Here is a 56,370-nt window from a genome sequence, read left to right as displayed (position 1 = left end):
GTGCGAGAGCGCTTCGATCAGCGACTTGTAGGCGTCTTTGAGGCCGGTGTACTTGCCGACTACGGCGATCGTAACCTCGCCTTCCGGATTGTGGATCCGGTCGGTGACTTCCTTCCAACGCTCAAGGCGCGGCTTCGGAGCCGGGTCGATGCCGAAGGCGGACAGAACCTCGTTGTCGAGGCCTTCGCGATGGTAAGCATTAGGCACGTCGTAAATGTGCGCGACGTCCAGCGCCTGGATGACGGAGCTCTCGCGAACATTGCAGAACAGCGACAGCTTGCGGCGCTCTTCCTTGGGGATCGGACGATCCGCGCGAACGAGCAGGATGTCCGGCGCGATACCGATCGAGCGGAGCTCCTTGACCGAGTGCTGCGTCGGCTTGGTCTTGAGTTCACCTGCCGACGGAATCCACGGCATCAGCGTCAGGTGGATGTAGACGGCCCCACCGCGCGGTAGCTCGTTGCCCAGCTGGCGGATCGCTTCGAGGAACGGCATCGCCTCGATGTCGCCGACGGTGCCGCCGATCTCGCAGAGCACGAAGTCGAAGTCGTCGTTGCCATCGAGAATGAAGTTCTTGATCTCGTCGGTGACATGCGGGATGACCTGCACGGTCGCGCCGAGATAGTCACCGCGGCGCTCACGTTCGATGATGTTCTGGTAGATGCGGCCCGTGGTGATGCTGTCCTGCCGGGTCGCGGAGCGGCCGGTAAAGCGCTCGTAGTGACCGAGGTCGAGGTCGGTTTCGGCCCCATCGTCGGTGACGAACACCTCGCCGTGCTGGTAGGGGCTCATCGTCCCCGGATCGACATTCAGGTAGGGATCAAGCTTGCGGATCCGGACACGGTAGCCACGCGCCTGCAACAGGGCTCCGAGAGCCGCTGCAGCGATGCCTTTGCCGAGTGAGGAGACCACGCCGCCGGTGATGAAAACATATCGCGCCATGGGAGTCGTCGCTTAGCCTTCTGGTTTTGATTCCGCCAGCGAAAAATGCTCACAGGGAGCAATTTCCTGTTCAAGTTTTCACAAAAGAAAAGGGCCGACGCGCGCCGGCCCTGCGCTTTTATCGATCTTTCAGGACCTTATTGGCCCGAAGGAACCTGCGGCTGGGCCGGCTGTTCCGCCGGCGTCTCCGACGGCCCAAGCTGATCGAGAATGCCCGCGCCGCCCGACTGGCCCTGTTCCGTGGTCGGAAGGCGATCGAGAATGTTGACCGGCTGCTCCTGGTAGCGAGCAAGCAGAGAGAGCGCCAGGGAGGTCGCGAAGAACGCGACCGCGAGAATGGCGGTGGTGCGGGTCAGCGCGTTCGCCGCGCCGCGCGCCGTCATGAAGCCGGAGCCACCGCCGATGCCAAGACCGCCACCCTCCGAACGCTGCAGGAGCACGACCCCGACCAGAGCGAGGACGACCATCAGATGGATGACGATAAGGACTGTCTGCATGGCTCACTTCCAGCGTTGTTCACGGGCCACGCGCAAACTTGCGCGGCAGCCACGCGGCTCCTTACACGGCTTCGTCGTGTTTTCCAATCATATTGGGACGCAATGCGTCTCAAAAAGGCCTCCGTCGAAATCGACGCGGACCTGTCAGGCAATCTGCCTATATCGAACGGTAGGCTTCCGCAATACCAAGAAAGTCCGAAGCCTTGAGGCTGGCGCCGCCGACAAGCGCGCCATCCACATTTGCGACGGCCATCAGTTCCCTGGCGTTGGAAGGCTTCACCGAGCCGCCATAGAGGATGCGCGTCTTTGCCGCTTCGTCGCCCATCACCTTCGCAAGCTCGGCGCGGATGTGGGCATGGGCTTCCTCGACGTCTGCAGCCGACGGCGTAAGGCCGGTGCCGATGGCCCAGACGGGCTCATATGCGATCACCGTTGTCTGTGCGGTCGCACCGGGTGGTACGGAACCCTGGACCTGACGGGAAAGAACCGCAAGCGTCTCCCCTGCCCGGCGTTGCGCCTCAGTCTCGCCGATGCAGATGATCGCCACCAGACCCGCGCGCCAGGCAGCGGATGCCTTTTCGCGAACGACCTCGTCGGTTTCGCCATGATCGGTGCGGCGCTCGGAATGGCCAACGATCACGAACGCCGCGCCCGCGTCCTTCAGCATCTCCGCTGAGACGTCACCGGTGTGCGCGCCGGACTCGTTGGCATGGCAGTCCTGGCCGCCCGAGCGAACCACGCTCTTCGACAAGACGTCGCTGGCGCGCGACAGCAATGTTGCCGGCACGCAAATCAGCGCGTCCGCTTCCGCCTCGAGTCCGCCTGAAAATCCGCTGGCGATCGCGGCCAGTTCCGTGAGCGATGCGCTCGTGCCGTTCATCTTCCAGTTTCCTGCCACGAGCGGACGAATTCCGGGTGTCATCGAGCATAATCCCTTCAATTGGCGGTGACGCCGGGCTTTCCTATCAAAATCAGAACACAAAGCAATCGACACCGGCGGGGAAGGACGGTATTGCCGAAGCGCGGCCATTCCGCTCGGTATTAGGCACTAACCGGGAAACGACATGCTCACCATTCTTAGAAACGCAGCTGGTACCTGGGTCTCAAAACTGCTCCTCGTCATTCTCGTGCTGAGCTTTGCAGTCTGGGGCATTTCCGGCCAGATCTTTGGTGGGCTCGGCTCCTACGTCGTCGAGGTTGGCAAGACCCGCGTCTCGATCCTCGAATATCGCCTCGCCTATGACCGTCAGGTCCGCCAGCTCTCGCAGCAGTTCGGCGCGCCGCTGACCCGCGAGCAGGCGCAGGCCTTCGGCGTCGACAACCAGGTGCTGGCGCAGCTCGTTGCTGGCGCAGTGCTCGACGAGCAGGCTCGCGAGATGCGCCTTGGCCTGTCGCGCGACCGCCTTGCTGCGCTGACGGCAGAGGACCCGGCCTTCCGCACCGCCGACGGCCGCTTCGACCGCGCCCAGTTCGAGTGGGTGCTGCGCCAGGTCGGCATGTCGCCGAACGACTACCTCAAGAACCGCGAGCAGGTTGCGATTCGCCAGCAGATCGTCGAGGCGGTCTCTGATGGCCTGACGACGCCCGACACCTTCCTGAAGGCGATGGCGCTCTACCAGGGTGAGGACCGCACCGTTGAATACGTCGTGCTGAACCGTTCGCTGGTCGAGCCGGTACCCGCGCCAACCGACGAGCAGGTCAACGCCTACTTCAACGAGCACAAGGCGGAATACGCAGCGCCGGAATACCGCAAGATTTCCTACGTTAAGCTCGAGCCGGAGGCGATTGCCGATCCGGCCGCCGTCACCGACGAAGATGCCAAGAAGCACTTCGACCAGACCATCACCCGCTTCACCACGCCGGAAAAGCGTACGATCGAGCAGATCGTCTTCGCCAACGAGGATGCGGCAGAGGCTGCGCTCGACAAGATCCGCGCCGGTACCTCGTTCGAGGACATCGTCGCCGCACAGGGCAAGACACTGAAGGACGCGCTGCTCGGGACCTTCGAGAAGGAACGCGTTGCTGATCCGGCAATCGGCGAGGCAGCTTTTGCCCTCAAGCAGGGCGAGGTCAGCGAGATCGTCCAGGGCGCCTTCGGCCCGGTGCTGGTCCGTGTAACCGAGATCACCCCGGCCATAATCAAGCCGTTCGAGGAAGTCGCCGACCAGATCCGCAGCGAAATCGCTCTTGCCGAGGCCAATGAAGTCCTGATGGAAGTGCACGACGCCTACGAGGATGCGCGCGCCGCCGGCGAGACGATGCGCGAAGCGGCAACCCGCCAGCAGCTCGAAGTCGTCACCATCGAGGCCGTCGACCGCGCCGGCAAGACGCCGGAAGGCACGATCCTGACCGACCTGCCGGAATCGAGCACGCTGCTGCGTGAGGCCTTCGACACCGAAGTCGGCGTCGAGAATCCCTCCATCCCGCTGGGTTCGAACGGCTTCCTCTTCTACGAGGTCGAAGGTGTCACCCCTGCCCGCGACCGCGAACTCGCGGAAGTCCGCGACCAGGTCGTTGCCGACTGGACCACGCAGGAAGCCGAGGTTCGTCTCGGCGAGCGTGCCGCTGCGATCCAGAAGCGCGTAAAGGACGGTGAAGACTTTGCGGCGATCGCGCAGGAGCTCGGCGTCGAGCTGCAGACCCGGCGCGGCCTCAAGCGTGACGCCAATGATGCAGGCATCGGCCAGGCCGGTGTAGCGGCGGCGTTCGGCGTTGCTTCCGGCGAAAGCGGCGTTGTCGAAGGCCCGGAAGAAGGCACGCAGATTGTCTTCCGCGTCGTCGAAACCGTCCAGCCGATGAATGCCACCGCCGAAGCGATCAACCAGCAGACCAAGGATGCGCTTGCCGCCGGTCTCTCGGATGACCTGATCGACCAGCTTGTGGCGAAGTTGCAGGGGCAGTACTCGATTAGCGTTGATCGCGGTGCGATTCAGCAGGCATTGAGTTTCTGAGGGGCGGCCAGATGAGCGATTTCAAGGCGCACATTGCCAAGGTGGCCAACGGGCAGCCGCTGACCTTCGAGGAAGCGCGCGACGCCTTCGACATCATGATGTCGGGCGAGGCAACGCCGAGCCAGATCGGCGGCTTCCTGATGGCGCTGCGCACCCGTGGTGAAACCGTCGACGAAATCTCCGGTGCGGTCGCGACGATGCGCGCAAAGATGCTGCCGGTGAAGGCGCCAGCCGATGCCGTCGACATCGTCGGCACCGGCGGCGATGCTTCGGGCTCCTACAACGTCTCGACCTGCGCGGCGTTCATCGCGGCCGGCGCAGGCGTTCCTGTTGCCAAGCATGGCAACCGCGCCCTCTCCTCCAAGTCAGGCGCGGCCGATGCGCTTGCGGCGCTTGGCGTCAACATCGAGATCGGCCCCGACGCGATATCCGAGTGCATCTACCAAGCCGGCGTCGGCTTCATGTTCGCACCGGCCCACCATTCGGCGATGCGCCATGTGGGGCCGAGCCGCGTTGAACTCGGTACGCGCACGATCTTCAATCTCCTCGGACCGCTGGCCAACCCGGCAGGCGTAACCAGGCAGCTGGTCGGCGTGTTCTCGCCGCAATGGGTGGTGCCGATCGCCGAGGTGCTGAAGGGCCTTGGCGCGACGTCTGCATGGGTTGTCCATGGCGAGGGCCTGGATGAGATGACCACGGCCGGTACAACGCAGGTAGCAGAGGTCCGCGACGGCCAGATTCGCATCTTCGAGGTAACGCCGGAAGAGGTTGGTCTGGCGCGCGTAACGCCAGCCGACCTCAAGGGCGCCGATGCCGAGCACAATGCGAAGGCGCTGCGCGGGGTTCTCGCAGGTGAGAAGTGCCCGTATCGTGATATCGCGGTGCTAAACGCCGCTGCCGCGCTGGTCGTGGCCGCGAAGGCTGTCGACCTCAATGAAGGAATCAGGCTCGCAACAGAGGCCATCGACAGCGGCGCTGCACAGGCAAAGCTCGAAAAGCTGATAGAGGTGTCGAACCGGAGCGCCAAGGCATGACTGACATCCTGCGCAAGATCGAAGCCTACAAGCGCGAGGAAATCGCTGCCGCGAAGGCAGCCCTTCCGCTCGCTGAGGTCAAGGCTCGTGCTGCCGACGTCGCCCCTGCCCGCGGCTTTCGTAAGGCACTGGAGGCCAAGCACGCGCATGGCGCCTTCGCGCTCATCGCCGAGATCAAGAAGGCGAGCCCCTCCAAGGGCCTGATCCGTCCCGATTTCGATCCCCCGGCGCTCGCAAAGGCATACGAGGCGGGTGGTGCGGCTTGCCTCTCCGTCCTCACCGACAAGCCGTCGTTCCAGGGCGCGCCTGAATTCCTCACCGCCGCCCGCGAGGCCTGCTCGCTGCCTGCCCTGCGCAAGGACTTCATGTTCGAGCCATATCAGGTCTACGAGGCCCGCAGCTGGGGGGCGGACGCGATCCTCATCATCATGGCGAGCCTGACGGACGACGAGGCGAAGGCGCTCGAGGATACGGCGTTCGAGACCGGTATGGACGTGCTGATAGAGGTGCATGACGAGGAAGAGCTTGAGCGTGCGCTCAGGTCCCTCACCTCGCCCCTGGTCGGTATCAACAACCGCAACCTACGCACCTTCGAGGTGTCTCTCGAAACGTCTGAACGGTTGGCAAAGCTCATCCCGCAGGACAAGATCATCGTCGGTGAGAGCGGCATCTTCACTCATGACGACTGCGTGCGCCTTTCGCGCGTCAACATCTCGACCTTCCTGGTCGGCGAAAGCCTGATGCGCCAGGAAGACGTGACACTTGCCACGCAGACGCTGCTCGGACAGCGGATCGCGGCGTGACATGAGCAAGCTGACCCACCTCGGCGCATCCGGCGAGGCCAACATGGTCGACGTTGGAGACAAGGCGGAGACGGTCCGCACTGCCGTAGCCGAGGGCTCGGTCATCATGAAGCGCGAGACGCTCGACACGATCCTGGCGGGCGACGCAAAGAAGGGTGACGTGCTTGGCGCAGCGCGCATTGCCGGCATCATGGCGGCCAAGAAGACGCACGAGCTGATCCCGCTCTGCCATCCGCTCCTCCTTAACAAGGTCGCGGTCGAGATCGAGCCTGATGACGCCCTGCCGGGCCTACGGGTCACGGCGCTTGCGCGCGTCAGCGGCAAGACCGGCGTCGAGATGGAAGCGCTTACCGCCGTGTCGGTGGCGTGCCTGACGATCTATGACATGGCAAAGGCCGTCGACAAGGCGATGGTCATTTCCGACATCCGCCTGATGGAGAAGACAGGCGGCAAGTCGGGCGACTTCCGCCGCGCGGAGAACGAGTGAAATGGCGCAGCTTCTACCGGTTGACGAGGCACTGCAGAGGCTTCTGGCCGGCGTAGAACCGCTTGGCTCGGAGCAGGTGTCGCTGGCCGAAGCGGTTGGCCGAGTTCTCGCCTCCGACCTCCATGCGCGGCGCACCCAGCCGCCCTTCCCTGCATCGGCCATGGATGGCTATGCCGTCCGAGCAGAAGACATTGCCACGCTCCCGGCCTATCTCCGTCCGGCAGGCGAATCTGTCGCCGGGAAACGCTTTTCAGGAACGCTGCAGCCGGGTGAAGCCGTCCGCATCTTTACCGGCGCACCGGTGCCGGAGGGCGCCGACACCGTCCTGCTGCAGGAAGATGCGATCGTCCATGAGGACGGGCGGATCGAAGCGATGGAAGCCACCGCACGCGGCAGGCACATCCGCAAGGCGGGTCTCGACTTTTCCGAAGGCGAGAAGCTGCTGGCAGCGGGACGTGTTCTCGACGCCGCCGCCCTGGCGCTTGCTGCAGCAGCCAATCATCCGGTGCTCGACGTCGCCAGAAAGCCGGTCGTGGCAATCCTTGCCACTGGCACCGAACTCGTTGCACCCGGCGCAACGCCCGGCCCTGACCAGATCGTCGCCTCGAACACCTACGCCATCATGGCGCTGGTACAGCAAGCAGGCGGACGCTCGATCGACCTTGGTATCGTCAGCGACGATCTCGGCGCGCTGGATGACGCGATTCGTCGCGCCCGGGAGTCCGGAGCGGACGTTCTCGTCACTCTTGGCGGGGCATCTGTTGGCGACCATGACCTCGTCAAGGACGCGCTCGGTGCCGCCGGCATGGAACTCGACTTCTGGAAGATCGCCATGCGTCCGGGCAAGCCGCTGATGTACGGCCGCCTCGGCGAACTGCGCGTGCTGGGCCTTCCGGGCAATCCCGTCTCGAGCATCGTCTGCGGGCATCTGTTCCTGAAACCGCTCGTCGCCGCCCTCACCGGCCAGGCCTACGAGCACGATATCCGCAGCGCGGTCCTTGGCACACCAATGGGGGCAAACGAGTCGCGTCGCGATTATGTCCGCGCTGTCGTGGCGAGCGCCGAGCATCATGGCGATCAGTTGGTTGCGACCCCGTTCCCGACGCAGGATTCGTCGATGCTGAAGACGCTCGCGGAAGCCAATGCGCTGATCATCCGTGAGCCGCATGCTCCTCCGGCCGACGCCGGAGCCCCCTGCAAGGTGCTGATGCTGCGCTGACGCAACCCTGCGTTTTAGCTGCCCTCAGGCTCCCGCTGGTCAGCTGCGAAAAATGCACGCGGGCGTCCTGACAGAGGCGCTTTTTCCCTTTCATCTCCCGAAATCCCGCTATGTTACTCAGGGTGGCGGTGAGGATTCACGAGGGTTCCCTCGCCTTCCGTCGCCGTTCACGACGTCCCGGTTTCTCAGGCTGAATGCCGGGGCCAACCATAAGAATCGGTCGCTTGGCGACCTCCGGGGAAACGGGGCGTGGCGGCGGTTGACGGACGGCTCGCCACTGAAGGGGATAGGTGCCGGTGAAGTATGTGAGCAAGTATTTTTGGCCTGTGGTCGGAGTTGGAGCCGTCGCGTTTTCGATCTGGCTTCTCTACCACGAGCTTCGAGGTCTCTCACTCGATGAGCTTTGGGACAGCCTGACAGCTATAACGATACGCCACTGGCTTCTTTCGATCGGTGCGACCCTCCTCGCCTACGCCGCTCTTGCCGGCTATGACCACCTGGCCCTGCTTCACCTGCGCCGCCGCGTCGGCTGGCTCTACATGACGGTCTGCTCGTTCACGACCTATGCGCTGTCGCACAATATTGGCGCATCTGTCTTCTCGGGCTCCGTCGTCCGCTACCGCGCCTACTCCGCCAAGGGTTTGAGCGCGGCCGAAGTCGGCGTGCTGGTGGCGTTCTGCTCGTTCACATTCGCCCTTGGCACCCTGATGCTGACGGGAATCGTGCTGATCCTTGAGCCGGAACTGACCGAGCGTTTCGTTGACGTGCTGCCCGTGTCGGCAACTTCGGCGACCGGTATGGCGCTGCTGGCAATCGTTGGGCTTTACGTTCTCGGCAGCGCGCTGAAGCTGCGTCCGCTGAAGCTGGGCAAGATCGAGATCCACTATCCGAACCTGTCGATCGTCTGGCGCCAACTCCTGATCGCGCCGCTGGAGCTGATCGGTGCTGCCGCCATCATCTATTTTGCACTGCCGGAGGCGGGAAACCCCGGCTACATCGTCGTGCTCGGTATCTTCCTGATCTCCTTTTCGGCGGCGCTGATCTCGCATGCGCCAGGCGGCCTTGGCGTGCTCGAACTGGTCTTCATCACGGGGCTGTCGGAAATGGATCCGGCGGACGTGCTGGCGGCCCTGCTGGTGTTTCGCCTACTCTACCTGATCATCCCGTTTGTGATGGCTCTGTTCGTCGTGCTCGGCTTTGAGCGCTCACAGCTAGTGCAGCATCAGGAATAACGACGTTCTGGTTCAGCTGGGGCCAGCTGAGCGGAACGTTTTCAGGGGCCATCGAACCGCCCGAGACGATGAAGGCCATGGCGTCGTTCTTGGTCCAGTCAAGCCAGACGAGGCGTGACGTCGGAACGAGCTCGACAAAGCCTGACGTCGGGTTCGGCGTCGTCGGCACATAGACGGCCGCAAGTTCCGGGTGATGCTCGCTTTCCGGAAAGATGCGCGTCACGATGCCGACGGCGCGCATGCTTTCGGAGGGAAACTCGATCAGAACAACGCGCTGTCCGGTGGGCGTTCCGTCGCCGCCCAGCGAGCGGATCAAGGTCTGGGTCGCACCATAGACGGTCCGAGCAAACGGGAGGCGCTCGACCAGCCTGTCCAGCGCGCGCAGCACACGTCGTCCGACCACGGCGTTAGAGGTCTTGCCGAGAAGGAAGAGAAAGAGAAGCGCGAGCACCAGGGCGACGCCGGACTGGAACCAGCCGGCAAGTAACAGCTCCGCCACCTCGGGCATGGTCGGATGCAACACACCCGCCAGTGCGAAGGTTGCGGGACGTCCGGCCCACACCAGCATATCCACCACGAACGAGACAATCCAGGCCGTCACCCCGAGCGGGATGATCGTCAGGACTCCGGTGATGATGTGGCGAGTGATGGACTGCATATCGCCCTCCCCGACGAAGCCACAGGCAGATCAGTGCCGCTGCGGCGTCCCGACCGGCCATGTGGAATCATCTAGATCCCATTCTGCAGACGGCTACCGGTCTCGCTGCCCGTCGACGCTTCTTCCAGCCTTGCTCGCGCTGGTTCCATCACCGGCACGTCCGGATTCTGCTCGGCGCGATCACGGTAGATGGCCGCACGGGCAAGCAGCATCAGCGTCACCGGCATCGTGACCGTCACGAAAATGCCGATCAAGATTTCGTGCACCACTGGTCGCAATTCAAGAACGGTGAAGTAGATCATCGACGCGAAGACAATCCCGCCCGTGCCCCAGCTTGTGCCAAGGGTGGGCGCATGCACCCGGTCGTAGAACGAACGCAGGCGCCAGAAGCCGAACGAACCGATCAGCGTCAGGCCGGCGCCGATCACCAGGAACGCGGCGACCAGGATCGCCGCCCAGAGCGGCAGGTTAGCGGCGTGAGGCATGCTCATTCGATCACCTCGCCGCGCATGAGGAACTTTGCCAGTGCTGCCGTCGCCACGAATCCAAGGACGCCGATGATAAGGGCGGCTTCGAAATAGAAGGTGCTTCCGGTGCGGATGCCGAATACCAGCAGCTGCAGCATCGAGTTCACGTAGAGCGTGTCGAGGCCGAGCACGCGGTCCTGCGCGCGCGGGCCCCGCATCATCCGCGCCATTGCGAAAATCATAGCAAGCGCGAGCGCGCCGTGCGCAACCCAGACCGCGAATACAACGATCATCTCGCTCATTCGAAGATCTCCCGCAGCAGATGCTCGTACCGGTTCTTGATGGTATCGAGCCAGTCCGCCTCATCGACGAGGTCGAAGACGTGCAGAAGCACCTCACCACGCGCCGAATTGTAGTCCATCCAGGCTGTGCCCGGTGTGCTCGTGATGATCACAGAAAGGATAGCAAGCCCTGTTGGATCACGCAGGTCGAGCGGAATTGTCAGGAAGCCGGACTTCCGCTGCCGGCGGCGGCCCTGCAGTATGATCGTCGCCACCGCGATGTTGGAGCGCAGAATGTCGAGCAGCACCACGCCGATCAGCTTTGGCACCAGATGCCACTTCTTGATCTTCGGACGCGAAGGTTGAAGCGCTGCAAAGCCATGCACCGCCATCAGCGCGACGAGGATGCCGACGATCAGGTTTCCAAGCGAGAGGCTGGTCAGCGCCAGCCACATCAGCACCAGCGAGACGAGCAGCAGCGGGAACGGGAAGAAGCGCGTCATCGCGTCGCCTCCCGGCCACGCGGCACCGAACGCGGCGCATCGACCACGCTCTCGATGTAGATGCGCGGGTCATGCAGATTGTCAGCCGTCGCCTGCATGAAGCGCATGATCGGGCCAGCCTGGACAGTCAGGGCCAGCGTCAGCGCAAGCAGGACGCCGATCGGGATGATTTCCATCAGCTGGACGCGCGGGATGACCACATCGACCGGCGCCCAGAAAGTGCGGATACCGGCGCGGCTCATCGAGATCAGCGACGCGAGACCCGACAGAACCAGGAACGTCGCGAGCCACCACGCGGCTGAGGGGATTGTCGCTGTGTCACCAAGCGCGCCATGGTTGAAGCTCGCGTCGATGATGATGAACTTGGCGACGAAGCCGGGCAGCGGCGGCAGGCCTGCCAGCAGGAGGGCGCAGGCGCCAAAGCTGATGCCAAGGATCGCGAGCGTGCCCGGTATGGTCACGCCAACCTCTTCCTCGACATCCTCGTCTTCCTCGCCCTCGCCGAAGGCTTCCACCGTCACGGCAAGAACGTTAGCGAACTGGTCCTGCCCGCGCTCGACGAGTTCGATCAGCAGGAAGAAGGCGCTGATCGCGATGGTGGAACTAACAAGGTACAGCAGAGCGCCGGCAGTCACGCCAACCTCGAAGAGTCCCAGCGAGGCAAGCAGCGTTCCGGAGGAAACCAGCACGGAGAAGCCGGCAAGCCGGCCGAGCGACTGCGAAGCCAGCACGCCGATAGCACCAAAGGTGATGGTCAGGATTCCGCCGAGCAACAGCACGTTGGTGCCGAAACCGAACGAGACCGTTTCCTTGGTGAAGAACAACAGTGACAGTCGCAGGATGACGTATACGCCGACTTTGCTCATGATCGCCATGATCGCGGCGACCGGCGCCGGCGCGGCGGTATAGGTAGTCGGTAGCCAGAAGGACAGCGGCCACATGCCCGCCTTGATCAGGAAGGCGATGCCAAGGATGCCCGCACCCGCCTCAAGCATCATCATGCTTTCGGGCGCGACCTTGGGGATCCGGAGCGCGAGGTCTGCCATGTTCAGCGTACCGGTAACGCCGTAGATCATGGCAACGCCGATCAGGAACAGCAGCGACGCCGCCAGATTGATCGCGATGTAGTGCAGACCAGCCCTCACTCGCAGTGAGCCTGAGCTGTGCAGCACAAGCCCGTAGGACGCCGCGAGCATCACCTCGAAGAAGACGAATAGGTTGAACAGGTCGCCCGTCAGGAACGAACCGTTGAGGCCCATCAGCAGGAACAGGAACAGCGTGTGATAATTCGGACCGGCCTTCTGCCAGCGCACGATCGAAAAGACGAGCGCCGGGATGGCGAGGACGGCTGTCAGCGCCAGCATCATCGCCGCGAGGCGGTCGAGGACCAGCACGATTGCGAATGGCGGCGGCCAGTTGCCGAGCAGGTAGACGACGACGCGCCCGCCACCCGGCCTGCCATCTGCATGTGCGATGCGCAGCAGCAGGATCGCGACAATGAGCAGCGCCACGGCCGTGCCGATGGTGATCGTCGCCTTCAGCACGCGCTCCTGGTCGTTGAAGAACAGCAGCAGGGCGCCAGCCACCAGCGGCAGCACGATCGGCAGGATGACGAGGTGTTCGGGTGCAGGGATCATCTTTCGGGCTCCCTGCCGTCGACATGGTCGGTACCCGTGAAGCCGCGGGCGGCAAGGAGCACGACGAGGAACAGGGCCGTTGTTGCAAAGCCGATAACGATCGCCGTCAGCACCAGCGCTTGGGGGATCGGATCAGCAAACGTCGAGGGGTCAACTTCAGCGCCCGGCACAACGGGTGCCGCGTTGGACTTCAGCCGTCCCATCGAGAAAATGAAGAGATTGACGGCGTAGCCCAGCAGCGAAAGGCCGATGATCACCTGATAGGTGCGAGGACGCAGGAGCAGCCACACGCCGGAGGCTACGAGTACGCCGATGCCTAGCGATAGGACGAGTTCCATCAGGCGTCCTCCTCCGCCTTCGCGGCTTCGGAGGCACGCACGCGATAGCTGCGGACAGACTGATGGGCCAGCGCGATAAGGATGAGCACGGTGGCGCCCACAACCAGCGAGAACACGCCGAGGTCGAATAGCAGCGCGCTCGCCGTCGGCACCTTACCGATCAGCGGAATCTCGGTGTACTGGAAGTAGGTGGTCAGGAACGGCATGCCGAACAGCCAGGCACCCAGGCCCGTGACGGCGGCCGCCATCAGGCCAAAGGCGATCCAGCGCACGGGCAGGATACGCAGGCGATCCTCGACCCAGCGTGTACCGCCGCCGAGATATTGCAGCAGGAAGCCGATTGCCATCGTCACGCCGGCCGCAAAGCCGCCGCCCGGCAGGTCGTGTCCGCGCAGGAACAGGAAGGCAGCGAGCAGGATGATCACCGGGAACATCCACTGCATCAGCACGGAGGGCACCATCAGGTAGTCGCGGACAGTCGACCCGATCTCCCGGTCCGGGCGCGCGTCGTCGTACATGTTCTGGATGCGCTGCTGCTCCGGAACGCCAACGCTGTCCGCCGCCGGTCGGTAGCGGCGAAGCAGGGCGAAAACGGTGAGCGCAACGATGCCGAGCACGGTGATTTCGCCAAAGGTATCGAAGCCACGGAAGTCGACCAGGATCACGTTGACGACGTTCTTGCCGCCGCCCTCGGAGTAAGCGTTCTCCAGGAAGAAATTGGCGATCGTATCCGTCTCCGGCCGCTTCATCATCGCGTAGGCGAGTATCGCCATGCCGACACCGCAGATGACGGCAAGGCCGAAGTCGCGGTGACGGCGCATGCGGTCCATCGGGCGAACGGAGTTATCCACTTCTTCGAGACGCTTCGGCAGCCAACGCAGACCAAGCAGGATGAGAACCGTCGTCACCACCTCGACCACGAGCTGCGTGACGGCAAGGTCCGGCGCGGAGAACCAGATGAAGGTGATGCAGGTGACGATGCCAGCACCGCCCATCAAGATGAGCGCGGCCAGGCGGTGGTACTTGGCCTGATAAGCTGCGCCCAGCGCGCAGACGATGCCCACCGCCCAGAAGGCGGCAAAGGTCGGGTCGAGGCCGTCGAAGCTGACGTTCGGCAGACGGAACCCGCCCCGGAATAGCGGAACCAGCCCCGCCACGAAGGCGGCAAAGACGACAAGCCGCAGTTGCGGCTGCAGACGGCGCGTGCCCAGATTGGCCTCGATCCAGCGCGCCCAGCGCCAGGAGATCGTAACAAGAATGCGCTCGAAGATGCGCTGGCCCTTGAGGTTGCGCAGAAAAGGCGTGCCGTCCTCGCATGTCGCTAGGTATCGGCGCAATGCAAGATAGAGCGCCGTACCACCTACCAGCGCGATGACGCTCATGATCAGCGGTGTATTGAGGCCATGCCACACGGCAAGGCTGTAGTCGGGCGTCTCACTGCCAAGCACTGCCACGACGGCGGTGTGCAGGTACGGCCCGATGGTGATGCTCGGCACAATGCCGACAATCAGGCAGATGAGCACCAGGAGCTCGATCGGCAGACGCATCCAGTGCGGCGGCTCGTGCGGCTCATGTGGCAGGTCGACGGGCTTTGGCCCAAAGAAAACGGTATGGATGAACCGCACCGAATAGGTCACCGCGAAGGTGCTTGCGATCGTTGCGGCATAGGGTGCAAGTCCGTCGAGGATCGACCCGTGATGCTTCTCCAGCGTCTCGGCGAAGAACATTTCCTTCGACAGGAAGCCGTTCAGAAGCGGCACGCCCGCCATCGCGGCACTTGCCACCATCGCCAGCGTTGCCGTTATCGGCAGGAATGAAAACAGGCCGGACAGCCGGCGCATGTCGCGTGTACCCGCCTCGTGGTCGATGATGCCGGCGGCCATGAACAACGACGCCTTGAACGTGGCGTGGTTGATCATGTGGAAGATGGCCGCGACCGCGGCGAGCGGGCTGCCGAGGCTCAGCAGCGTCGTGATGAGGCCCAGATGGCTGATGGTGGAATAGGCCAGCAGACCCTTCAGGTCTTGCTGGAAGATCGCATAGAACGCGCCCAGCATCAGCGTCGCCATGCCGGTCAGACCGACAAGGAAAAACCACTCATCGGTGCCCGACAGAACCGGCCATAGTCGGGCCAACAAGAAGACGCCAGCCTTCACCATCGTTGCCGAGTGCAGGTAGGCAGACACGGGCGTCGGCGCCGCCATCGCGTTGGGCAACCAGAAGTGAAAAGGGAATTGCGCGCTTTTCGTCAGTGCCCCGAGCAGGATCAGCACAAGGGCCGTCGAATAGAGTTCGTGCCCGCGGATCTTGTCGCCCGAGGCGAGCACAACGTCGAGATCGTAGCTGCCGACGATATGGCCGATGAGCATCAGGCCGACGAGCAGCGCGAGTCCACCAATGCCCGTGATCGTCAGCGCCATGCGCGCGCCGTCACGCGCGGCCTGGTTGTGGTGCCAGTAGCTGATGAGCAGGAAGGAGACGATGCTGGTCAGTTCCCAGAAGATCGCCAGCACGATCAGGTTGCCGGCAATAACCAGGCCCTGCATGGAACCCATGAAAGCGAGCAAGAACGAGAAGAACCGCGGCACGGGGTCCTTCGGCGACATGTAGTAGCGCGCGTAAATGACGACGAGCAGCCCAATGCCGGTGATCAGCACCGAGAACATCCAGCCGAAACCGTCCATGCGCAGTGTGAAGTTGACGCCCAGCTCCGGCAGCCACTGCGCCTCGCGGCGGATGACGCCGCCTTCCCTGACTGCAGGGTACAGGAAGGCCGTGATCGTAAAGGCTGCTAGCGCGACCAGACCCGACAGCCAAGCCTCGGCGTTGCGCGCGTTCCGGGGAAGCAACGAAGCCGCTACGCTGCCTGCGAACGGCAGCAACACCAAAAATAGTAGCAGGTTCGCGTCAGTCATTCCGCGTGATTCGGTAAAAGGGGAGTTGGGGGTCCGGATATTCTGAAAAGCCGCAGATTCAGCCGCCCAGTCAACCCCTTATGCTCAAAAATTGGGATACTGCGTCGGCTTGGCGCAAGGCCGTCAAAGATCATGCCCCGCCAGAACCTGCCGCAAGGGTAGTCTTGACGGACTCTTCCTCCGGCGCTTCCACCGTGACGGGGGCGGGAGAAGCCTGCATTTCATGCAGCCACTCGCGCCAGATAGCTACCAGCAACGCCATCAGCACCGGCCCGATGAAAAGGCCAAGGAAGCCCATGGTCTTCACGCCGCCGATCAGGCCAAAGAAGGTTGGCAGGAACGGCAGCTTGATCGGCCCGCCCACAAGTTTCGGGCGCAGCGTCTTGTCGACGATGAAGAGTTCGATCGAACCCCACGCGAACAGACCAAGGCCGGCAAAGGGCGAACCCGACGCGACCAGATAGAGAGAGACCAGCGTGAAGCTGAGCGGTGCACCGCCGGGGATGAGGGCCATGACGCCGGTGATGACGCCAAGGGTAACCGGCGACGGAACGCCCGCGATCCAGTAGGCCGTGCCAAGAACGATGCCTTCGCCGATCGCGATCAGCGTCATACCCATAACGGTCGAGCTGATCGTCGCCGGGACCACGCGCGAAATGCGCTCCCAGCGCATCGGCAGGATCCGTTCACCCAGCGTGTCCACCTGCTTCACGAAGATCTCCCCGTCCTTGTAGACGAAGAACAGCGCGATCAGCATGAAGAGCAGCGTTAGCAGGAGGTCGAAGAGACCGGTGCCGGCAGCAAGCACGGCGCGGTAGATCGAGCCGATATTCGCGCCGCTGACGATCTGCACCAGTTCGCCCAGCGCGCCCGGATGGCCGATGTAGCGCTGCCACTGCTCGTCGAGCCACGGCCCGATGCCGCCCGGCAGGGTGATCATCCATTCAGGCGGCGGCGAGCCGGTGCGGTTGGCCTCGACGGCCCAGGTGAACCAGACGCCGACTTCCTTGATCGTGTAGCTGATGGCGAGCACCACCGGCACGACGAGGAAGGTAAGGATCAGCGCAATGGCGATCGACGCCGCTATCGGGCGGTTGTTGCCGCAACGGCGCAGCAGGTCGCTGTAGACTGGCCAGCTGGCGAAACCGATCACCAACGCGGCCAGGACTGGGACGAGAAAGCCATGAAAGAAGTAGATGCCGGCTGCAAACACCAGCACCAGCAACCACCGCGCCGCCGAAAGGGGCGGTACCAGCGCGATCCGCGTCGGAGTGGCGGAGCCGAGCCAACGCGGTTCCTGCGGTTCGAGTGTCTTTTTCATCGCTTTCCGTCGCCTGATCAGATGGAGGCCAATCTGCAGCGGACGCCCATCGATCTGATGTGTCGCATCCGCGTTCCGACCGGGTCAAGACTCGGCCACCAATGAATGCCCCATACCACCGCATTTTGAGCGGTTTCATGGCATCATCAATGACAAAGGCTCCTGTCCGCTGTTTCCGCTAGAGGACCACCCTTGGATCAGGCAGCGCCCGGAAGCCGGTTTCGACCGCAAAGACGGCACCGGCGAGCGGCTGGGCGGCAAGCGCTTCTGCAGATAAACCTTCCTGCGCAGTGGTTACGAAAAGGGTGGACCAGTTCCGGCCACCAAAGGCCGGACAGGTGATCTGGCTCACCGGAAGTTCGATCCTGAGATCCTCGCGTCCGTTCGGCGTATAGCGCGCGACGCAGGATTTCGCCCAACACGCCACCCAGAGGAAGCCATCGGCATCGAAAATGGCTCCATCTGGACTTGTCGCGACCTGCCGCAGGTCGAGGAAAATCGTCCGGTCGCCCGTCGGCCAGCCGTCCCGGTCCAGCGCCTGGCGCCAGATGATGCGCTCCCGGCTATCAGCAAAACAGGCGAACTCGCCATCCGGCGAAAAGCAGGTGGCGTTGGGAATATCGATACCTGTGAAGAGGGCTCGCAGTTCGCCCCGATAGTAGCGGTAGATGGTGCCTAAGCCCGGTTCCGCCCTGCGTCCCGTCGTACCGATCCAAAAGCCCCCTTTCGGGTCTGCCCGACCGTCATTGGTACGCAGGCTTGGCCGATCCGGCTCGATCCGGCAGATCGTCTCCCGCGAGCCGCTTTCGATATTAAAGCGCATCAGGCCGCCAGCCCCCGCTACAAGCAGGTTGTCGTGGTCGATCCAGCCGAGGGCCGAGACCGGTACATCGAAAGTCCACTCGAAGACCTTCTCCTCCTTCCGCGACCGCAGCTTCTGGCCGACGATGTCGACCCAGAAAAGCTGCTCCCTGTCCGGATGCCACAGCGGCCCCTCGCCAAGCGCACAAAGCCGATCATCAAAGACTCTTGGTTCCACCAGCCCCTCCCCTGGAACTTCAATCGAAGCACCTTGTGCCACAACCCGTCGTCTCGTGCAGCAGGGCGCGCCCCTATTAACGATTGCGGAACACAAATGGAACATATAGTGTTTTGTTCAGGGTTTGTTTTTCTGATTCCCAAGGGGCGCCCGATGCTTACGCGCAAGCAACACGAACTGCTTCTCTTCATCCATGAGCGGTTGAAGGAGACGGGCATTCCTCCTTCATTCGATGAAATGAAGGAGGCGCTGGACCTGGCGTCCAAGTCGGGCATTCACCGCCTTATCACCGCCCTTGAGGAACGCGGCTTCATCCGCCGCCTGCCCAACCGGGCGCGCGCCCTCGAGGTTCTGCGCCTTCCCGACTCGATTGCGCCGGGTCTCAACTCAGCGAAAAAATTCTCGCCGAGCGTGATCCAGGGCAGCCTTGGCAAGGTGCCGGAGCCTGCGCGCGTGCAGGTGCCGAGCAATGACGACGCCGCATCCGGCATCTCCGTTCCGGTGATGGGCCGCATCGCAGCGGGCGTGCCGATCAGCGCGATTCAGCAGCAGACCCACTCGATCGCCGTGCCGCCGGACATGCTGCGCGGCGGCGAGCACTATGCGCTCGAGGTCAAGGGCGACTCGATGATCGAGGCAGGCATTTTCGATGGCGACACGGTGATCATCCGCAACACCTCATCGGCGACCCCGGGCGACATCGTCGTCGCCCTCGTCGATGACGAGGAAGCAACGCTCAAGCGTTTCCGCCGGAAAGGCGACTCGATTGCGCTGGAAGCCGCTAACCCCGCCTATGAGACCCGCATTTTTGGGCCGGACCGAGTGAAGGTCCAGGGCAGGCTGGTCGGCCTCATCCGCCGCTACTGAACCGTTTCTTTAGTTTCACTGTTCGCGCCGGCCGCACCTTGTGTGGCCGTCGTTCGTTCAGGCAATCCGCGCGCAGCCCGCGAGAAGCGGCGATGATCATGCCACGGCCGGTATGGCATGCTGATGGCGTGCCGGATTTGCGCCCGACCTTGCGCATCAAATCGAACTTCCGCTGCCCCGTGCATCGCCAGATCGCGCGTGGTGAGCGTCAACGTGCCTGAGCCCGCGCAGGGATTGGGCGTTGTGGCATCGGCGAGCACAAGCAGCGCCGTCCGTCCGCAGGCATCACGTGCCGCTTCCTCATCTGCAGTGTAGACAATCGTGTTTCCGCTTTCATGACGGGCGGTGCAGGTCTTTCCTGAACAGATGAAGCCCTGTTCGAGCGAGTCGTCTTCGGCTTGCGGCCGCACTACCGTGGTTGCCCGCATCGCGCGCTGCCAATTTTCAAGCGCAAAGCCGCGCGGTCGCGACTGGTTGACGGCAACAGCCCCGTCCGACAGGCGCATCGCAACGAGCCTGCCGTCCTCGGCGATCAGGACGTCCGGTCGGGCGTCAACAAGAACAAGTATTGTCAGGCCTGCGGCGATCGGCGCTGCTGCCAGCCAGCGCAGGGACGTCTGCGACATTGTGAGGATTGCGAGGCCAGCGGCCAACAAGAGGACAGAAGCGCCGGGAATGGCACCGGTAGAGTCGTAGAACGAACGCTCCGCGAGCCACTGCGCGACTGCAATGACCGCTGCTATCCCCTCGCCCATCGCAATCAGCGGGAGCGCGTCAAGACCGAGCGGCATCAGGATCGACGCTGCTACCGCCATCGGCATCACCACCACCGACACGATCGGCATCGCGGCAAGATTGGCGCACAGGCCGAGGGGCGGACTTGCTGAAAATGCCAGGCGCTGAAAAGCGCCGTCGCGCCGCCGGCGATGATCGATGTCGCTGCGAGGGCAATGGCAGCCGCAGAGCAGTACCGTACAATTCGTCCCGGGAAGGATGGCGTAGTGCGCCGGCGTCGCGGCTCCTGCCCTGCGCGGTAGCTGGTCCACGCAGCGTAAGATGCGACCAGTGCGGCGGTTGCTGCGAACGACATCTGGAAGGAAGGCCCTGCCACCTCATGCGGCGAGATCAGCAAGATGATGATCGCGGAGATGGCGAGATTGCGCATGGTGAGCGCCGCGCGGTCGAACACGATCGCCAGCAGCATGACCGCAAGCATGATGAAGCTGCGCTGCGCCGCGACATCCGCCCCGGAGATCAGCAGGTAGAAGGCGGCTGCTAGCAGAGCGATCACCGCCGCATATTTCTTCACCGGCCGCCGCATCGCGAAATTGGGAGCGAGCGCGAAGGCGCTGCGCAGTGCGACCATCAGCGTGCCGCCTACAAGGGCCATATGCAGGCCCGAGATTGAAATGACGTGGTAGAGGCCGGTGATGCGCAGAGCCTCGTTGATTTCTTCCGGAATGCCTGCCCGGATGCCGGTGATCAGAGCGGCTGCAATCGCTCCTTCTGGACCGCCAATCGTCTCTGTGATCCGCGTGGCCATCTTCTGGCGCAGCGTTTGGACCCACGCCATTCCGCGCATCCAGAGGGCCGGCTCGGGCCACTCGCCCTCCACAATCTCGGGTGCGCCCATGAAAAAGCCGATTGCACCGATGCCCGAAAAGTAACTCTGAAACGAGAAGTCATAGCTGTACGGCCGTACCGGACCCGAGGGCGAGATAAGCCTGACGACGCCTTCGATGACCTCTCCTATTCCGGCATTTTGCGGCATCGACCTCGCAGTGACACGTACGATGTCCGGCGCATAGCGCAGGACGGGCCGCCGGGTGTCGAGGACCCGAAGCGTCAGTCTCACCCGCCCGGAAGCCTGTTGCTCGATCAACTCCACGCGGCCGGTCAGCCTTGTGGTTACCTCCGAGCCGAGGATGCGCGTGCCTGCTGTAAGCGTTTCAATCTTGGCGCTCACAGCACCGCTGGCAACGAGCAGCCCTGACATGGCCAGCAGACGCCAGGCGAAGTGTGTGCGCAGCCACCAACAGAGACTCAGGAGGCCGAAGACGAGCGCAGTGAGCGGAAGAAGGGTGGGCTCGTGCGGCAGGGCGAAATAGGTGAGCGCCCCGGCACCAATAAAGACCGGAATACAAAGAAACGGCGTCCCGCGATCAATTTCAGCTTCAAACGCCGCGCGCGCGCTTCTTGTGATATCCGTCCAATCGCGGGCCTTTCCGAGGCGCGTGCGCCAGCTTATCCGGCCTCTTCTGCCGAAAATTTGGCTCCGGGCACCATCGGTTCGCGCGAGATCGGTCCCGCCGAAGAACAGGCGGCGCTCGTCAATTTCCGCATGCTCCTCCCCGCCCATGCCGCGTTTCCCAGCCCCGTAGGCGCTTGCACGATGAGGTCGCTATGCTACATGAGCGCCAGACAAATACCATCGGCCGTTCAACGGCCAGTTTTCTCATGGATGGATCCCGTGTCCGACAAGGTTGTCACCCGCTTCGCGCCCTCACCTACCGGCTTCCTGCACATTGGTGGTGCGCGCACCGCGCTCTTCAACTGGCTTTATGCCAAGCACACCGGCGGCATCATGCTGCTGCGCATCGAGGATACCGACCGTGAGCGCTCGACCGAGGCGGCAACCCGGGCGATCCTCGACGGTCTGAAGTGGCTCGGGCTCGAGTGGGAAGGCGAGCCGATCTCGCAGTATCAGCGCGCCGACCGTCACCGCGAGGTGGCCGAGGAACTCGTCCGCATGGGCAAGGCGTATTACTGTTATGCGACCCCGCAGGAGCTCGAGGAGATGCGCGAGAAGGCTCGCGCAGAGGGACGCCCGCCGCGCTATGACGGCCGCTGGCGCGACCGCGATCCGTCCGAGGCACCGGCCGGCGTGAAGCCCGCGATCCGCATCAAGGCGCCTCAGGAAGGCGAGACGATCGTCTACGACAAGGTGCAGGGCGAGGTCCGCTTCCCGAACAAGGATCTCGACGATTTCATCATCCTGCGCTCGGACGGCAACCCGACCTACATGCATGCCGTGGTCGTTGATGACCATGACATGGGCGTCACCCACATCATTCGCGGCGACGACCATCTGACGAATGCCGCACGTCAGACCATCATCTACCAGGCCATGGGCTGGGACGTGCCGGTCATGGCGCACATTCCGCTGATCCATGGTTCGGACGGTGCGAAGCTGTCGAAGCGCCATGGTGCGCTGGGCGTCGAAGCCTATCGCGCGATGGGCTATCTGCCCAAGGCGCTGCTGAACTACCTCGCCCGCCTGGGCTGGAGCCATGGCGATGACGAGGTCATGTCCATCGAGGACATGATCAGCTGGTTCGACATCGTGGACGTCAACAAGGGCGCCGCCCGTTTCGACTTCGCCAAGCTTGGGGCGCTCAACGGCATCCACATGCGCAACACCGACGACAAGGTGCTGCTCGACCAGTTCCTGGGCACCCTGCCCTACATCGAGGAGCGCGGCGCAATCCCCACCGAGCTCAGCGACGAGCAGAAGGCTAAGCTGCTCGCCGCGCTTCCGGGCCTCAAGGAACGTGCAAAGACGCTGGTGGAGCTGGCGGACAGCGCCCAGTACCTGTTCGTGCAGCGTCCGCTGAACCTCGACGAGAAGGCGACGCAGATCCTCGACGCGGATGCGCGCGCCACGATCGCCGGCCTCCTGCCGCGGTTTGAAGCCCTGGGCGAGTGGACCGCGGCATCGACCGAGTCGGTCGTGCGCGCCTATGCCGAGGAGACTGGACTGAAGCTCGGAAAGATCGCGCAACCGCTCCGCGCGGCCCTTACGGGACGTTCAACTTCGCCCGGCGTGTTCGACGTCCTGGCTGTTCTCGGACGCGATGAAAGTATTGCGCGCCTGGCTGATCAGGCCGCAGGCTGAAGATAACTTTTTGGGCAGCTGTTGCATTTTTGCGTTGCAACATCTGCCCGTCGGAATAGCTTGGCAGGCCAGTCCAAATCGGATAGCTAGGGCCCGCGATCGGAGGAACTCGCTGAGCGAAACTGATCGGTGGCGGGGAAACATATTTAAGAGGTGATTGTCATGAGCAGCACGGCCGCAACACTTGATTTCAAGGGAAAACCCACTGAATTCAAGGTGCGACAAGGGACGGTGGGGCCGGACGTCATCGACATCAGCTCCCTCTACAAGGAGACCGGCGCTTTCACCTACGATCCGGGTTTCACCTCGACCGCAAGCTGCGAGTCCAAGATCACCTACATCGACGGTGACCAGGGCGTCCTGCTGCACCGTGGCTATCCGATCGAGCAGCTCGCCGAGCACGGCGACTTCCTCGAGACCTGCTACCTGCTCCTCTACGGCGAGCTGCCGACCAAGGCGCAGAAGGAAGACTTCGACTACCGCGTCACGCACCACACCATGGTGCACGAGCAGCTGTCGCGCTTCTTCACCGGCTTCCGCCGCGACGCCCACCCGATGGCTGTCATGTGCGGTGTCGTCGGCGCGCTTTCGGCCTTCTACCACGACTCCACCGACATCTCCGATCCGCATCACCGCATGGTCGCGTCGATCCGCCTGATCGCAAAGATGCCGACGATCGCAGCGATGGCCTACAAGTACCACATCGGACAGCCTTTCGTTTACCCGAAGAACGAGCTGTCCTTCGCGGCCAACTTCCTGCACATGTGCTTCGCGGTTCCCTGCGAGGAGTACAAGGTCAACCCGATCCTCGCTCGCGCGATGGAACGCATCTTCATCCTGCACGCCGACCACGAGCAGAACGCGTCCACCTCGACCGTCCGCCTCGCCGGTTCGTCGGGCGCCAACCCATTCGCCTGCATCGCGGCCGGCATTGCCTGCCTGTGGGGCCCGGCACACGGCGGCGCGAACGAGGCTGCGCTCAACATGCTGGCCGAGATCGGTTCCGTTGACCGTATTCCGGAATTCATCGCCCGCGCGAAGGACAAGAACGATCCGTTCCGCCTGATGGGCTTCGGTCACCGCGTCTACAAGAACTACGATCCGCGCGCCAAGATCATGCAGAAGACCTGCCATGAGGTGCTCGGCGAGCTCGGCATCAAGGACGATCCGCTGCTCGACGTCGCGATGGAGCTCGAGAAGATCGCCCTGACCGACGAGTACTTCATCGAGAAGAAGCTGTACCCGAACATCGACTTCTACTCGGGCATCACGCTGAAGGCGCTCGGCTTCCCGACGACCATGTTCACCGTGCTGTTCGCCGTCGCGCGCACCGTCGGCTGGGTCGCACAGTGGAAGGAAATGATCGAGGATCCGCACCAGAAGATCGGCCGTCCGCGTCAGCTCTACACCGGCCATACCCTCCGCGACTATGTGCCGATCGCTCAGCGCTGATCGCAAAAGATCTAAAGAGAAGGGGCGCCTCGGGCGCCTCTTTTGTTTTGCCGGTTGATCTCGGCGGGAAATTGCGGCAGTGGCGGCGGGTCGATGCTAGCGCCCGATGCGGCGGAGGACGACTTCCGCAGCCAAATCGCCGGGAGGTTTTGGCATCTTCATTCGCCGCGCCACGTGCAGAAGGCCGTCGATCTGCGCGATGCGGGCGGGCGTGTCCGCCCACAGCTGTTCGATGAGGCGAGCGAGATATTCGGGCCGGACGAAGTCGTTGTAGAACTCCGGGACAACCGGCCAGTCGGCGATGAGGTTCGGCAATGCCGCCGACCAGGTCGTCACGAACCGCATCAGCTGCGACGCCATCCAGTCGGGCCGATAGCAGGAAATCATCGGCACACGCGACAAGGCTAGTTCCAGCAGGACCGTGCCCGAGGCTGCGAGGGCTGCATCCGCCTCGCCGAATGCCTGCCACTTCTCTTCCGCAGACTCAACAAACCGCGGCCACACGGGCCACTCGAGGCAGCCGTCGCGAACGATCTGGGCGACATGCGGCACCGTCGGGACCACGACCTCAAAGTCATGGCCGCGCTTAGCAAGGATGCCGACGGTTTCCCCGAACGGCCGCAACAGGCGGCGCACTTCGCTTCGACGAGAGCCCGGCAGGACCAGCAGTGTTCTGCGTCCTTCACGGATGCGCTCAGTCTGCATCTGTGCTGCCTGCGCAACGCCTGGATTGGCGGCCAGGCAGTGGCCCACATAAGTGCCTTGCGGGCCATCGAGTGTCCGCAGCGCTTCCGGTTCGAACGGTAGCACGCAAAGAATTTCATCGATGTAGGGCTTCATCGACGGCGCCCTGCCCGGCCGCCATGCCCATACACTGGGACAGACGTAGTGGATGATCGGGATCTTGGGATCGGCTTCACGTACCTTTTTCGCCACCCGCAGAGCAAAGTCGGGGCTGTCGATGGTGATGAGGCAATCCGGCTTCGAGGCAACGATGTGCGCCGCGGTCTGGTTGATCCGCCGCATCAGCTTAGGCAGCTCCTTCACCACCGTCGTGATGCCCATAAGAGCGATCTCGGAGCCATCGAACAGCGGATCCATCCCGGCTTCGCGCAGATGCCGGCCACCGACGCCTGAAAGTTCAACCGGACGGCCAGTGATCTTGCGAAGCGACTCGGCAAGATCGACGCCGAGAAGATCGCCGGACTCCTCTCCGGCAACCATGGCGATTCGCAGGGGGCTCTCCGAAGTCATATGTCCTCCTTGGCAGCCTGCGGCTCGATGCCGACGACGAACAGGCCGAGCTCATCGGCCCGGGCAATGGCGCGGTCAAAGTCAAGGATGAAGCAGCCGCCCGCCTCGACGGCAACGCCTGCGAGCCCGGCCCGGTGGGCCTGATCCATCGTGTCGGGGCCAATGGCCGGAATGTCTGCCCGGCGCTCCTGCTGCGGCTTGAGGCGCTTCACGAGCACCCCCCGCTTCTTGCCGGCCAAACGCCCGTGCCCGCGCAGGGCCGCCGTGCGTTCGAGCAGACCTTCGGTGCCCTCAATGCCTTCGAGGGCAATGACGCGGCCGCCAACAGCAACAGCCGCCTGGCCAATGTCGAGCTTGCCGATGAGTTCGGCCGCCTGTGAAGCGGCTTCTATGTCACGCTTGTCGCCCTTTGCCGGAGCTTCCTTCGTCAAAACACCTGCGGGCGCGAGCAGGTCAGGCACCACTTCATGCGCACCGACCACGCGAAATCCTTGCTTTTCGATCGCGCCAATGACGGTGCGCAGCAGGCCGTCGTCACCACGCATGAGGCCGGTGATGACGCGCGAGATCAGGCGCATCAGCGTCCCGTTCCATTTCATGCCGGTAAGTTTCGGCCGGCGGCCGACGCTGCCCGCAAGGATCACATGCGTGATTTTTTCCTGCGTAAAGCGATCGAGCAGCGGCCCGAAGTCCTCGAGCCTCACCGTGGTCTGCGGGATGCCGGAAAAGTCTGCTTCGGCAGCCTCGCCCTGGAGGACGGCGACGAACGGATTGCTGCCCCGCTCGGCCAGCGTGCGGGCGACCGCCACGGGAAGCGCGCCGCCGCCAGCTATGATGGCGACGCGTCCATAGGGAATATGCCTGATCTGATTGTCTTCGTCAGTCGATGTCATCATGGGCATCATCGCGGTCACCCAATGCCGGTACCACGAAATGCCGCTTGCCGCGACTGGTCATGAAGTCGAGGATCTCGATGACCTCGGGGATGTCCGCAAACTCCTTGCGGACGGCCTCGGCGTTTTCCGCCACCGTGCCGCTCGACGAGAACAGCATGCGGTAAGCCGCACGCATCGCCTGCAGCTGGGTGCGGGTCATACCCGAGCGCTTCAGCCCGACAACGTTGAAGCCGTGCAGAGTTGCACGGTTACCGACCGCCATGGCGAAGGGAATGACGTCGCCGACGATCGCGGAGCACCCGCCAAGGAAGGCGCGACGGCCGATGCGGCAGAACTGGTGCACGGCCGTGAGGCCGCCGATGATGACATGATCGCCGACCTCGCAGTGGCCGCCGAGGGTCGCGCCGTTGGTAAGCGTGACGTTGTTGCCCACCACGCAGTCGTGCGCAATATGTGAATAGGCCAGCAGGAAGCAGTTGTCGCCGACCACTGTAGCGCCCGAACCTGCGTCAGAGCCCTTGTGAATGGTCACCGACTCGCGGATGTCGCAATTCTTGCCGACGGTGAGCGTCGTGCGGCCGCCCTTGTGCTTGGTGTCCTGCGGCAGGCCACCAAGCGCGGCAAATGCCTGAATACGGGTGCCCTCGCCGATCGTCGTGGCGCCCTGGATCGATACGTGGTTTGCGAGATGAACGTTGTCACCCAGCACCACGTCCGGCCCCACATAGCAGAAGGGACCGACATAGACGCCAGATCCGAGCTGTGCGCCCGTTTCGACGAGCGCACTCGGATGAACAAAAGTCTCGGAAGTCAAAAAAATTCTCCGTCAGCTCGCCGTCTTAGGCGACATCATGGCCGAAATTTCGGCCTCGGCAACCTTGTTGCCTTCAACAATTGCTTCGCAGGCGAAACGCCAGATGTTGCCGCGCTGCTTGAGCTTCTTCACGTGGATCTCGAGGCGGTCACCGGGGACGACAGGCTTGCGGAACTTCGCGTTGTCGATCGTCATGAAGTAGACCAGCGAAGGCTTGTCGAGTCCGGTCTTGCGGATGCAGATCGCGCCGGCCGTCTGCGCCATGGCCTCGATGATGAGGACGCCCGGCATGACAGGCTGTTCCGGGAAATGTCCTGTGAAATGCGGCTCGTTGAAAGTGACGTTCTTGATGCCGATCGCGGAGTTGTCTTCATCGATCTCGATGACGCGGTCGATCAGCAGAAACGGATAGCGGTGCGGCAGCAGCCGCATAATCTGCAGAATGTCGAGGCTTTCAAGCGTGTTGCCCTGAGTTTCCTCAGCCATCGCCCTGTCCCTTCTCTGTTCTTGGAGTAATCAGTTTCCGGATAGCGGCGACTTCGCGGAAGAAATCCTTGATCGGCCGCGCGGGGGCGCCAGCCCACCGTTCGCCGGCCGGAATGTCGTTCATCACACCCGACCTGGCGGCGATCTGCGCGCCGGAGCCTACATTGATGTGATCGGCAATGCCAACGCTGCCGCCCATCATCACGCCATCGCCGAGGGTGACGGAGCCGGAAATTCCGCACTGGCCCGCAATCAGGCAGGCGCGTCCGATGCGCACGTTATGCGCGATCTGGACCAAATTATCGATCTTCGATTTGTCGCCAATGACTGTGTCGGACAGCGCACCGCGGTCAATGGTGGTGTTTGCGCCGATCTCGACGTCGTCCTGGATGATTACGCGGCCAACCTGCGGCATCTTCTCGGGGCCGGTCCGTCCGCCGACGAACCCGAAGCCATCCTGGCCTATGCGAACGCCGGCGTGCACAATCACCCGGTTGCCGATCATAGCGTGCTGGATGCTGGCACCAGGCCCCACGAAACACTCGAGCCCGATCTTGCAGTTGGCGCCAATGACCGAGTTGGGGCCGATTATGGACCCCTCGCCTATTGCGGCATCAGCGCCGATGACCGCACCTGGCTCGACGATCACGCCTGCTTCAATGGTCGCGCTCGGATGAACGAAGGCAGCCTTCGAGATCCCGGTCTCACCGGTCACCGAGACCGGACGCGCAGCGGCGGGGAACAGCAAGCGGCCGATGCTCGCAAAATCCTGCTGCGGTGCCTTCGAAACGAGAACGGCAATACCAGCCGGCACGTCTTTGGACACGTCGTCGGTGCACAGCAACACGCCGCCGGCAATGCCCTTGAGCAGCCCAGCGTTGCGGCGCCCTTCGACAAAGACAAGCGCACCGGCGCCGCCGTTTTCGGCAGACGCCAGTGACGCCACTGTCATCGAAGCGTGTTCAGGAGTGCGAAGCTCCGCCCCCGTCAGCGCCGCAATTTCAGCTGCGGTGAAAGTGCGCGACGCTTGAAAGAAAACCGGGTCCGTCATGCGAGCCTTCTTATCCGGGCCGCGAGCGGCCCGGAAGAGTTATTGCTGTGACTAGAACCGGGTCGACATGCCGAAGCTGAACTCCTGCACCCGATCGGTAGCTTCCTTCTTGAAAGGCACAGCGTAGTCGACACGCAGCGGACCGAACGGCGAGGCCCAGATGATGCTGGCGCCCGCAGAAGCACGCCACTCCATGCCGGTCCCGGCTGCACCGGCGATGTCGCTGCCATAGAGCGTCGCGGCATCGACGAAGGCTGCACCGCGGAAGCCGAGGCTCTCCGACAGGAACGGCAGCGGGAACTGCACTTCAGCCGACGCATTGAAGTACGTGGTGCCACCCAGGTGGTAGCTGTCGCGGCGACGGTTCACATCCGGATCGTACGGGCCGATGCCGTTGTGGCGGAAGCCGCGAATCATGCGGTCGTTGCCCTGGAAGTGGTCGAACACCCGCAATTCACCCGAGCCGTAGCTCATAATGTGGCCGGCGCCCACCGAGAGAAGGCCAACCAGGTCGAGCTCATCGACCAGCGGCTTGTAGTAGCTGCCGCGAGCCGTGAACTTCGCCCACTTCGCATCTCCACCAAGGCCGGCGACTTCAGTCGTGAAGTTGGCGTAGATGCCGTTGCGCGGGTTCTGGATGTTGTCGATCGTGTTGTAGATCAGCGAGCCGCTGACCGACGACTTCGTCCAGGTACCTTCGTCAATCGCATCCTGAATGTGCTTCGACAGCACATTGTCGTCACGGCAGTCGTAACGCGAGCCACCTTCCTGGATGCAGTCGTCGTCGAACTTGTACTTTTCCTGCGTGTAGTTGTACGCGACCTGCGTGCTCAGGCCCTGCGTGATCGGCAGGCCGAAGCGGATCGTGCCACCGGTCAGCTGGCTATGGTACTCATCGTACTCGCGCGTGTTGCGGAAGATGTCGAAGCCCGCAGAAATACGGCGGCCGAGGAAGTACGGCTCGGTGAACGACAGCTGGTAGTCGCGCGAGTTCTTGCCGCCACCGCCAGCGAGGCGGATGGACTGGCCGCGGCCGAGGAAGTTGCGCTCTGCAATCGAGCCTTCGACCGAGAAACCGCCGGTCGGACCACCACCGGTCGCGTAACCCCCACCGATCGACAATTCACCGGTCGACTTCTCAACGACATCAACAACCAGAACAACCTGGTCAGGCTCAGAGCCGGGAGCGGTCGCGATGTTAACGGTCTGGAAGAAGTCCAGAGCCTCAAGACGGCGCTTGGCGCGCTGAATCAGGACCTGGTTGAAAGCGTCGCCCTCGCTGACGTCGAACTCGCGACGGATGACGTAGTCGCGGGTGCGGCTGTTGCCGCGAATTTCGATGCGCTCGATGTAGGCGCGCGGACCCTGGTCGATGGTGTAGACGACCGAGATCGTGCCGTTCTCGAAATTGCGGTCACCGCGAGGGGTAACCTGCGCGAATGCGTAGCCAAGGTCAGCAGAACGCTCGGAGAGACCGAGCAGCGTGTCCTCGACGTCCTTGGCCGAGTAGTACTTGCCCTCGACGGTCTTGATCTGCGAGCGCAGGACTTCCGGCGACAGGCCTTCGACCGTGCTCTCGACCTCGATCGAGCCGAAGCGGTAGCGCTGCCCCTCATCCACCACGAAGGTGATGTCGTAGGAGTTGGTCTGGTCGTTGTGCTGCGCAGACGACGAGATCACGCGGAAGTCAGCATAGCCGCGGTTGTAGTAGAAGCGACGCAGCGCCTCTTCGTCGGCACGCAGACGATCCGCGTCGTAGATGTCATTGCGGGTCAGCCACGACATAACGCCCGAGCGCTTGGTCGAGATGACGTCGCGCAGACGGCTGTCGGAGTAGGCAGAGTTGCCATCGAAGGTGATCGACGAAATCTTGGTGCGGCCGCCCTCTTCCACGTTGAAGACGACGTTGACGCGATTCTCGCCGAGGTCGACGACCTGGTAGGAAACATTCGCACCCTCGCGGCCGACGCGAGCGTAGGCCTGACGGATGGTTTCGGCGTCAGCCTCGGCGGTCGCGCTGGAGAACGAGCCGCGCGGCTGCAGCTGGATCTGACGGATGAGGTCCTCGTCCTTCAGGCGCTTGTTGCCCTGGAACAAAACCTGGTTGACGATCGAGTATTCGTCGACGGTGACGACGAGCGCGCCGCCAGCCTGATTGATGCGCACGTCGGAGAACAGGCCGGTAGCGAACAGGCGCTTCACAGCCTCGTCGACGTCGTCGTTATTGAAATTCCTGCCGGGACGGATCGCGATGTTGCTGCGGATCGTCTCCGCATCGACACGGCGGTTGCCGCGGACTTCGATCCTGTTGACCACGGCGGCTTCTGCGACGGCCACGGTTGCCAGCTGCAATGCGCCTGCGCCGCTCACCACAACGCCGGCCGAGATAGCGATCGCCGAAACGGCGCCGAACAAATTAGAAGCTGCCTTCATTGGGCTCTGAAACCTTTTATTCTCGTAGTCCCCACGGCGAGAACACCGGACGTGGCTGTCACAAGTGTCGTACCGTATTACCCGGATTTCGCCTACACGCAAGGGTTCTGGTTAAGATCCATTTACTTAATCACCGGCCGTGGCATTAGCGTCACGGGTAAGCCGCGCCATGGTAAATGCGCCGTCAATTTCATTAGCAAGCCGATCATTTTGTTCATCTTTCAGCAACCAAACAGGTCGTTCCAGAACACGAACATCATGAAGCCGAGCACAACCAACAGCCCCGCCCGGTAGAACATCTCCATCACGCGCTCGGACACCGGACGGCGCAAGGCGGCTTCCGCTGCGTAAAACGCCAGATGTCCGCCATCAAGAGGGGGAATCGGCAGGAGGTTGAGAATCCCAATTCCGACTGACAGCATCGCCACCAGCTGAACCAGCCACTCGAAGCCGAGCGCAGCCGCCTTCCCTGCCATGTCGGCAATCCTGACCGGTCCACCGAGCTGGCAGCGGTCCTCGCGTCCCGTCACGAAGCGCTGGAAGAACTGCCCGGTGCGGGCGATGATGTGGCCCGTCTCCTTCGTCGCCTCGACCAGCGCCTCACCCACCCCGTATTCGATGTGGCGGGGCTGGCCGAGTTCCTGATTGTTGACGACACCGATGATGCCGATGCGAATGGTGTTGCCGAGCGCGTCCTGCTGCTCAACGAGCTGCGGGGTCGCGGTCAGGGTCACTTCCTTCTCGCCACGCAACATGACAAAAGTGATGGTATCGCCGGCGCGCCCCGAAACCAGGCGCTGAACGTCGCCGAATGTCGTCACGCGCTTACCATCGACCGAAACGAAACGGTCACCCGGTTGGAAGCCTGCCTCCTCGGCCGCACTGCCCGGCCGCACCTCCGCCACCATCGGCTCCGAGACGTAGCGGCCATAGAGCGAGAACATCACCGCAAAGACGGCGATCGTCAGCAGGAAGTTGGCGAAGGGGCCCGCAAATACAGTCGCGGCGCGCTTCCAGACCGGCTGGAGATGGAACGCGCCCTTGCGCTCCTCCGGCGTCAGCACGCCCGTTTCCTGCGTCGAGGGATCGCTGGTCACGCTCATGTCGCCGACGAATTTCACGTAGCCGCCGAGCGGAATGGCGGAAAGCTTCCAGCGGGTCCCCTTGCGATCGAAGAAGCCGAACAGCTCTGGGCCGAAGCCGATCGAGAACTCGCGCACGCCGATACCGCACCAGCGGCCGACGAGGTAGTGCCCCATTTCGTGCACGAAGACGACGACGGTCAGCACGAACAGGAAGGGAATCAGCGTCGTGAAGATGATGTTGTCGAGGCTGAAGAATGTGCCCAGGATGTCGTTCACTTCGGTTCCTGCCCGCTCTTGTTCCTTCGCCCAGATACAGGATCAATACGGGCAAATCCGTGTCCGAAGCTGACCATAGTGGACAGTTCCGCGGTGGTCACCGGGCGAACAGGAAATGAGCGGGGAAATCCGGTGACACGAAGACCGCGCCAAGGATGAACAGTGCGGCCGCTGCCGCCACCAGCCCGTCGACACGGTCCATCACTCCGCCATGGCCCGGAATGAGCTGGCTCGAGTCCTTTACCCCGTAGCGCCGCTTAATGGACGATTCGAACAGGTCGCCGATCTGCGAGATCGCGGAGAGCACCAGGATGAGGACGAACAGCGCCACGATGTTCCAGCTGGTGCCATAGGACCACGCGACGATGAGGCCCGCAACGACAGCACCCAGCGTGCCGCCGATGGCGCCGCTCCAGGTCTTGCCGGGCGATATGGAAGGCGCGAGCTTCGGGCCGCCGAACTTCCGGCCGACAAAATATGCGGCAATGTCGGTCGCCCATACGACCGCGAAGAGGAAGATCGTGACCGCAAGGCCGGACGAATCGTCGTTGCGCAGGGCAGCGAGCGAAATGGCGCTGATGCCGGCATAGATAACGCCGAGCGACGGCCAGAGGCCGGATTTCGTCGCCACGCCGTAGATCAGCGCGACCAGGAAAACCGCCACGAGAACAATCAGCGTCGGCAAGATGGGATAGCCGATGACGAGAAGCGCAAGAACGGGCAGGAACAGGAGCCCTAGGAGGACGCGGTGAACCACTTTCTCCTTCGGCAGCACCATGCTGGTCCACTCGTAGAGAACCGCCGCACCGATGACGGCCGACAGCATCCGGTACCAGAAGCCGCCGGCCCAGGTCAGCGCAAGCACGACGATCGCAAGCACGATTGCCGACATCACGCGAAGCTGCAAATTGCTGCGACCGCCCGCCGCCGTCATAGGGCGACGTCCCGTGCCGGCGTCACGCCGCCAAAGCGCCGCTCCCTCGCCCCAAAGCTTTTGATGGCTTCCAGCAACTCGGCCTTGCCAAAGTCCGGCCAGTAGCACGGCAGAAAGACCAGCTCGCTGTAGGCCCCCTGCCAGAGCAGGAAGTTCGACAGGCGCAGCTCGCCGCTTGTGCGGATGATGAGATCCGGATCCGGCACGAAGTGCGTGTCGAGGAATTTTGCGAAGCTTTCCTGGGTGATATCTTCCGGACGCATCGAGCCGGCGGCAACCGCCTCGGCAATCGAACGCGTCGCCCGGACGATCTCGTCGCGGCTGCCATAGTTGAAGGCAATCACCAGGTTGAGTGACGTATTGCCAGCGGTCAGGCTTTCGGCCTCCTCAATGAGGAGGCGGATGTCCTTAGCGAGCCCCTCGCGCGCGCCGATCATCCGCACCCTGACACCAGCCTTGTGCAGCTCGGCGAGATCGCGGCGGATGAAGGTCTTCAGCAAGCCGAGGAGATCGCTGATCTCCGACTGCGGCCGTGACCAGTTTTCGGAGGAAAATGCGTAGACGGTAAGCCACGGAATCCCGAGGTCGCCTGCGGTCCGCACGGTCTGGCGCAGCGCCTCGACGCCGGCCCTGTGCCCGGCAATGCGCGGCAGGCCGCGAGCTTTCGCCCACCGGCCGTTGCCGTCCATGATGATCGCGATGTGCTCGGGTTTCAAATCCCGGTTCCTTTCCCCCGAGAAGCAGACCAGGCGTCAGGCCGCGAGGCCTAGACCTGCATGATCTCTGCTTCCTTCTCGGCGAGCAGCTTATCGATCAGTGCGATCGTGTCATCCGTAATCTTTTGGATACGGTCCGACTGAACGCGGGCATCATCCTGACTGATGACACCATCCTTCTCCGCCTTCTTCGAGGCGTCGATGCCGTCGCGGCGTACGTGGCGAGCGGCGACACGCGCGTTCTCAGCGTACTGATGAGCGATCTTCACGAGTTCCTTGCGGCGCTGCTCGTTGAGCTCCGGCAGAGGAATGCGCAGGGTCGTGCCGTCAACAATCGGGTTGAAGCCGAGGTTCGACTCGCGGATGGCGCGATCCACCGCACCCACCAGCTGCTTGTCCCAGACGGACACCGAGATCATTCGCGGCTCCGGAACGCTGACCGTACCCACTTGGGAGATCGGCATGGTCGATCCGTAGGCCTGAACCTGGATCGGATCGAGCAGGTTTGCCGAGGCGCGCCCAGTACGCAGCGAGGCAAGGTCATGCTTGAAAGCGTTGACGGCGCCGTCCATGCGACGCTGAATGTCGTTGAAATCGACTCCGTTGGTCATCGGTAATCCTCCGCTGCCTTATGGTCGGCGCTGATTGTGGGAAATCTAGGAGCTGGCTTCGTCACGTTTCGCTGACGACCGTGCAACGGCCTTCGCCACGCAGGACCGCGCCGAGCCCGCCCTTTTCATGAATCGAGTAGACGATTATCGGAATGTTGTTCTCACGCGCAAGCGCAATCGCCGCCGTATCCATGACGGCGAGGCCCTCGCGGATGACTTGCTCGTGCGTGATTTTGTCGTACCGCGTCGCGTTCGGGTCCTTCTTGGGATCGGCCGAGTAGACGCCATCAACCTGGGTGCCCTTGAACAGCGCGTCAGCGCCGATTTCTGCAGCTCGCAGCGCCGCGGCAGAGTCGGTCGTGAAGAACGGGTTGCCGGTACCGCCTGCAAATATGACGACCTTGCCCGCATTCATGTAGGCGGTCGCCTGGCGCTGCGAGAAGCTTTCGCAGAGCTCCGGCATCGCGATGGCCGAAAGCACCACCGCGTCGACGCCCGCTTTGATGAGCGACGTGCGCAGGGCGAGCGAGTTGATGACGGTCGCCAGCATGCCCATGTGGTCGCCCGTCACACGGTCACCGCCCTTGGAGGCAACCGCCACGCCGCGGAAGATGTTGCCACCGCCGATGACGACGCCCACCTCGACGCCCATCTCGCGGGCTTCCTTGATGTCGGCGGCTATACGATCTGCCACCTCGACATCGATGCCAAATCCCTGATTGCCCATGAGGGCCTCGCCCGAAGCCTTCAGAAGGACGCGACGATATTTTGGCGTGTTCGGCATGGGCTCCCTCGGCAAATTCATGAATGCGGTGCCCCGATACACGAAGGGCGCCGCGATGTCACGCGGCGCCCTGTCGTTACCAGTGAATGGCTGGGAAGAACGATTAGCTCTTGACCGCAGCTGCAACCTCGGCAGCGAAGTCGGTCTCTTCCTTCTCGATGCCCTCGCCGAGAGCGAAGCGGACGAAGCCGGTGATCTTCGCCGGAGCGCCGATTTCCTTCTCGGCTTCCTTCAGGGCATGCTCGACCGTGACGTCCGGGTTCATGACGAAAGCCTGCTTCAGCAGCACGACTTCCTCGTAGAACTTGCGCATGCGACCTTCGACCATCTTCTCGATGATGTTCTCCGGCTTGCCGGACTCGCGAGCCTGGGTCGAGAAGATTTCCTTCTCGCGGGCAACAGCGGCCGGATCGACCTCTTCAGCGGTCAGAGCGAGCGGGCTGGTAGCAGCAACGTGCATCGCGACCTGACGGCCGAAAGCGCGGGCAGCGTCAGCATTGCCCGAAGTCTCGATAGCAACGAGAACGCCGAGCTTGCCGAGGCCGTCGGAAACCGCGTTGTGGATATAGGTCGCAACCGTGCCGGTCAGCTTGGCCGAGCGGCGCAGGTTCATGTTCTCGCCGATGGTGCCGATGGCGTCCTTGATGGTGTCGGCAACCGACTTGCCGTCTGCGTAGCCAGCAGCGGCAACAGCCTCGACCGAACCGTCGGTGCCGAGAGCAACCGTGGCGATCTTGCGGACCATGTCCTGGAAGGCGTCGTTGCGGGCAACGAAGTCGGTCTCGGAGTTCACCTCGACGACGACGGCGCCGTTGTCGTCGGCAGCGACGGCAACCAGGCCCTCAGCAGCGGTACGGCCGGCCTTCTTGTCGGCCTTGGCAATGCCCTTGGCGCGCAGCCAGTCGACAGCGGCCTCGAGGTCGCCGTTGGTCTCGGCCAGCGCAGCCTTGCAGTCCATCATGCCCGCGCCGGTCATCTCGCGCAGTTGTTTGACCTGTGCAGCAGAAATGCTCATTGTCGCCTCTTCAAATCCGGTATTTTCAAAAGAGCGCGGCGCACCATGGATTTCCAGGTGCGCCTGCCCGAAGTTCAAGTCTGCAGCCGCACGAAGCGGCCAACGGGATTACGCGTCGTTGCCGTCTGCTTCGAGCGTCGGCTCAACCAGAGCTTCTTCCGAAGCGCCAAGGTCCATGCCCAGAGCACCCTGCTGACGAGCGATACCGTCGATCGCAGCGCGGGAAACCAGGTCGCAGTAGAGCTGGATAGCGCGTGCGGCGTCGTCGTTGCCCGGGATCGGGTAGTCGACCTTGTCCGGATCGCAGTTCGAGTCGACGATCGCGACGACCGGGATGCCAAGGCGCTTGGCTTCCTGGATGGCGATAGCTTCCTTGTTGGTGTCGATCACGAACATCAGGTCCGGGGTCGAGCCCATGTCCTTGATACCGCCGAGAGCCTTGCTCAGCTTCTCACGCTCGCGCTCGAGGTTCAGGCGCTCCTTCTTGGTGAAGCCGAGGGCTTCGCCAGCGAGCAGCTCGTCGAGCTTGCGCAGGCGCTGGATCGAGTTCGAGATCGTCTTCCAGTTGGTCAGCATGCCGCCGAGCCAACGCGAGTTGACGTAGTACTGAGCCGAACGGGCAGCAGACTCAGCAACGATGTCCGAAGCCTGACGCTTGGTGCCGACGAATAGAACGCGACCGCCGCGGGCAACGGTGTCCGAAACGACCTTGAGAGCCTGGTGCAGCAGCGGCACGGTCTGCGAAAGGTCGATGATGTGGATGTTGTTGCGAGCGCCGAAGATGTACGGAGCCATCTTCGGGTTCCAGCGGTGGGTCTGGTGGCCAAAGTGAACACCAGCTTCCAGGAGCTGGCGCATGCTGAAATCAGGCAGTGCCATTTTCTTTTTCCTTTCCGGTTAGCCTCCACGGACATGACGAGAAGCGGAGCTCCGCGCCACCGGCGGTCGCAGCCGGATTTCTCCCGGATGAAACCAAGTCCGCGTGTGGAATGGTCGCGCATATATAGGCGACGAAGAGAAAAGGCAACCGTCCGGCTAGACAAGCTGACGGCGTAGTTTTTCGCCAGGCCGCCTCACCCGGCGGTACACCGCAAGAATTTCGGCTCGGCTTACCGCCAGCGCGCCCATGCGGATGGCGCGGTCCCGCTCGAATCCCGTGATGTCGTAGTGAGGCGCTGCCGTCTTCGGCGGCCCCTGATAGGAAGAGCGATGCACGCCGAGCCGTGCCGCGAAGCGATGCAGCTCCTCTTCCGAATCGGCCATCAGGTGGCACCACTTGCGACCGGCAAAGTTCCAGATCGCATCATCGACATAGACAGCCATGGGCAGCCGTTACTGGGCGCAGTCCTTTGCCGGCTCGAACAGGGCGAGATCGACCAGCGTGCCGGTCATGGAGAAGTCGCCGTAGTCCATGATGAGGTCGCGGGTAATGCCGCTCTCGTGCAGCTTGAAGCTGATCCGGTAGGTCGGGATCTCCTCGCCCTGATCGCCCTTGAGGTCGAAATAGGCGATGTCGACCGGCCAGAACTCATCATCGGCGAGCGTCTTGATCGCCTTACGTTCCGGATCATTCGCAGCTGGCGTTGAACCCTTGCCGATAATGACAGTGGTCGTCATGATCCGGTCGGCATCTTCCGAACCGTCAAACAGCGTCGTCTCGTAGAAGGTCTCGCCCTTGCGGGCGTTGTCGAGCAATTCGAGGAGATGCTGCGTCGGGAACTGAGTCTTCTCGAGCGCAAATTCCTGCTTCTCCGGCTTTTCGAGCGACACGACCGTCTCGCTGCCTTCGGTCTTCGCCGAACCCTTCACTTCCTTGTCCATGACCGAGTCGACGAAGGAGCGGGTGACGAAGTTGAAGGTCTTGCCGTCACCGTCCTCGAACGTCGTCGTCTGCTGGTCGGTGATACGCGTTATGTCGGGCGTGTCGATCTGCGTCACGAATCGGAACTTGACCGTGTAGCCGTCACACTCCGAGCCGTTGAACTCATAGACCATGCGCCCCGCGATTCCAGTAATGCCGGAACGATCCGAGGCATTCTCGAGGGCAAGGTCGTAGACCGCGCGGTGGGGTAAAAGCGGACCTGCCTGAGCAGGGAGCGCAGCGGACAGGACGAACGGCAAGGCAAGGCACGCGGCGCGCATGTGTAATCTCCCCGACGCGGCGATGCCGCAAACTGGTATTTAACAGAAAGGCTATTCGTGGCAGAAGCGGGGCATCACAGCGCCTGACCCGCGCCTGCGCGCAAGCATAGGGAAGAGAGCATGAGCGACACAATCCAAAAACGGCTGGCCGATCTTGGCGTCACCATTCCTGCTGCAGCTGCCCCTGCCGCCAATTATGTCCCGTTTGCACAGAGCGGCAACCTGCTTCTCACGGCCGGTCAGCTGCCGCTGGTCGACGGCAAGCTGATTTCGACCGGCCTTCTCGGCCGTGACGTCGACACCGAGGCCGGCAAGGCTGCGGCGCGCGCCTGCGCGATCAACATCCTCGCCCAGATCCAGGCTGCCACGGGCGATCTCGAAAAGATCGCGCGCCTCGTGAAGATCACCGTGTTCGTCGCCTCGTCGCCTGACTTTACCGAGCAGCACCTTGTCGCCAACGGTGCTTCCGATTTCCTGGCCGAGGTGCTCGGCGAGCGGGGCAAGCATGCCCGTTCGGCTGTTGGCGTTGCGGTCCTTCCGCTCAACGCCCCGGTCGAGATCGAGGCGATCGTCGAGCTCAAGTAACAGTACCCCGCCCAGACGGACATCAGGACATGACCGACATCTCGTGGCTGACGCAGAGGCCGATTGCCCATCGCGGCTATCATGACATGAACAAGACCCGCTGGGAGAACACCCTCTCGGCGGCGCGCGCAGCAATCGAGCGCAATTATGCGATCGAGTGCGACGTCCACCTCTCGTCCGACGGGGTGCCGGTCGTGTTCCACGACTCGGAACTCGAGCGCCTGACCGGCCAGAAGGGCTTCATCTACGAAAAGACGGCTGCCGAGATGGCGGCGATGAAGATCGGTGGCACCAACGACCATGCGCCGACGCTGCGCGAGCTACTCGATGTCATCGGCGGCCGCGTGCCGCTGGTGATCGAGCTCAAGGGCATCGAGGGCAAGGACAACGGCCTCGTGAAGGCCGTGGCTTCCGTCCTCTCCGGCTACAAGGGCCAGGCGGCGATCATGTCGTTCGACCACTGGCTGGTCCGCCGCTTCGCCGAAGACGCGCCTGGCATTCCGGGCGGCCTGACGGCCGAGGGCAAGGGCATCCGCGACCTCGAACTCCACTTCTCGATGCTGGCGCATCCGATCTCGTTCGTCTCGTTCAGCGTCTCCGATCTGCCCAACCCGTTCATCTGCTTCGTGCGTGAAAAGCTTGCCATGCCGGTCATCACCTGGACGGTTCGGGACCAGCAGGCGCGCGACACGACCGCCGGGTACGCGGATCAGGTCACCTTCGAGGGTTACGAGGCCTAGGCCGCACTTGCATCGCTCCTTGAGGCGCGTATCTATGCGTTATGGCCACGAGCGAGCGCAGTGTTTCAGAAGGAAGTGCCGGCGACTTCGTCCTGCGTGCGGTCACGGGGATGCACGACTTCCGGCCGGAAGAGTGGAATCTACTCTCCGGCACTTCTTCTACCAGTGCAATTTCGCTCTATAACCCGTTCATTTCGTATGACTTTCTGAGAGTTTTCGAAGAAAGCGGTTGCGCGACGGCACGAACTGGCTGGGCCCCTCGGCACCTGCGGCTCGAAGCGCCTGACGGAACGCTAGTGGGGGCAGTGCCCTGCTATGCCAAGAGCCACAGCCAGGGCGAGTACGTCTTCGACCACGGCTGGGCCGATGCCTTCGAGCGTGCCGGCGGCAACTATTATCCGAAGCTGCAGGTATCTGTTCCCTTCACCCCGGCAACCGGCCCTCGCCTGCTGGTCCGCGAGGGGTTCGACGGAAATGCTGTTCGGGCCGCGCTCGCCAACGGCCTCAAGGCGCTGAACGACACGCTCGGCACCTCGTCGGTCCACGTCACCTTCGCCCAGGGCGACGACATCGACGCGCTTACTGAGGCAGGCTTCCTCCATCGCATCGACCAGCAGTTTCACTTCTTCAACGAAGGGTTCGATTGCTACGATGATTTCCTCGCCACACTTGCTTCTCGCAAGCGCAAGGCGCTGAAGCGCGAGCGCCGCGAGGCAGTGAGTTCCGGCATTACCATCGAGTGGCTTACGGGGAGCGACCTCACCGAAGCGGTGTGGGACGATTTCTTCGCCTTCTACATGGACACCGGCAGCCGCAAGTGGGGCCGGCCTTACCTAAACCGGCAGTTCTTCTCGCTGATCGGCGAGCGGATGGCGGACGACATCCTGCTCGTCATGGCCCGCCGCAATGGCCGCTACATTGCCGGCGCCATCAACTTCATTGGCTCGGACACACTGTACGGCCGCAACTGGGGCTGCATCGAGGACCATCCATTCCTACACTTCGAGGTCTGCTACCATCAGGCGATCGAGTTCGCGATTTCGCGAAAACTGCGCGTCGTGGAGGCCGGCGCGCAGGGCCAACACAAACTCGCGCGCGGCTACCGGCCGGTAACGACCCATTCGGCGCACTACATCGCTCATCCCGGCTTCCGCCGGGCGGTCGCCGACTACCTCGAGCAGGAACGACGAGAGGTGGAACAGGTGGGCGAGTGGCTGGAGGACGCAACGCCGTTCCGCAAGGACCCCGAAGCCGCATCCTGACAGTTGACCGGGCGCGCCAATATCCTATTCCCCTGATAACATACCAACCGAGCGAACCAGAGGCTTCGATGACGACACCTGCCTACGATCCGACCAACGTCTTTGCCAAGATCCTGCGCGGCGAGCTGCCATCCCACAAGCTCTATGAAGACGACGACACCATCGCGATCATGGACATCATGCCGCGCGGCGACGGCCACTGCCTCGTGCTGCCGAAGCAGCCGGCCCGCAACATCCTCGACGTCGAGGAAGCCAGCCTTGCTGCCGTTGCGAAGACCACACAGAAGCTCGCACGTGCCGTCAAAAAGGCATTCTCTGCTGATGGCGTGACGGTTCAGCAGTTCAACGAGAGCGCCGGGGGGCAGGTGGTATTCCACCTCCATGTCCACGTCATTCCGCGCTTCGAGGGTGTCGCACTCAAGCCGCACACCGGCCAGATGGAAGACCAGGGCGTGCTGGCGGCAAATGCCGAGAAGATCCGCGCTGCCCTCGTCGAGTAACGGCTAGGCTTCGAAGCCGATCAGGTAGAGGCCGCCGATCAGCACGGCCTCCGCCACCATGATCCCCACGATCACCAATTTGCCGAATCTCAGGTAAGCAGCAAAACCCACCAGCACCGAGACAAGCCGCAACAAGAGCGGCGCGGCAGCCAGAGCTCCCGACGGAAACACGATAAGGTTGCCGATGACGGCGGCCACCAGTGCCGTTGCCAGAGCGCGCACGAAGACGAGCGCCTCCGAATCGTCCCTGATCCGCCCGCCGAGATAGACGCCGAGAAAGCGCCAGATGTCGGTCGCAAGCGAGCCGGCAATCAGGATGAACAGGTAGGGCCACCACCAACTGTCAAATGCGGTAAAGGTCATCAGGCGCCCTGCCCCTTGCGCAACCGGTAAAGGACATAGGCGCCGATTCCGCCGATGAACCCGGCAGCCATCAGATCGCCCCCCGGCATGAAAAGGTGGAATACGGGGCCAAGCACGATCCCGAAGATCATTGCGTAGTGGCTCGCAGCTTCGCGCGCCGATCCCCAGAGCGAAGTCAGGAAATAGATCGGCGTTAAAAGCAGCAACGCGGCTGACAGGATCGGCGGCAAGCTGCCGGCGACGGCATAGACCAACGCGACGACCACCATGTTGCCCAGGACAAGCGATCCGCCAAGGCCGGCGTACCAGGAGGTGCGCATCTCGCGCGGGACCTCGCGCACCTTCTCCATCGCGATGACCCACGAAGTCACCGCCACGAAGTGCGACAACAGGTAGAGCACGATCGGCCGGCCGCGCTCGCTGCGCAGCTCTGGCATCAGCGCCACAACCATCGGGGTGAGGCGGACCGACGACAGGCTGACGGCAAGGGCGGCTGCGGGCAGCGACGCGCCCGACATGATGGCGCCGATCAGCACCACCTTGGCAGGCAGCGCCCAAACGAGGCCGGTCATGAACACGGCCTGCGGCAGCGTGATGCCTGCCTCGCGGGCGAGGCCCGCAAAGCCGACAAACGCGCTGATGAGGATAAGGCCGGGAATCGATACCGCCGCGGACACGCCGCGGAAGAACCAGCGGATGCGTGTCGAGTGCGTGTCAGGAGAGGCGGAGGCGGCTGCGTTCATTGGTTCGCAGATAACACGGCTCAGTGCGACCTGCGATACCCGAAGCCTTGTGCCAGCTTTATGAGGACTGCCTGTCCGGTCAGGTGGTCACGCCAAGCTCGACCAGCCGCTCAACGCAGCTTTCCTCCGCGTTGTCGAGCTCTGCGAGAGTCTCCTCAAGGTCTCGCCGCTTCTGGCGCAGTTCCTCGCGCTTTTCCTCGATCTTGCGGATCATCAGCTTGAGCTGGCCCACCTCGCCCGGTGGCTCCTTGTACATCTGGATGATCTCGCGGATCTCCGCGATCGAGAACCCGAGACGCTTGCCGCGAAGGATCTGACGAATCAGATGACGGTCGGACGGACGGAACAGACGGGTCCGTCCGCGTCTTATCGGCGAAATGAGCCCCTCGTCCTCGTAGAAGCGAAGGGTCCGCGTCGACACGTCGAATTCCCGTGTCAGCTCGGTGATGGTGTAATATTCACGCATTTCGCTTGTCCTGCCGCTCGCGCATGTTTGCCACGGCACTTACGTAAAAGTCAAACTCCCCTCTTGGAGGAGTGCACCTAGAGGAGACCGAACCACCAGGTCGCAAGGCCGAGGAAGGCGAAGAAGCCCACGACGTCAGTAATGGTGGTCACGAAAACCGCCGACGAAACAGCAGGATCCGCCCCTGCCTTGTCGAGCAGCAGCGGAACCAGAATGCCGGCCAGCGCGGCGACCAGAAGGTTGATCACCATCGCAACGGCGATGATGCCGCCGAGGTTGGGGTCCGAGAACCAGAAGCCGGCGACGATGCCGATCAGGGTGGCGAAGATGATGCCATTGATCAGCCCCACCCCGATCTCGCGGCGGATGATTCGGCCAGCGTTGTAGATGTCGAGGTCCCTGGTGGCGAGCGCGCGCACGGTGACCGTCATGGTCTGTGATCCGGCATTGCCGCCCATGCCAGCCACGATCGGCATCAGCACCGCGAGCGCCACGATCTGCTGGATCGTTCCGTCGAACAGGCCGATCACCGAAGCGGCGAGGAAGGCCATGAACAGGTTCACCATCAGCCAGGGAATGCGCGAGCGCGAGGTCGCCAGCACCGAGTCCGACAGCTCTTCATCGCCGACGCCGCCAAGGCGCATCAGGTCTTCCTCGGCCTCTTCCTGGATGACGTCGACGACGTCATCGATGGTCAGCACGCCGACGAGGCGGTCGTTCTCGTCGACGACGGCGGCTGAGAGAAGATCGTACTGCTCGAATTCGTGCGCCGCCTCTTCCTGATCCATGGTGGCCGGAATGGCGTGGCGCGTCTCGTGCATGATCTCCTCGATCTTCACCGCGCGCTTGGTGCGCAGGATGCGATCGAGATCGACTGTCCCAAGCAGGCGGAAGGTCGGGTCGATGACAAAAATCTGGCTGAACGATTCCGGCAGATTGCTGTCCTCGCGCATGTAGTCGATCGTCTGACCGACCGTCCAGAACGGCGGCACGGCGACAAATTCGGTCTGCATGCGGCGGCCGGCCGAATCTTCCGGATAGTCCAGCGACCGGCGCAGCCTGATCCGTTCGGTGAACGGCAGCTGCGCGAGAATCTCGTCCTGGTCTTCCTGGTCGAGGTCCTCAAGGATGTAGACCGCGTCGTCCGAATCCAGTTCCTGGACGGCCTGGGCGATCTGCTCGTTCGGCAGGTTCTCGACGATGTCGAGACGAATGGCCTCGTCGACCTCGGTCAGCGCCGAGAAGTCGAAGTCCGCGCCCATGAGCTCAACAAGCGCGAGGCGCTGGTCGGGCGAAAGCGTCTCGAGAAGGTCGCCGACCTCCGACTGGTGAAGCTCGCCAACGTTCTGCTTGAGCGTCTCGGTGTCGCCCTCGGCGATCGCCGTCGTCACCCGGTTTAGGAACTCGGGCCGCAGCACGCCGGATTCGTCGTAGATTCCGCCCTCCATAACGGAATCGCGGACTTCGAATTCAGGAGGCCGGTCTTGCGGATTTTCCAAAAGCGCCTCCCGCCTTTCAGTTCGTGACTATGCCGTTTAACCCGGAGCGGAGCCGTGCGGAACCCATCTGCCTTATCTCTCCAAAGGATAGCAAGATGATGTTGCAGGCCAGCCACGAGCAACGCGCCGGCTCCCGCGAGGTTTCAGTTCACATGATCGGGAAGCACCGCGCGGCTGCTCCGGTTTGCCTTGGCGGCTCTCCGGAATCAGTCTAGCTCCTTGGCGGCAACACACTCACTGAGGAGGGGCATGAATGTTCAGCCACATCGTGGTCGGCGCGAACGACATTGAGGCTTCAAAGGCCTTTTATGACGCAATTTTCCTTGCAGCCGGCGGCGAGGCCGGACAGATCGATCCGAAGGGCCGTGTCGTCTATTCCAAAGACGGCATGCGCTTCCTGGTGACCAAGCCGATCAACGGCGAGCCGGCTACCCATGCCAATGGCGGCACCATCGGCTTCAAGATGGCGAGCCCGGAACTGGTCGAAGCCTGGCACGCGGCGGGCATCGCTAACGGCGGCACCACCTGCGAAAACCCTCCGGGCGTGCGCCAGGTCGGCCCGCGCAAGCTCTTTCTCGCCTATCTGCGCGATCCAATCGGCAACAAGCTCTGCGCCGGCGCGCCGGCGGCCGACTAAGGATTTTAATTGCGGCGGGCTTCGGCCCGCCGTTTTGCGTTTTGCCGTTCTTCGCGGTGCCCGGGCGCGACTCGCCCTTTGCCGCTGGTTATAAAGAACCGGGGAATGCAGCGAGCGGGAGGATGATCGATGCTGCCTGGCATGGTGAGGAAATTCATTCGAGGTACGGTCACAGGACTGGTTGCGCTGGCCGCCCTGCCCGCCACGTCCGGGGCACAATCCATCATCCAGTCCGCTCCGAGGGGCGATGTGCTGATCGAGCAATACATCGCCGAAATCGGCCCGCGCGATCTGATCAACTCGAGTGGCGCCCGGCTCAGCCAGCCATGGCAGGTACTGCGCCAGGACCGCGCCAACTATCACCGGTTTCGGATCCGCGATCGGCTGGATGAGGGCGACAGCTTCTTTCACGACGCCAACAACCGCGCTGCCTTCGAAAGCATGCTGCGATCTGGCTCAATTTCGCGTCAGGCCGCGCGCGACGTGATGCGTGGCGGCGCCGTCGTTCTGGTCGAGATTTATGGGCGCGGCGGCGTCGGGCGCTCGGTTGTGGTCACAGTCGCGCGATAGCGCTGGCAACCACCAGAGCCACGACGGCCAAACCTGCCTGCTGAAGCCGGGCCTAGATCGGACCCTCCTGCCGGCACGACAGGAGCTAAGCCGCATATTGAGAATGGTCGTGCTGTGGCCCGCTCGACGGCCAAGCAACTGGAGCAACAGGCTTTCGGGAGAGAATGGTGCGGTCGAGAAGACTCGAACTTCCACGGGTTGCCCCACAGCGACCTCAACGCTGCGCGTCTACCAATTCCGCCACGACCGCATCATGACAGGGGCCGGTTGCGACCGGCAACGGGCATGTAGCAAATCGCCCTCACCCGCACAAGTGGTCCCAGGAGGCCTTTCCGGGGGAAATTTTCCACACGCTAAGAGCCAATGGGTAGGGACCTGAAGAAGCTTTCCGCCGCCGCCTGACAGGTGAGCGATCCTTGCGTCCGAAGCCATCATGTCGAGATCGTGCTCGAAGTGGTCTGCTACCGACATGCTGAGCAGCGCACCGAAGCGCAAAATGAGCACCGTAGCTGAGTGCCGCAGCTACTTTCTCATCCTCGCCTTACTGTTGTTCGTGCTGCCGCTCCTCATCACGCACATGCGGGGTAAGCAGCCGCTCGATCTGCGCGCAGGCGAGTGCAAGGCCGTCAGATTGTAGCTGCGTCCCAAGAGAGCGGGCGCTTCGGCTGTAGGACCGGTCTTCAAGGAGGGTTTTGAGGGCCCGCCCCGCCTTTCTGGCGGTCAGAAAGCGCAAGGAGAGTTTCAGGCCGGCGTGGTGATGAACGACGCGCGACGCAATACCTGGCTGGTCGAAGGCAATGGGTATGACCAGTACCGGTGTTCCAGCCCCCAGAGCATCGAGCACCGTGTTCTGACCGCCGTGAGTGACGCATATGTCTGCGCGGGCAAGCACCTCGCGCTGAGGCACGAAATCCGTGACCCACGTCGCATCGATGCTGGCTGCCTGCGCCGCGTTGAGGCATCCGCAGTGAGCGACGAGAAGCTGCGCATCTAGCTGACGGCACGCGCGCGCCACCGCTTTGAACAGAGAGATCCGGTGCCCCTGCAGCGTTCCAAGCGACATGAACACGAACGGGCGTTGCGGATCGATTTCAGGCGTGACTTCTTCACCGCCCTTTGGGTCACGGATCGCCCCCACCTGCAGAAAGGAACGCACGCCTTGCGTGCGCGGGTAGTCCAGCGCCTGCGGCATCTGGGCGATCGTGCCCAGCGGCGAGAGGCAATCTTCCAGAGTCTCCAGTTCCTCGAGCCCGAAGCGCTTAGCCCACTGCCTGATCATTCGCCGCTGGCAGCTCAGGAGCTGTCTCGAAACCATCTCCCCGCCGCGGTTTCTCCTGATTCCCGGTTCATCCTTCGCGTAGGGCCAATCGAGATATGGTGGCGGGATCCGCTCATCCCGTTCCAAAGGCAGGGCGCTCGCAAGGGAAAGGTACGGAAGCCGAAGATGGCGGGCTACTAGCCCTCCGGCAGGCTCCATCTGGTCAGCGATGACAGCGTCAGCGCTTTCGCGATGCAGGATCTCCGGCAAATACCTGCACAGGTTCTCGGTCGTCGCGGCACTGTCAGCCACCGTGCGCAGCACGCCAAAAAGCCCAGCCGGCCTCGCCGCGCGCTGAAGAAGCACCTGCGTCGTCAGACCTGGCGGCGACGGGACGAGCACATACTGAGCGTGGTTGGAGAGGAACGCCTCCGCTCCCTCTTGCAAGATCAGTATTGCCTCATGGCCCCGGCTCTGGAGGGCGCAAGCCAAGGTGCCGAACACCTGAACATGGCTCGGAAAGGGCGGACAGATGAGTGCCAAGCGCAACGCGACTTCCCGCTGTGTTTCGACCTCAGTTGAACTTGTTCAAGCGTGAATAGTTCTGCCCTGATGAATTTTTCCGCCGTCACCCCACGTCCCAAATCGGAAGCCACGCTCGCGGTCGTCATGATCATCATCGCGAAGATCATGATCCTGCACCTTATCGGTCGTCCAGTCATCTGCGATTGCGGAGTGCTCAAGCTCTGGGAAGGAACGCCGTCCCCCGCCCACAATTCCCAGCACTTCGCCGATCACTACTCGTTCCTTCACGCTGCTTTCGGGATCGGCCTTTTTCACCTTCTCGCCGGCCTCCGTCCCGACTGGAGCATGGCCCGCCTTGCAATCGCCGTCACGGCAAGCAGCGCGATCTGGGAAGTCGCGGAAAACACGCCGTTCATAATCGACCGTTTCGCGAGCTGGAGCAGCAATCTCGACTATGGCGGCGACAGCCTGGCCAACTCACTGGGCGATACGCTATTCACCTTGCTCGGAGCAGCCATCGCCGCGAGGCTGAACTGGACGCTGGCGCTCTTTCTGGTGCTTGCCATCGAAGTTGCGGTCTATCTGCTGATCGGCGACGGTCTCGTCGCTGGCGCACTTCGTCTCCTGACTGGCACATCGCTGGCGTAGGAACCTGCCGTATCGAGACGACGAAGTCGTGACGCCTGCAGCGACACGAGGTCACTGGAACCGGTACAAAAACAGGTGACCTTCAGCTGCATGATCATCACCCGGAAGTGATCCGCGACGGCGTCCGCCGAAACGGTCGCGGCATCAAGCGTCGAGGCAGCCTGCCCGACCAGGTCAGCCCCCAAGCGCATTGCCTTGGCAGCATCGACGCCGTCGCGAATGCCGCCGGAACCGATGATGAAAGCTTCGGGACAAGCGTCACGTACTTCGGCAATGGCTTCCGCTGTCGGCTGGCCCCAGCCGATGAAGGCGCGGGCGACGTCAGCCTGAAGAGGCGAGGATGCCCGTTCGGCCTCAACGGCCGCCCAACTCGTCCCGCCAGCGCCGGCCACATCGATGACGGAGACGCCTGCATCGACCAGACGGCGCGCCAGACGCCCGGAAATGCCGCAACCAACTTCCTTGACGACCAGAGGGACGCGAATGCGGCGCGCCAGCTGCTCGATGGCGTGCAAAAGCCCGCGCCAGTTGCGATCGCCTTCCGGCTGCACAGCTTCCTGCAGCGGGTTCAAGTGAATGATGAGGGCATCGGCACCCACCATCTCCACCGCGCGTGCTGCCTGATCCTGCCCGAACCCGAGGTTCAGCTGGGCCGCACCGAAATTGGCCAGGAGGGGGATCGAGGGAGCAAGTTCGCGCAGGTGGCGGCTGAGGCCGGCATCGCCGTGCGCCTCTATCGCCACGCGCTGGGAGCCGACGGCGAAAGCGATCTTCAGTTCCTCGCATGCGGTCGCCAGATTGGCGTTGATCAATTCCGCGCGTTCGGGCCCACCGGTCATGGAACTGACGAGAAGCGGGGCGCTTATATGCTTGCCCAGAAAGCGGGTGCCGACCTCGATCTCATCCATGTCTATTTCAGGAAGCGCAACGTGCTCGAAGACAAAGCGGTCAAAACCTGCACTGACGGAGGAAGCCCCCCGTCCGGAAAGGACAATGTCGAGATGATCGTTCTTACGGCTGATCGACAATGAGCGGTCCCCTTCGAGAGTTAAGCGCACGGCGGTCCCTCATTAACTTGCCTGCATCTGGCGGGTTTCAACCATCCATAATCTTGTCCTTTTACGGCTGCCTGCGCGCAGCGCCAGGGGGCGGAACATGATGCCGCCCGAAACGGTGCGCGACGACGCTTCCGATACTGCGGCCCTTGTTTACGCCTTAGGTGTTCGAGAGGCAGTAGAGAGGCGTCTGCGGCATTTGCTGGAAGGCTCGAGCGAGATTCCTCAAAACCTGACGGCGGCGATGGAGCATGCGCTGATGGCACCAAGCAAAAGGGTCCGGCCCGTTTTGCTCTATCTCATCGCCGAGCCGGACGCAGGTGGTGAAGACGCGGTACTAAACCTCTGCGGTGCCGTTGAAATGGTCCATACGGCCTCGCTCATCCTGGATGACCTGCCCTGCATGGACAATGCAAAGATGCGGCGCGAGCGCCCGACGACGCATGTCGCATTCGGCCAGGCAACGGCGATCCTGAGTGCGATTGCCATGTTGACACGCGCATTCGGTATCATCGCCGAACTCAACGTGCCGCCGGCGGTCAGAACCAGACTGGCCGTAAGCCTGTCCAACGCTGTCGGACATTCGGGTTTGGTTGCAGGTCAGGAGATCGATCTCAATGGCAGGGCCGGTCTCCGCGCCGAGGACGATATCGAACGCCTGAACTGGCTGAAAACCGGTGTCCTGTTTGTGGCGTGCGCCGAAATGGGGGCGACCTTCCGTGGCATGACCCGCATGCAGATCGGTCATGTCCGCACCTTCGCCCGGCATCTGGGTCTAGCCTTCCAAACCGCTGACGATCTTCTGGACGTATCGGGCGATCCTGCCGTTATCGGCAAGGACATCAACAAGGATGACGACAAGGCGACGATCGTTTCGCTTTACGGCGAGCGCCGGGCGCGGATGACCTGCCTTGAACACATAGATGAGGCAACCAAGGCGCTTCACGCGTCGGGTGTTCGCGCTGCTCCCATCGAAGCGTTGATGGAGCGATACCTGAAGAGCAAGATCGCGTTCCATGGAGCATGAAGTGCAGCCGCTCAGTATCGACGGTCTGTCGGTGGGCTACGGATCGCGACAGGTTCTGAACAACCTCAGGCTGCAAATCGCTAAGGGTGAGATTTTCGGCCTCCTCGGCCCGAACGGTGCGGGAAAGACGACGCTGATCCGGACCATCTGCGGACGGCTGAAGCCGCAAGCCGGAGCCGTGGCGGTTGGTGGATCACGCGGAAAAGACCGGGTGCGGCGCCTCGGCCTCGCCCCGCAGGAACTCGCTCTCTATTCGCATCTGACCATCAGGGAAAACCTCGAGGTATTTGGCTGCCTGTCCGGCATCAGACGTCGTGATCTTTGCGAGCGGCTGGACTGGGCAAGCAAGGCCTCTCAGGTAGCCGAGCGCCTCGACGAGCGCGTCGAGCATCTGTCGGGAGGCTGGAAGCGTCGCGTCAACATAGCGGCGGCGATCCTTCACCTCCCCGCACTTCTGATCCTCGATGAACCCACCGCAGGCGTGGATATTGAAGCCCGTTCGCAGACTGCCATTACCGTTGAACGCATGGCTGGCGGCTTTACGATCGACCAAAAAGTGCGCCTCGACGCGTCACTGAGGGCGGTGGCCGAAAAGGATGCGCGAGTTGTGGATTCCACCCCCCCTTGTAATCACCGAGGAGTTGGGGGTCCGAAGGGCGAGCACAGCCACGATTGCCTATTATGCCGGAGCGGTATCGATACTTTTCCTGCTCTTTTCATCGCTTCAGGGAGCGGCAACGCTCATCGAGGAGCGTCATGCCGGCATTCTTGATCGCATTGCAGTTGGTTCATCCGGAAGCGATGTCGTCGTCCTCGGAAAATTCCTTTTCCTGACGGTCCAGGGAATAATCCAGGTAGCGTTGATCTTCCTGGTAGCGGCGCTCCTGCATGATCTCGACGTTGCTAGGCACTTCGGCGCATGGCTGGCGATCACGATTGTAGCGGCAGCGGCAGCTGCGGGAATTGGCCTTGCGGCCGCATCGGCATGTACGAGCAAGCAGCAGGCACAGACGATCTCAACCTTTGTGTTGCTGGTGAGTTCTGCACTCGGTGGCTCCATGGTGCCCCGTTTCATGATGCCGCCGTGGTTACAGGATATTGGCTGGTATACGCCCAACGCCTGGGCGATCGAAGCCTACTACGGCATCTTGTGGCGCGACGAACCAGCAAGGGAACTTCTCCCCGAGCTTTCTCTTCTGGGCGTTGTGGCCCTTCTGGCACTCGGCACCAGCATCGTGGTCTCACGCTGGCGGCTGAGCCTTTAGCAGGCAAGGAGATCAGGTGGAAACTGCCCTTTATTATCTGGTACCGGCAGGGCTCGTCATAGGCTCGGTGGTGTTCATGGAATGGTTCGCCACCTGGTCGCACAGGTACATCATGCACGCCTGGGGCTGGGGATGGCACAAATCGCACCACGAGCCGCATGACCACGCGCTCGAGAAGAACGATCTTTATGCGGTCGTGTTCGCAGGTGTCGCCATCCTGCTGTTCCTTGCCGGGGAAACGTGGTGGCGCCCCCTCACATGGATCGGCCTGGGCGTTACGATATACGGCTTTCTCTACTTCGTGCTGCATGACGGGCTGGTGCACCAGCGCTGGCCCTTCAAGTACATTCCGCGCAAAGGTTACCTCAAGCGCGTCTACCAGGCACACCGGCTGCATCATGCGGTCAAAGGCAAGGATGGGTGCGTCTCATTCGGGTTCGTCTATGCACCGCCCGTGGAAAAGCTGGTTCGAGAGCTGCAGGAAAACCGCAGGAACGTGGATGAAACTGCGCTTGCAGGTGACGACGAGCGCTCTGCCCTGCACTAGTCACGCCGGCCGCTGCCAGAGCCCTTCGCGTGGACGCGTCGCTCGGTAGAGCCTGGTTATCGCGACATCTCCAAGCCCAGCCATCAGAAGGGCAACCTTCTCGGCTTTTGTAGTGGAAACGCGATGGTCCCAAGCGGAAGGCCCTCCGGCGCGCAACTTTTGCCCGATCGCGCGATAGATGCGGCGTGCTGCGGCAATTGCCCACGCGGAACGCGCCGGAAGAGCCGGCAGCCCGGCATAGGCCGACTCGTAGTATTTTTCCGCGAGATCGAGAAGGTCGAGCGCCGCAGCGTGCAGCCTTGGCCACTGATCCCGATCCTCAGGCACGATTTCGCCGATCCCTTGGCGCACCAGCAATTCGTCGGGGATATAGATCCGTCCCGCCCGGGCATCATCAACGACATCACGGGCGATGTTGGTGAGCTGGAAGGCAAGCCCTAGGTCAGAGGCGCGATCAAGCACCGCCCTCTCCCGCACCCCCATGATCATTGCCATCATTACCCCGACCACTCCGGCGACGTGATAGCAGTAGTCCAGAATTTCCCCGACCGTGCGGTAGCGCCGCTGTTCCACGTCCATCTCAAAGCCAGTCAGGAGTTCCTGCGGATGGCGATCCGGGATGTCGTGCCGGATGACCACCCGGTGCAGGGCTTCGAATATGTAGTCGCCCGAAAAGTTGCCAGCGAGCGCCGCGCTCGTCTTCTGCCGCAGTTCGGCGAGACGTTTGCGCTGCCCGTCGCGAAAATTCGTTGAATGGCCGTGCCCGGCCACCTGCCCGTCAATGACGTCATCGCAATGGCGGCACCAGGCATACAGCATTACCGCGTCATCACGGGTGGCGCGGTCAAACAGACGCGCCGCCGCGGCAAAGCTCTGCGACCCTTTTGCGATGTCCTCTTCACTGCGTTCAACGACAGCGTCTGTCATGGCAGCGCGTCCGCAATCATGAGCCCGGCGGTAGCCTTCGCTGACCCCACCACTCCCGGAATTCCTGCGCCCGGATGGGTGCCCGCGCCGACAATATAGAGGTTCGGAATGACGTCATCGCGGTTGTGCGGCCGGAACCAGGCGCTCTGCGTCAGGATAGGCTCTATTGAAAACGCCGAGCCAAGATGAGCGTTGAGTTCGTCACGAAAATCGAAGGGGGAGAAGTGGCGGACGGTGACGAGGTCTTCCAGCAGACCTGGAATGTAGCGATCGTTGAGATACTTCAGGATCCGGTCGCGATAGAGCGGCCCTTCAGCGTCCCAGTCCACATCAGCCGTGCCAAGGTGAGGAACCGGCGACAGGACATAGTAAGCGCTGTGCCCCGGCGGAGCGAGGCTGTCGTCGGTCACTGAGGGAGCGTGAAGATAGAGCGAGAAATCGTCGGGAAGACGTTGACCCCTGAATATCTCGTCGATGAGCTCTCGGTAGCGCCGGCCGAACAGAACCATGTGATGCTTGAGCTCTGGGTGCTGTTTGCGAAGGCCGAAATAGATGACAAACAGCGACATTGAGTGGCGCCTTGCCGCCAGCTTCCGACCGTGCGTGTCGCCTCTTTTCGTTCCCCGCAGCATGTGGCTGTAGGTATGAACGACATCGGCATTGGACGCGATCTGGTCGAAGGTGAAGGCCGTACCGTCTGCTAGAGCCAAGCCCGACGCACGCCCTTCGCTTGTCACGATGCGGTCAATTTCCGCATTGAGATGGATCGTGCCGCCAAGATCCTCGAACAGCTTCACCATCGCCGCGATCAACGCTCCGGTGCCTCCCTTGGCAAACCAGACACCGCCTTTCCGCTCCAGCGCATGGATCAAGGCGTAGATCGAGGACGTGTCGAACGGGTTCCCTCCCACGAGCAGCGTGTGGAAGCTGAAGGCCTGCCGCAATTGTTCATCGCGGATGAACTGGCTCACCTTCGAGTAGACGCTGCGATAGCTCTCCAGCCGCACGAGCTGAGGCGCCGCATTCAGCATGGAACCAAGGTTGAGGAAGGGCACCGTCCCGAGCTTTTCGTAGCCCTCCCGATAGACATCTGCCGAATAGGCCAGAAAGCGCCTGTATCCTTCGACATCCTGCGGGGACTTGGCCGCGATCTGGCGGTCCAGAGCCTCCTGGTCGTCGGCGTAGTCGAAGCGATAACCGTCTTCCCAGCAGAGCTGGTAGAAAGGTGCGACCGGCAGCAGCGTCGCGTAGTCAGAAAGGCGCCGGCCAGACAACGTCCATAGCTGTTCCAGGCAGTCGGGATCGGTGATGACCGTGGGGCCAGCATCGAAGGTGAAGCCCGCCTCCTTGTAGACGTAGGCTCGTCCACCCGGCTTGTCGCGCTTTTCGAAGATCGTGGTCTGAATGCCGGCACTTTGGAGCCGGATCGCAAGAGCAAGCCCGCCGAAGCCCGCGCCGATCACCGCCGCTGTCCTGGTGTTGCTCACGCGTCCTCCTTGGACAGAAAAGGAGCCTCGCGCAGACATGCGATTGCCTTGTGGATCGGCACCGGCGGCTTGCCGGTGAGGATGCGGGCTTTGTCGGCCGCCGTGCTTTGGCCTGCGTAGAAGCGTTCGATGAGTGACTGATCGAGCCGATAAAAGCGTTGCAGCACGAGATGGCGGCGCTCTGGTTGCGCGGCGCGGAACAGCATACGGTTCAACAGCCGGTAGAACCGCTGACCTTGTTGCCACTGAAGCGCGTACGACCGTATTTTTTTGGCCAACGTCGCACTGTTCACCGGCCAGCTTTCCGCGACGAGATTGGCGACCCGTACGGCATCGGGAAGGCTGTAGCCAGTTGTGGGATGGAACAGGGCGGCGCGCATGCCGGCCTGAGGCACCTCCTGCGGGGCCTGCCCCCAAAATTTCTCCGCGTCATATGCCAGTGTGATCGGAAGAACGCCGGTCTCGCGGCGCACCACTTCCGCAACCGCCCACCTCTTCAGGCGGGCATAGTTGAGGATCGCCGCCTCTATCTCCCCGCCATCGAGATCGCGTCCGTCCGAATAGCGGGTGTCCTCGATCAGAATGCGGGTCGATGAGAACGGCAGCAGGTAAATGAAGCGATAGCCGTCCAGCTGGCTTACCGACGCGTCCATGATGACCGGAGACACAACGCCATGCGCTGCGGCCGTCTCGATCTCGAGGCCGACGAACTTCTGGTAGCCCAACGCAATTGCGCTGCTCGGCCGAAAACCGCGTGCATCGATCACGCAGTCAGCTTCGACCAGCGTTCCGTCCCCAAGGATGGCGTTCTCGGGATTAAGAATGGCGACGGGCGAATTCAACCTGAGCTGGACGTTCGGCAGCCGTTTGATGGCGTCGCGTAAGGATGCGCTGGTGAGCGAGGCGTAGCCAGAGGGATGGTGTCCCACCGCGTGGTGTAACTGACGGCATTGGTCGCCGTGCTGTCCGGCTTGGCCGGGTTGGTCAGCGTGCTGCTACTGCTGGCAGGCTGATGAAGGGATCATCGCTCAATTGTCCGACGCTTTCCAGCGTCATGTAGCGGGCACGCTGAACGGCCCATTCATCGTTCTGTTCGAGCAGCAGGGCTCCGACGAGACGCACGATGGCGTCGTCATTCGGGAATATGCCGACGACATCGGTGCGCCGCTTGATCTCCCCGTTAAGGCGTTCGATCGGATTCGTGCTGTGAAGCTTGGCCCGATGCTCCTTC

57 protein-coding genes, 1 tRNA gene and 1 pseudogene (1 of these 59 only partly in view) are annotated in these 56,370 nt (G+C 62.6%); 20 read left to right on the top strand and 39 right to left on the bottom strand.

Annotated features, from left to right (window positions below):
* The 3 genes from L630_RS0103135 to tpiA all read right to left on the bottom strand — a co-directional run.
* A protein-coding gene (locus tag L630_RS0103135; RefSeq protein WP_024846829.1) for a CTP synthase crosses the window boundary here: on the bottom strand, positions 1-942 show its 5' portion. Its footprint begins 687 nt before the window's first position; only the first 942 of its 1,629 coding nucleotides appear in the window; it begins with the start codon at positions 940-942; its stop codon lies beyond the left edge, outside the window.
* Positions 943-1,079: 137 nt separating this feature from the next.
* Complete coding sequence (gene secG / locus L630_RS0103130) at positions 1,080-1,439, bottom strand: preprotein translocase subunit SecG (RefSeq protein ID WP_024846828.1); 360 nt, start codon at positions 1,437-1,439, stop codon at positions 1,080-1,082.
* A 157-nt stretch (positions 1,440-1,596) separates the two neighbouring features.
* Positions 1,597-2,361, bottom strand: a complete 765-nt coding sequence (tpiA, locus tag L630_RS0103125) for a triose-phosphate isomerase (RefSeq protein WP_024846827.1) — start codon at positions 2,359-2,361, stop codon at positions 1,597-1,599.
* Positions 2,362-2,503: 142 nt separating this feature from the next.
* Between tpiA and L630_RS0103120 the strand changes: the two genes are divergently transcribed.
* The 6 genes from L630_RS0103120 to L630_RS0103095 all read left to right on the top strand — a co-directional run bounded on the left by L630_RS0103120 (position 2,504) and on the right by L630_RS0103095 (position 9,165).
* Positions 2,504-4,390 carry a SurA N-terminal domain-containing protein gene (locus tag L630_RS0103120; RefSeq protein ID WP_024846826.1) on the top strand — a complete coding sequence of 629 codons (1,887 nt, stop codon included), beginning with the start codon at positions 2,504-2,506 and terminating at the stop codon, positions 4,388-4,390.
* A gap of 11 nt (positions 4,391-4,401) precedes the next feature.
* Positions 4,402-5,424 (top strand): anthranilate phosphoribosyltransferase, encoded by a 1,023-nt coding sequence (gene trpD, locus L630_RS0103115; RefSeq protein WP_024846825.1) that lies wholly within the window; start codon positions 4,402-4,404, stop codon positions 5,422-5,424.
* Positions 5,421-6,227 carry an indole-3-glycerol phosphate synthase TrpC gene (trpC, locus tag L630_RS0103110; RefSeq protein ID WP_024846824.1) on the top strand — a complete coding sequence of 269 codons (807 nt, stop codon included), beginning with the start codon at positions 5,421-5,423 and terminating at the stop codon, positions 6,225-6,227. The genes trpD and trpC overlap by 4 nt, the downstream gene beginning before the upstream one ends.
* Before the next feature lies 1 nt (position 6,228).
* On the top strand, positions 6,229-6,714 hold the full coding sequence (moaC, locus tag L630_RS0103105; protein WP_024846823.1) for a cyclic pyranopterin monophosphate synthase MoaC: 486 nt from the start codon (positions 6,229-6,231) through the stop codon (positions 6,712-6,714).
* A 1-nt stretch (position 6,715) separates the two neighbouring features.
* Positions 6,716-7,933 carry a gephyrin-like molybdotransferase Glp gene (gene glp / locus L630_RS0103100; RefSeq protein ID WP_024846822.1) on the top strand — a complete coding sequence of 406 codons (1,218 nt, stop codon included), beginning with the start codon at positions 6,716-6,718 and terminating at the stop codon, positions 7,931-7,933.
* A gap of 296 nt (positions 7,934-8,229) precedes the next feature.
* A complete protein-coding gene (locus L630_RS0103095; protein WP_024846821.1) occupies positions 8,230-9,165 on the top strand; it encodes a lysylphosphatidylglycerol synthase domain-containing protein in 936 nt (311 codons plus the stop codon).
* On the opposite strand, the gene L630_RS0103090 is transcribed toward L630_RS0103095, so the two are convergent.
* From L630_RS0103090 to L630_RS0103050, 9 genes are all read right to left on the bottom strand, one after another.
* Positions 9,092-9,823, bottom strand: a complete 732-nt coding sequence (locus L630_RS0103090; RefSeq protein ID WP_024846820.1) for a DUF502 domain-containing protein — start codon at positions 9,821-9,823, stop codon at positions 9,092-9,094. The two genes, L630_RS0103095 and L630_RS0103090, sit on opposite strands and share 74 nt — an antisense overlap.
* Before the next feature lie 71 nt (positions 9,824-9,894).
* A complete protein-coding gene (gene mnhG / locus L630_RS0103085; RefSeq protein ID WP_024846819.1) occupies positions 9,895-10,308 on the bottom strand; it encodes a monovalent cation/H(+) antiporter subunit G in 414 nt (137 codons plus the stop codon).
* 2 nt (positions 10,309-10,310) lie between these two features.
* Complete coding sequence (locus L630_RS0103080) at positions 10,311-10,592, bottom strand: K+/H+ antiporter subunit F (protein ID WP_024846818.1); 282 nt, start codon at positions 10,590-10,592, stop codon at positions 10,311-10,313.
* The gene (locus L630_RS0103075) at positions 10,589-11,074 is read right to left on the bottom strand and encodes a Na+/H+ antiporter subunit E (protein ID WP_024846817.1); all 486 of its coding nucleotides are present in this window, start codon (positions 11,072-11,074) and stop codon (positions 10,589-10,591) included. Before L630_RS0103075 ends, L630_RS0103080 begins: the two co-directional genes overlap by 4 nt.
* Positions 11,071-12,711, bottom strand: a complete 1,641-nt coding sequence (locus tag L630_RS0103070) for a monovalent cation/H+ antiporter subunit D (RefSeq protein ID WP_024846816.1) — start codon at positions 12,709-12,711, stop codon at positions 11,071-11,073. The genes L630_RS0103075 and L630_RS0103070 overlap by 4 nt, the downstream gene beginning before the upstream one ends.
* Entirely contained in the window at positions 12,708-13,049 is a 342-nt protein-coding gene (locus tag L630_RS0103065; RefSeq protein ID WP_024846815.1) for a Na+/H+ antiporter subunit C, read from the bottom strand. The genes L630_RS0103070 and L630_RS0103065 overlap by 4 nt, the downstream gene beginning before the upstream one ends.
* Positions 13,049-15,964: a monovalent cation/H+ antiporter subunit A gene (locus L630_RS0103060; RefSeq protein ID WP_024846814.1), complete on the bottom strand. Its 2,916-nt coding sequence runs from the start codon at positions 15,962-15,964 to the stop codon at positions 13,049-13,051. The genes L630_RS0103065 and L630_RS0103060 overlap by 1 nt, the downstream gene beginning before the upstream one ends.
* Positions 15,965-16,094: 130 nt before the next feature.
* On the bottom strand, positions 16,095-17,285 hold the full coding sequence (locus L630_RS0103055) for an AI-2E family transporter (protein ID WP_024846813.1): 1,191 nt from the start codon (positions 17,283-17,285) through the stop codon (positions 16,095-16,097).
* Between the two features lie 178 nt (positions 17,286-17,463).
* Entirely contained in the window at positions 17,464-18,366 is a 903-nt protein-coding gene (locus L630_RS0103050) for an SMP-30/gluconolactonase/LRE family protein (RefSeq protein ID WP_245263645.1), read from the bottom strand.
* 111 nt (positions 18,367-18,477) lie between these two features.
* Between L630_RS0103050 and lexA the strand changes: the two genes are divergently transcribed.
* Positions 18,478-19,191, top strand: coding sequence for a transcriptional repressor LexA (gene lexA, locus L630_RS0103045; RefSeq protein WP_024846811.1), 714 nt, complete (start codon positions 18,478-18,480; stop codon positions 19,189-19,191).
* Here lexA and L630_RS22100 read toward each other — a convergent pair.
* Positions 19,185-21,550 (bottom strand): annotated as a pseudogene (locus tag L630_RS22100) (ComEC/Rec2 family competence protein). The gene lexA and the pseudogene L630_RS22100 overlap by 7 nt on opposite strands.
* 111 nt (positions 21,551-21,661) lie before the next feature.
* Between L630_RS22100 and gltX the strand changes: the two are divergent.
* Together gltX and gltA are read left to right on the top strand one after the other, a co-directional pair.
* Positions 21,662-23,086 carry a glutamate--tRNA ligase gene (gltX, locus tag L630_RS0103035; protein WP_024846810.1) on the top strand — a complete coding sequence of 475 codons (1,425 nt, stop codon included), beginning with the start codon at positions 21,662-21,664 and terminating at the stop codon, positions 23,084-23,086.
* A 162-nt stretch (positions 23,087-23,248) separates the two neighbouring features.
* The gene (gltA, locus tag L630_RS0103030; RefSeq protein WP_024846809.1) at positions 23,249-24,538 is read left to right on the top strand and encodes a citrate synthase; all 1,290 of its coding nucleotides are present in this window, start codon (positions 23,249-23,251) and stop codon (positions 24,536-24,538) included.
* A gap of 96 nt (positions 24,539-24,634) precedes the next feature.
* Here the strand turns inward: gltA and L630_RS0103025 are convergent, their stop codons facing one another.
* From L630_RS0103025 to L630_RS0102955, 15 genes are all read right to left on the bottom strand, one after another.
* Positions 24,635-25,792, bottom strand: coding sequence for a lipid-A-disaccharide synthase (locus L630_RS0103025; RefSeq protein ID WP_024846808.1), 1,158 nt, complete (start codon positions 25,790-25,792; stop codon positions 24,635-24,637).
* Complete coding sequence (gene lpxI, locus L630_RS0103020; RefSeq protein WP_348601468.1) at positions 25,789-26,688, bottom strand: UDP-2,3-diacylglucosamine diphosphatase LpxI; 900 nt, start codon at positions 26,686-26,688, stop codon at positions 25,789-25,791. Before lpxI ends, L630_RS0103025 begins: the two co-directional genes overlap by 4 nt.
* Positions 26,672-27,502, bottom strand: a complete 831-nt coding sequence (lpxA, locus tag L630_RS0103015; RefSeq protein ID WP_024846806.1) for an acyl-ACP--UDP-N-acetylglucosamine O-acyltransferase — start codon at positions 27,500-27,502, stop codon at positions 26,672-26,674. The genes lpxI and lpxA overlap by 17 nt, the downstream gene beginning before the upstream one ends.
* A 12-nt stretch (positions 27,503-27,514) precedes the next feature.
* Positions 27,515-27,988, bottom strand: a complete 474-nt coding sequence (fabZ, locus tag L630_RS0103010; protein ID WP_024846805.1) for a 3-hydroxyacyl-ACP dehydratase FabZ — start codon at positions 27,986-27,988, stop codon at positions 27,515-27,517.
* Positions 27,981-29,039 (bottom strand): UDP-3-O-(3-hydroxymyristoyl)glucosamine N-acyltransferase, encoded by a 1,059-nt coding sequence (lpxD, locus tag L630_RS0103005; protein ID WP_024846804.1) that lies wholly within the window; start codon positions 29,037-29,039, stop codon positions 27,981-27,983. Before lpxD ends, fabZ begins: the two co-directional genes overlap by 8 nt.
* A gap of 51 nt (positions 29,040-29,090) precedes the next feature.
* Positions 29,091-31,472 (bottom strand): outer membrane protein assembly factor BamA, encoded by a 2,382-nt coding sequence (gene bamA / locus L630_RS0103000; protein ID WP_024846803.1) that lies wholly within the window; start codon positions 31,470-31,472, stop codon positions 29,091-29,093.
* Between the two features lie 221 nt (positions 31,473-31,693).
* Positions 31,694-32,833: an RIP metalloprotease RseP gene (rseP, locus tag L630_RS0102995; protein ID WP_024846802.1), complete on the bottom strand. Its 1,140-nt coding sequence runs from the start codon at positions 32,831-32,833 to the stop codon at positions 31,694-31,696.
* A 97-nt stretch (positions 32,834-32,930) separates the two neighbouring features.
* Positions 32,931-33,767, bottom strand: coding sequence for a phosphatidate cytidylyltransferase (locus tag L630_RS0102990; protein WP_024846801.1), 837 nt, complete (start codon positions 33,765-33,767; stop codon positions 32,931-32,933).
* Positions 33,764-34,483, bottom strand: coding sequence for an isoprenyl transferase (locus tag L630_RS0102985; RefSeq protein ID WP_024846800.1), 720 nt, complete (start codon positions 34,481-34,483; stop codon positions 33,764-33,766). The genes L630_RS0102990 and L630_RS0102985 overlap by 4 nt, the downstream gene beginning before the upstream one ends.
* A 50-nt stretch (positions 34,484-34,533) precedes the next feature.
* Complete coding sequence (frr, locus tag L630_RS0102980) at positions 34,534-35,094, bottom strand: ribosome recycling factor (protein WP_024846799.1); 561 nt, start codon at positions 35,092-35,094, stop codon at positions 34,534-34,536.
* A gap of 61 nt (positions 35,095-35,155) precedes the next feature.
* Positions 35,156-35,878: a UMP kinase gene (gene pyrH / locus L630_RS0102975; RefSeq protein ID WP_024846798.1), complete on the bottom strand. Its 723-nt coding sequence runs from the start codon at positions 35,876-35,878 to the stop codon at positions 35,156-35,158.
* Positions 35,879-35,981: 103 nt separating this feature from the next.
* Positions 35,982-36,893, bottom strand: a complete 912-nt coding sequence (gene tsf, locus L630_RS0102970) for a translation elongation factor Ts (protein ID WP_024846797.1) — start codon at positions 36,891-36,893, stop codon at positions 35,982-35,984.
* Positions 36,894-37,001: 108 nt separating this feature from the next.
* A complete protein-coding gene (rpsB, locus tag L630_RS0102965) occupies positions 37,002-37,772 on the bottom strand; it encodes a 30S ribosomal protein S2 (RefSeq protein ID WP_034329246.1) in 771 nt (256 codons plus the stop codon).
* Between the two features lie 156 nt (positions 37,773-37,928).
* On the bottom strand, positions 37,929-38,216 hold the full coding sequence (locus L630_RS0102960; RefSeq protein WP_024846795.1) for a DUF4031 domain-containing protein: 288 nt from the start codon (positions 38,214-38,216) through the stop codon (positions 37,929-37,931).
* Between the two features lie 9 nt (positions 38,217-38,225).
* On the bottom strand, positions 38,226-39,035 hold the full coding sequence (locus L630_RS0102955) for a cell envelope integrity EipB family protein (protein ID WP_024846794.1): 810 nt from the start codon (positions 39,033-39,035) through the stop codon (positions 38,226-38,228).
* Positions 39,036-39,155: 120 nt separating this feature from the next.
* On the opposite strand from L630_RS0102955, the gene L630_RS0102950 reads away from it, so the two are divergent.
* The 4 genes from L630_RS0102950 (at position 39,156) to L630_RS0102935 (ending at position 42,122) form a co-directional block, all read left to right on the top strand.
* The gene (locus L630_RS0102950; protein WP_024846793.1) at positions 39,156-39,620 is read left to right on the top strand and encodes a RidA family protein; all 465 of its coding nucleotides are present in this window, start codon (positions 39,156-39,158) and stop codon (positions 39,618-39,620) included.
* Between the two features lie 29 nt (positions 39,621-39,649).
* Positions 39,650-40,360, top strand: a complete 711-nt coding sequence (locus L630_RS0102945) for a glycerophosphodiester phosphodiesterase (RefSeq protein WP_024846792.1) — start codon at positions 39,650-39,652, stop codon at positions 40,358-40,360.
* Positions 40,361-40,470: 110 nt separating this feature from the next.
* Positions 40,471-41,622: a GNAT family N-acetyltransferase gene (locus L630_RS0102940; protein WP_245263644.1), complete on the top strand. Its 1,152-nt coding sequence runs from the start codon at positions 40,471-40,473 to the stop codon at positions 41,620-41,622.
* A 68-nt stretch (positions 41,623-41,690) separates the two neighbouring features.
* Positions 41,691-42,122 carry an HIT family protein gene (locus tag L630_RS0102935; protein ID WP_024846790.1) on the top strand — a complete coding sequence of 144 codons (432 nt, stop codon included), beginning with the start codon at positions 41,691-41,693 and terminating at the stop codon, positions 42,120-42,122.
* Between the two features lie 3 nt (positions 42,123-42,125).
* On the opposite strand, the gene L630_RS0102930 is transcribed toward L630_RS0102935, so the two are convergent.
* The 4 genes from L630_RS0102930 to mgtE form a co-directional block, all read right to left on the bottom strand.
* Positions 42,126-42,485, bottom strand: coding sequence for an AzlD domain-containing protein (locus L630_RS0102930; protein ID WP_024846789.1), 360 nt, complete (start codon positions 42,483-42,485; stop codon positions 42,126-42,128).
* Positions 42,485-43,228, bottom strand: coding sequence for an AzlC family ABC transporter permease (locus L630_RS0102925; protein WP_024846788.1), 744 nt, complete (start codon positions 43,226-43,228; stop codon positions 42,485-42,487). Before L630_RS0102925 ends, L630_RS0102930 begins: the two co-directional genes overlap by 1 nt.
* Before the next feature lie 79 nt (positions 43,229-43,307).
* Entirely contained in the window at positions 43,308-43,694 is a 387-nt protein-coding gene (locus L630_RS0102920; protein ID WP_024846787.1) for a MerR family DNA-binding transcriptional regulator, read from the bottom strand.
* 77 nt (positions 43,695-43,771) lie between these two features.
* On the bottom strand, positions 43,772-45,142 hold the full coding sequence (gene mgtE / locus L630_RS0102915; RefSeq protein ID WP_024846786.1) for a magnesium transporter: 1,371 nt from the start codon (positions 45,140-45,142) through the stop codon (positions 43,772-43,774).
* Positions 45,143-45,446: 304 nt separating this feature from the next.
* On the opposite strand from mgtE, the gene L630_RS0102910 reads away from it, so the two are divergent.
* The gene (locus tag L630_RS0102910; protein ID WP_024846785.1) at positions 45,447-45,830 is read left to right on the top strand and encodes a VOC family protein; all 384 of its coding nucleotides are present in this window, start codon (positions 45,447-45,449) and stop codon (positions 45,828-45,830) included.
* Between the two features lie 129 nt (positions 45,831-45,959).
* The gene (locus L630_RS0102905; RefSeq protein ID WP_245263643.1) at positions 45,960-46,400 is read left to right on the top strand and encodes a hypothetical protein; all 441 of its coding nucleotides are present in this window, start codon (positions 45,960-45,962) and stop codon (positions 46,398-46,400) included.
* A gap of 165 nt (positions 46,401-46,565) precedes the next feature.
* On the opposite strand, the gene L630_RS0102900 is transcribed toward L630_RS0102905, so the two are convergent.
* Positions 46,566-46,650, bottom strand: a tRNA-Leu gene (locus L630_RS0102900).
* A 291-nt stretch (positions 46,651-46,941) separates the two neighbouring features.
* The gene (locus tag L630_RS0102895) at positions 46,942-48,201 is read right to left on the bottom strand and encodes a glycosyltransferase (RefSeq protein WP_198019529.1); all 1,260 of its coding nucleotides are present in this window, start codon (positions 48,199-48,201) and stop codon (positions 46,942-46,944) included.
* A 69-nt stretch (positions 48,202-48,270) separates the two neighbouring features.
* Here L630_RS0102895 and L630_RS20950 point away from each other — a divergent pair, with 69 nt between their 5' ends.
* Positions 48,271-48,831, top strand: coding sequence for a DUF2585 family protein (locus L630_RS20950; RefSeq protein ID WP_024846782.1), 561 nt, complete (start codon positions 48,271-48,273; stop codon positions 48,829-48,831).
* Here the strand turns inward: L630_RS20950 and fni are convergent.
* On the bottom strand, positions 48,762-49,859 hold the full coding sequence (gene fni, locus L630_RS22365; protein WP_084465729.1) for a type 2 isopentenyl-diphosphate Delta-isomerase: 1,098 nt from the start codon (positions 49,857-49,859) through the stop codon (positions 48,762-48,764). The two genes, L630_RS20950 and fni, sit on opposite strands and share 70 nt — an antisense overlap.
* 127 nt (positions 49,860-49,986) lie before the next feature.
* Here fni and L630_RS0102880 point away from each other — a divergent pair, with 127 nt between their 5' ends.
* Genes L630_RS0102880 through L630_RS0102865 form a run of 4 tightly spaced genes read left to right on the top strand, consistent with a single transcriptional unit; the run spans position 49,987 to position 52,725 of the window.
* Positions 49,987-50,913 (top strand): polyprenyl synthetase family protein, encoded by a 927-nt coding sequence (locus tag L630_RS0102880; RefSeq protein ID WP_084465726.1) that lies wholly within the window; start codon positions 49,987-49,989, stop codon positions 50,911-50,913.
* Positions 50,903-51,685, top strand: coding sequence for an ABC transporter ATP-binding protein (locus L630_RS22360; protein ID WP_084465723.1), 783 nt, complete (start codon positions 50,903-50,905; stop codon positions 51,683-51,685). The genes L630_RS0102880 and L630_RS22360 overlap by 11 nt, the downstream gene beginning before the upstream one ends.
* A complete protein-coding gene (locus L630_RS23115) occupies positions 51,585-52,178 on the top strand; it encodes an ABC transporter permease (protein ID WP_245263649.1) in 594 nt (197 codons plus the stop codon). The genes L630_RS22360 and L630_RS23115 overlap by 101 nt, the downstream gene beginning before the upstream one ends.
* A 16-nt stretch (positions 52,179-52,194) precedes the next feature.
* A complete protein-coding gene (locus tag L630_RS0102865; RefSeq protein WP_024846777.1) occupies positions 52,195-52,725 on the top strand; it encodes a sterol desaturase family protein in 531 nt (176 codons plus the stop codon).
* Here the strand turns inward: L630_RS0102865 and L630_RS0102860 are convergent, their stop codons facing one another.
* From L630_RS0102860 to L630_RS20945, 4 genes are all read right to left on the bottom strand, one after another.
* Positions 52,726-53,652 (bottom strand): phytoene/squalene synthase family protein, encoded by a 927-nt coding sequence (locus tag L630_RS0102860; protein WP_024846776.1) that lies wholly within the window; start codon positions 53,650-53,652, stop codon positions 52,726-52,728.
* Entirely contained in the window at positions 53,649-55,139 is a 1,491-nt protein-coding gene (locus L630_RS0102855; protein ID WP_024846775.1) for a phytoene desaturase, read from the bottom strand. Before L630_RS0102855 ends, L630_RS0102860 begins: the two co-directional genes overlap by 4 nt.
* Complete coding sequence (gene crtY, locus L630_RS0102850; RefSeq protein ID WP_084465720.1) at positions 55,136-56,068, bottom strand: lycopene beta-cyclase CrtY; 933 nt, start codon at positions 56,066-56,068, stop codon at positions 55,136-55,138. The genes L630_RS0102855 and crtY overlap by 4 nt, the downstream gene beginning before the upstream one ends.
* 55 nt (positions 56,069-56,123) lie before the next feature.
* Positions 56,124-56,370 (bottom strand): transposase (locus tag L630_RS20945; RefSeq protein ID WP_034329240.1); only part of this gene is annotated, 247 nt, incomplete at its 5' end.

The organism is Aminobacter sp. J41 (assembly GCF_000526635.1).
Lineage (GTDB): Bacteria > Pseudomonadota > Alphaproteobacteria > Rhizobiales > Rhizobiaceae > Aerobium.
This window is presented reverse-complemented; position numbering and strand designations above follow the sequence as displayed.

Coding starts and splice junctions, on each gene's coding strand:
- secG (WP_024846828.1), bottom strand. CDS start 1,439: ATGCAGACAGTCCTTATCGTCATCCATCTGATGGTCGTCCTCGCTCTG.
- tpiA (WP_024846827.1), bottom strand. CDS start 2,361: ATGACACCCGGAATTCGTCCGCTCGTGGCAGGAAACTGGAAGATGAAC.
- L630_RS0103120 (WP_024846826.1), top strand. CDS start 2,504: ATGCTCACCATTCTTAGAAACGCAGCTGGTACCTGGGTCTCAAAACTG.
- trpD (WP_024846825.1), top strand. CDS start 4,402: ATGAGCGATTTCAAGGCGCACATTGCCAAGGTGGCCAACGGGCAGCCG.
- trpC (WP_024846824.1), top strand. CDS start 5,421: ATGACTGACATCCTGCGCAAGATCGAAGCCTACAAGCGCGAGGAAATC.
- moaC (WP_024846823.1), top strand. CDS start 6,229: ATGAGCAAGCTGACCCACCTCGGCGCATCCGGCGAGGCCAACATGGTC.
- glp (WP_024846822.1), top strand. CDS start 6,716: ATGGCGCAGCTTCTACCGGTTGACGAGGCACTGCAGAGGCTTCTGGCC.
- L630_RS0103090 (WP_024846820.1), bottom strand. CDS start 9,823: ATGCAGTCCATCACTCGCCACATCATCACCGGAGTCCTGACGATCATC.
- mnhG (WP_024846819.1), bottom strand. CDS start 10,308: ATGCCTCACGCCGCTAACCTGCCGCTCTGGGCGGCGATCCTGGTCGCC.
- L630_RS0103080 (WP_024846818.1), bottom strand. CDS start 10,592: ATGAGCGAGATGATCGTTGTATTCGCGGTCTGGGTTGCGCACGGCGCG.
- L630_RS0103075 (WP_024846817.1), bottom strand. CDS start 11,074: ATGACGCGCTTCTTCCCGTTCCCGCTGCTGCTCGTCTCGCTGGTGCTG.
- L630_RS0103070 (WP_024846816.1), bottom strand. CDS start 12,711: ATGATCCCTGCACCCGAACACCTCGTCATCCTGCCGATCGTGCTGCCG.
- L630_RS0103065 (WP_024846815.1), bottom strand. CDS start 13,049: ATGGAACTCGTCCTATCGCTAGGCATCGGCGTACTCGTAGCCTCCGGC.
- L630_RS0103060 (WP_024846814.1), bottom strand. CDS start 15,964: ATGACTGACGCGAACCTGCTACTATTTTTGGTGTTGCTGCCGTTCGCA.
- L630_RS0103055 (WP_024846813.1), bottom strand. CDS start 17,285: ATGAAAAAGACACTCGAACCGCAGGAACCGCGTTGGCTCGGCTCCGCC.
- lexA (WP_024846811.1), top strand. CDS start 18,478: ATGCTTACGCGCAAGCAACACGAACTGCTTCTCTTCATCCATGAGCGG.
- gltA (WP_024846809.1), top strand. CDS start 23,249: ATGAGCAGCACGGCCGCAACACTTGATTTCAAGGGAAAACCCACTGAA.
- L630_RS0103025 (WP_024846808.1), bottom strand. CDS start 25,792: ATGACTTCGGAGAGCCCCCTGCGAATCGCCATGGTTGCCGGAGAGGAG.
- lpxI (WP_348601468.1), bottom strand. CDS start 26,688: ATGATGACATCGACTGACGAAGACAATCAGATCAGGCATATTCCCTAT.
- fabZ (WP_024846805.1), bottom strand. CDS start 27,988: ATGGCTGAGGAAACTCAGGGCAACACGCTTGAAAGCCTCGACATTCTG.
- lpxD (WP_024846804.1), bottom strand. CDS start 29,039: ATGACGGACCCGGTTTTCTTTCAAGCGTCGCGCACTTTCACCGCAGCT.
- bamA (WP_024846803.1), bottom strand. CDS start 31,472: ATGAAGGCAGCTTCTAATTTGTTCGGCGCCGTTTCGGCGATCGCTATC.
- L630_RS0102990 (WP_024846801.1), bottom strand. CDS start 33,767: ATGACGGCGGCGGGCGGTCGCAGCAATTTGCAGCTTCGCGTGATGTCG.
- frr (WP_024846799.1), bottom strand. CDS start 35,094: ATGACCAACGGAGTCGATTTCAACGACATTCAGCGTCGCATGGACGGC.
- pyrH (WP_024846798.1), bottom strand. CDS start 35,878: ATGCCGAACACGCCAAAATATCGTCGCGTCCTTCTGAAGGCTTCGGGC.
- tsf (WP_024846797.1), bottom strand. CDS start 36,893: ATGAGCATTTCTGCTGCACAGGTCAAACAACTGCGCGAGATGACCGGC.
- rpsB (WP_034329246.1), bottom strand. CDS start 37,772: ATGGCACTGCCTGATTTCAGCATGCGCCAGCTCCTGGAAGCTGGTGTT.
- L630_RS0102960 (WP_024846795.1), bottom strand. CDS start 38,216: ATGGCTGTCTATGTCGATGATGCGATCTGGAACTTTGCCGGTCGCAAG.
- L630_RS0102955 (WP_024846794.1), bottom strand. CDS start 39,035: ATGCGCGCCGCGTGCCTTGCCTTGCCGTTCGTCCTGTCCGCTGCGCTC.
- L630_RS0102950 (WP_024846793.1), top strand. CDS start 39,156: ATGAGCGACACAATCCAAAAACGGCTGGCCGATCTTGGCGTCACCATT.
- L630_RS0102945 (WP_024846792.1), top strand. CDS start 39,650: ATGACCGACATCTCGTGGCTGACGCAGAGGCCGATTGCCCATCGCGGC.
- L630_RS0102940 (WP_245263644.1), top strand. CDS start 40,471: ATGCACGACTTCCGGCCGGAAGAGTGGAATCTACTCTCCGGCACTTCT.
- L630_RS0102935 (WP_024846790.1), top strand. CDS start 41,691: ATGACGACACCTGCCTACGATCCGACCAACGTCTTTGCCAAGATCCTG.
- L630_RS0102930 (WP_024846789.1), bottom strand. CDS start 42,485: ATGACCTTTACCGCATTTGACAGTTGGTGGTGGCCCTACCTGTTCATC.
- L630_RS0102925 (WP_024846788.1), bottom strand. CDS start 43,228: ATGAACGCAGCCGCCTCCGCCTCTCCTGACACGCACTCGACACGCATC.
- L630_RS0102920 (WP_024846787.1), bottom strand. CDS start 43,694: ATGCGTGAATATTACACCATCACCGAGCTGACACGGGAATTCGACGTG.
- mgtE (WP_024846786.1), bottom strand. CDS start 45,142: ATGGAGGGCGGAATCTACGACGAATCCGGCGTGCTGCGGCCCGAGTTC.
- L630_RS0102910 (WP_024846785.1), top strand. CDS start 45,447: ATGTTCAGCCACATCGTGGTCGGCGCGAACGACATTGAGGCTTCAAAG.
- L630_RS0102905 (WP_245263643.1), top strand. CDS start 45,960: ATGCTGCCTGGCATGGTGAGGAAATTCATTCGAGGTACGGTCACAGGA.
- L630_RS20950 (WP_024846782.1), top strand. CDS start 48,271: ATGAATTTTTCCGCCGTCACCCCACGTCCCAAATCGGAAGCCACGCTC.
- L630_RS0102880 (WP_084465726.1), top strand. CDS start 49,987: ATGATGCCGCCCGAAACGGTGCGCGACGACGCTTCCGATACTGCGGCC.
- L630_RS22360 (WP_084465723.1), top strand. CDS start 50,903: ATGGAGCATGAAGTGCAGCCGCTCAGTATCGACGGTCTGTCGGTGGGC.
- L630_RS0102860 (WP_024846776.1), bottom strand. CDS start 53,652: ATGACAGACGCTGTCGTTGAACGCAGTGAAGAGGACATCGCAAAAGGG.